Source organism: Streptomyces sp. NPDC001315, from assembly GCF_042896175.1.
GTDB lineage: Bacteria > Actinomycetota > Actinomycetes > Streptomycetales > Streptomycetaceae > Streptomyces.
Window position 1 is genome coordinate 1 of sequence record NZ_JBIAWZ010000021.1, and the last position, 53,856, is coordinate 53,856.

A 53,856-nucleotide genomic window follows, 5' to 3' on the forward strand; every position below is an offset into this window, starting at 1 on the left:
TCAGTTGCACTCGCGTCACGCAAGACGATCTACCGGACCACGCCTCGACGCGAGGGCAATACCCGAAGATTGATCGCGACTCGATACGCGCCCTAAGTGCCTGTTCCTGAGGCCGACATGACAGAGCTGCGGTTGTGATTGGTCGGTGGACGGCTCGTTGGATCTGGCCGCCTGGTCCGTGGGCGGGCGGACGGCGGCGAGCCGGCTTCCCACGAGGGTGGGAAGCCGGCTCGCCGGGTGGTGCTTTTAGTTGGTCTTGGCGTGGGCCGGTCGGTGGGAGCGCAGGATGAGGGCTGCCAGGGCGGAGGCCAGGAGCGTGAATGCGGCGGTGGTCAAGAATGCGGCGCGGGCCCCGGGGACGAACTGGCCGGGGACGGCTCCGGCGGCGTAGACCGAGACGACGACGGCGAGTCCGATGGCGCCGCCCAGCTGCTGGACCGTCTGGAGCAGGCCGGAGGCCGATCCGGCGTGCTGCGGCTCGACCCCGCCCATCACCAGGGAGGCGGCCGGCATGAAGGTCAGTCCGGCCGAGACGCCGTTGATCAGCAGGGGAACGAGGACCGCAGTGACATAGCCGCTGGTCGTGTCGATGTTGCTGAGCCAGACGTAGCTGGCGGTCAGGCCGAGGGTGCCAGTGATCAGCAGCGGCTTCTGTCCGAAGCGGGCCACTAGCTTGGGAGCGATGCGTGCCATGGCGAAGATGCCCAGTGTCATCGGCAAGAACGCAGCACCGGCAGCGATGGGGCCGAAGTGCAGCACCCGCTGGACGTACTGCACGACCAGGAAGAACGTCGCGATCTGGGAGCCGAAGACCAGGGTGGTGACGGCGAGAGCGCCCAGGCGGCGTCGGTCGCGCAGCAGGGCGGGCACCAGCATCGGGTTGGCGACCCGGCGTTCGGTGACGGTCAGCGCCGCTAGGAGCGCACCGCCGGCTGTGAGCGAGCCGATGGTCTGGAAGGAGGCCCAGCCGTGCTCGGGTGCGCCGATCAGTGCCCAGACGATCGCCACGGCCGCGCCGGTGGCACTCAGTGCGCCGATAAGGTCGAAGCGGCCGGGGTTGCGCGGGGTTTCGGCAACGAACCGCGGGGCGAGGGCGAGCACGGCGATGCCGATGGGGACGTTGATGAACAGGGTCCAGCGCCAGGATCCGACTTCGGTGACCACACCGCCCAGGAGGAGACCGAGGGTGCTGCCGCCGATACCGACGGCGGCGAACAGAGCCAGGGCCCGGTTGCGTGCAGCGTCGTCGCGGGCGCTGGTGGTGACCAGGGCGAGCACGCCGGGTGCGGCGAGTGCTGCGCCGATGCCCTGCGCCGCGCGGGCGGCGATCAGCAGGGTGGGGGTCTGGGCGAAGCCGCCGACCAGGGACGACGCGGTGAAGATGCTCAGGCCGATGAGGAAGACGCGCAGCCGGCCGTAGGTGTCTCCGAGCCGGCCGCCCGTCAGCATCAGGCCGCCGAAGGCGAGGGTGTAGGCGTTGACGATCCAGGACAGGGCGGACGGGCCCAGGCCGAGGCCGGTGCCGATGCTGGGCAGGGCCACGTTGACGATGGTGCCGTCGAGGGTGAGCATCAGCTGCCCGACCAGCACGATCATGATGCCGAACGCCGCGCGGCGGCTGCTGCGCTGCAAGGTGGCGGGCGATGGGGCGGACGAAGTCGGCGGTATAGCGGCAGGGATGCGCTGCGTTGTGGACATGGCGGGGTCCTGTTCTGGCCTTCGGGGGCCGACAGAGTGTGAGCGGTGTGCGGAGCGGCGGTCGCGCCTGGCCCCGACGGAGAGGGGTGATCGCGGGCGCCTGTGGCGCCGGCGGGAACGGGCCGGTCGAAGCCTGGCCCGGAAAGGGGATGTCGGCGGGGTGGCGCGCGCCCGGCGGGCCTGGTCGTCGGGCGCGCGTGCTACGGCTTGGCTGCTCAGACCTGGGCCATGCCGCCGTCGGCGAAGAGCTCGACACCGGTGATGAAGCTGGAGGCGTCGCTGGAGAGGAAGGCCACGGCCTTGCCCATCTCGCGGGGGTCGGCGATCCGGCCGGTGGGGTTGCCCTCGCCCATCTTCTGGACCGCGGCCGGGACGGCGTCGGCGCCCTGCGCCATGCCGAGGGCGCGGCGCAGGGATTCGGTGTCCACGGCGCCGGGGCTGAGGACGTTCATGCGGATGCCGGTGCCCTTGATGTCCTGGATCCAGGACCGGATGAAGGCGCGCACGGCGGCCTTGGCGCCGCCGTACAGGCCCATGCCGGCCGGGGGCTGGATGGAGGCGGTCGAGCCGATGATGACGACCGTGCCGCCGGACGGCAGCAGCGGGATCGCCGGCTGGACGGTGAACAGGACGCCCTTGGCGTTGACGTTGAAGGTCTTCTCGAACTGTTCCTCGGTGATCGCGCCGAGCGGGGCGTGGGCGCCGATGCCGGCGTTGGCCACGACCGCGTCGAGGCGTCCGTGGCGCGCGATGACCTCCTGATACATCGCCTCCATGTCCGCGAGCTTGGTGACGTCGGCGACGATGCCCGAGCAGTTCGGGCCGACCGTGGCGACCGCCTCGTCCAGGGGCTTCTGCTGCAGGTCGGTGATGACCACGCGGGCGCCCTGGTCCACGAATTCCTGGGCGATCCCCAGGCCGACGCCGGACGCGCCGCCGGTGACCACGGCGACCTTGCCTTCGAGCGGGAGGCTCATCATTTTCTCCTTGCGATTGGGGGTGCCGCACCCTGCGGACGGCGGCGGGATGTGCTCTACACTCGTAAGTGGAGGCGTCGCCGCTTCCTTGACTATAAGCGGGGCCGCCTCCACTTAGCAAGATGTGGAGGCGCCTCCACTTAAACTCGATGAGGAAGGGCCCTTACGTGACTACAGACACCGGGCGACCGCTGCGGGCCGACGCGCGGCGCAACCGCGAGAAGATCCTTTCCGCGGCCGTACGCGTCTTCGCCGAAGAAGGGCTGGAGGCGCACCTTGAGCGCATCGCCAAGGAGGCGGGCGTGGGCTCGGGCACTCTCTACCGGAACTTCCCCACCCGGGAGGCGCTGATCGAGGCCGCCTACCGCAACGAGCTGAGCCGGCTGTGCGAGGCCGCTTCCGAACTCCTGGCGGCCATGCCGCCACGCGAGGCGCTCCGCGCCTGGATGGGGCGCTTCATCGACTACGCCACCGCGAAACTGGGGATGGCCGAGGCCTTGCGCGCCGTGGTCGACTCCGGCGTCAACCCCTACGACCACAGCCGCGAGCTGATCATGGCCGCCCTCACCTCGCTCATGGACGCCGCGACCGCCACTGGGACGATCCGGTCGGACGTCAGCCCGGCTGTCATGTTCGCCGCCCTCACCGGCGTCGCCCTCGCCTCGGGAAAGCCCGAGGAGCGCGAGGAGGCCGAACGCCTCCTCGACCTCACCCTCGACGGACTCAGGTACGGCACAGCCGACTGATGCCACCCCGGAAAGTGCCGACGGGCTCGCCTCCGTGCGAGCCCGCGGCCGGGCCGGCGCGGACCGCCGGTCGTTTGCGGCTGGCGGTCAGGGTTCTCACCGGCAGCAGCCCGATCTGGGGCAGCGACCGGTTGAACGACCCTCAGGATCACGGGAGTTCATGGCCGACGAGGGTGTCTGCTTCGTACGGTGAAGCACATGGGCGGTGACAGGGTGCCCCGGCTGCGGTTGGTCGTCATTGCGGCCGACGAGGGCGGGCCGCGTTTGTGTCGTGGATGCGGTGATCCGTTGATGCCGTCAGCGAAGGCGACGGCGGTGTTCTGTTCGTCGGCCTGCCGGTCGAGGAGCTGGCGCCGGGCGCGGCGGACGAAGGCACGGACCGAAGCGGTGACGGCCGGCGTGAGGGCCGAGTGCCCGCAGTGCGGGGCGCAGTGGACGGTCGGGGTCGACCGCCTCGTCTCGGCGGTCTACTGCTCTCCCGTCTGCCGCAAACGGGCCTGGCACGCGCGGCGCGCGCGGGCAGGCGGGGAGTGAGCCCGCACGCCGCCGGACCGTGGGGCCGCTTCGGGCGCCGGGTCCGTACGCTCTTCCCGCCGGGGGCGAAGCGGTCGGATCGTGCGAAGTGGAGGGTTTCCAGGGCGAGTTGACGGCACGGGTCGGGTGTCGTCCCCGGGGACTCGTGGGGGTGGTGTCCGGATGACCGGGATGGTCGGCAGCGTGACCCGGCAGCGCTACGACGAGCTCGTGGAGCTGGGCCGGGGCTGGGTCGCGGAGATGAGCTCCGTGCAGTGGCGGCTGGGGGACGCGGCCGGGGAGATCGAGCCGATGCGCGCCCACGGCGGGGTGAATCCGTCGGGGAGCGAGGAGTTGTTCACCGTCAGCGAGGCCCTGCGGATGTTCGCCGAGGACGTCGGCCTCGCCTACACGACGGTGCGGGACTACCGGTGGGTGGCCTCGCGCTGGCCCAAGGAGCACCGCCGCGCGGACGTCTCGCACACGATCCACAAGATCCTCGCCTCGATCCCGGACGAGAAGGAACGGTTCGAGGCGGTCGCCAGTCCTCCGGCCCATCCGCGCGGAGGGCCGGCGCGGTGGACGCACGACAGCGCGAAGCGGATCGTGGGCTGGAAGGTCGACACCCCCGAGAGCATCCAGGAGAAGGTCGACGCGATCCACGACCTCGCCGCCGACGACCAGGTCGCCGCGAAGGTGACGACGGACTTCCTGCGCCGGCCCGCGGTCGCCTCGAAGGCGATGGCCGACGACACGGCCCGGCATGCCGTGAACGAGGCGCAGTTCGACCGCTTCCGCCAGGAGGCCGCGTTCGTGCAGGACGAGGCGGCGCCGCTGCCGCAGCTGGCGCGGATGGAGCACAGCGTCCAGTTCATGGACCTGGTCGCGGCCTGCACGCAGTTCGTCGTCACCGCCGGGAGGATCGTGCCGAACCTGCGCGGGGCGCCGTTCGACGACGCCGAACGCGAGACGGTCCTGCACGGCCTTTCCAGGGTGCGGGCGTCGGCCGACTGGATCGAGAACGCGGTCACCCGCGGCGAGGTCGACCTCGACGAGCAGCTCCAGAAGCTGCTGAAGGGCTCGGGCGAGTAGCCGTGGGGCGGGGCGTTCCCGCTCACGTCCACGCCGAAGCCATCCTCTCCGCCCTCCTGGAGGCCCGCCCCGCCGGCCTGACCGTCGTCCAGCTCATGGCGGCCACCGAACGCACCCGCGCCCAGGTCCACACCGGCCTCGCGCATCTGCGCAAGGTCGCCGCCGCGAAGGGCCTGCCGCCGATCACCTGGGACAGAACCTGGGGCTACCGGATGCTGGACGACGCGCCGGAGATCTGGATCGGCTACGAGCGGGCGTTCTTCGAGTCCACCCACCACCGGATCGTCAACTTCATCGAGGGCATCCTCCTCGCGCACCGCAAGAAGAAGCCCGACGACCCCTACATCCGCACGGTCATGGCGCAGATGGGCGCGATCGAGTCGACCCTGCACCTCCTCGCCAACCTGGAGTGACCCCATCCGAGGAAGGCGACGGGCCGCGACCGCCCCGCAGTTGGCTCCCAGCACAGGTCGCGGCCCGACACCCCGCCATGCCCCCGGACCTGCCCCGCTACCACTACCCGTCCGACACCAGCGACCTCGAATGGGCTCTCCTGGAACGGTTGTTGCCGGTTCCCGCCTGCCGGACCGCCAGGGGCGGTGCCCCGGAGAAGTGGCCCCGTCGGCGCGTCGTCGACGCGATCCGCTACATCACCGACAACGGCGCGAAGTGGCGGGCGCTGCCCGCCGACTTCGGCATCCCCTGGCGCACCGTGTTCGGCTACTTCGCCCGCTGGGCGAAGGCCGGCGTCCTGCGCCACGTCCTCGACCATCTCCGCCGACGACTGCGAATCCTGCGACGGCGGTGTCCCTGGCCGGTCCGCGTGATCGTCGACTCCCAGTCCGTCAAGGGCGCCGAGACCGTCTCGAAGGCGACTCGCGGCTACGACGCAAATAAGCACATAAACGGGAGGAAGCGCCATCTCCTGGTCGATCAGGACGGCCTCTTGGTCGATCTCCTCGTCACGCCAGCCGACGTCACGGACCGGGACGCGGCCCGCATCCTCCTCACCCGCCTGCACACTGAGCATCCCGAGATCGTGCTCGTCTGGGCCGACAACGGCTACGGCGGCGAGGAGTTCGCCACCTGGGCACAGGGCACCCTCGGCATCACCGTCAAGGTCGTCTCCCGCCCCAAGGACGCCAAAGGTTTCGTCCTGTTGCCGAAACGCTGGGTGGTCGAGCGGTCGAATTCGTGGACGATGCGGGCCCGCCGCAACGCGAGGGACTACGAGCGCCTCCTGTCCCACGCCGAGGCCCACATCCAGTGGGCGTTCATCACCCTCATGAGCCGCCGCCTCACCCGCCGAAACCGCCGCGTCGAGGCCATCCCGGCCCCTCTCACGACAGCAGCCTGACGATCTCCAACTGCCGTTCGGGTGGGCGTCCATGGACGCCCACCCGAACGGCAAACCCGATCAACAACCGACCTCACAACGCCGCTACCTGCGGAAAGAGGATGTGACACAGGCACTAAGCACTCAAGCACGGCCGATTAAGACGTCATCTCATTTGGCTGGGTAAGCTGCCGGTCGTGGCAGGGATCGTTGAGCGGCTGGTGCCGGACGAGTTGTGGGAGATGTTCCAGCGGGTGGTGCCGGAGGCGCCATCGCGGCCTCAGGGCGGTGGCCGACGTCGGCACGGCGACCGCGAAGTGCTGGCCGCAATCGGGTCTTCACCCAAGGCCGGGTAGTTAGCGTTTTCGCAGGTCACGCAAGTAGGGCTGGGGACCATGGTGTTGCGGCGTAGAGGCCGGGGCCGAGCTTGTGGATGAGGCCGCTGGCGGCCCACCGGTTGAGTTGTCTGTACATGGTCTCCAAGGTGATGTCGCCGAAGTGGGCGGCGATGTCGCGGGGCTGCCAGAGACGCGTGGGGTCTTCCTGGAGCAGTGCCAGGATGCGGTGTCGGCGCCGCGCGGCTGGGGTGGCGTGGCGGTCGTCCCGAGAGGTCGTGGGCAGCGCGGGCGACTGATCCACGGGTTCGAGGACGGTGACGTCGAGGCGGGTGACGGTGCGGCTGGTGTCGGGGCGGCCGTCGTCGCGGCGCTCGCTATAGCGGGACATCGGTGACTTGACCTTGCGGGTGCTGACCCGTTGCCGCCGGGCAGGGAGCAGGCCGGTCAGGATCCGGCGGCCGATCGTCCCGAGGAGCGTGTCCCGATCGGCGTCCGCGGTGACGATGCCGGCGGCCTGGATCACCTGGTCCCGGGCGGTGTGGAGCGCGATGCTGAAACAGCAGCGGTCCGGGTCGGTGCCGGGGAGGGACTCGGCGGCGTCGACCATCACGGTGCGCAGAGCCTGGTAGAGCGTGAGCAGGGACCACATCTCCTGCTCGATGCCGGCCGGGTCTCCCGAGCGCAGGTTACGCCCGTTCATGATCGTGTGGCGGAGCGCGTAGTAGGCCGATTCGTGTTCCCACCGCTGGTGATAGAGACCCACCAGCGCGGTGGCGGGGTAACGGCGGGCGTCGGTCAGGGTGGTGACCAGTCGATAGGACCCGGTGAAGGACGTGCCGTCCGCACAGGTCACGGCGATCTGTGCGTCGATGACCCGCACTTTCACGACGCCGATCACCGACAGGTAAGAGCCATCAACGAGGCGGGTGAGGACCGGCGTGCGCCGGTTGCTGCGGAGCCGTCCCAACACCTGGGCACCGGTGTCGGTCACCTTCGCCAGGAAGGCGTTGCTGTCGAATCCCTTGTCCCACAGCACCAGCATGTCCGGCCGCAGCAGATGCAGCAGTCGGCCGGCGTAGCTTGTCTCGCCCTCGGCGGTGGGGCCGAACACCGCGCCGACCAGGGCCCGGGTGCCGGTCTCGACCAGCGTCATCAACTCCAGCGTCGGATAGCCATGATGCGAAGTCCTGCCCAGCCAGGCCCGGTTCCGTTCGGAATCGGGAACCCTCAGCGAACTGCAGCCGTCGAACGACACAGTCCGGTACGGACCGAAACGCACCCCCGGCGTCGTCGGCCGGGCCAGCAACCCGGCGAGCACCTCGAACAACGCCCGCACCGGCGTGCTGCCGAGGCGCCGGCGCAGGTCACGCAACGCCTTCGCCGACGGACAGACCACCAGCATCCCGGACAGACCCACGGTCAACTTGTCCCAGACGAGGCGATAGCCGACCTCGGGGAACAGGCACATCGCCAGCAGGAAGTAGACCCCGACCCGCGACGGAAGATCGCGCAGTCGCCGCTGCACCGTCCGCGTCTCCGCAAGGACCGCGTCCACGAGCTCGAACGGCACGACCGCAGTCAGCTCCCCCAGATGCCCGGGAGCGAACGGGCCCGCGGCCACGGTGACCGTACGGGTGATAGTCGTCAGCGCGGATGGCAGGACACAATGACGGGGCAACGGAGCTCCTTCGGGACAAGCTGTCTTGGTCGACTGCCTGTACCAACGAGCTCCGTTGCTCTGCGTCGAGAATCCTTCAACTCCCTTGCGTGACCGGCGAAAACGCTAACTACCCGGCCTTGGGAGTTTCCCCTTGATCGTGGACACCCTGATCATTGGATCGTGAGGATCCATAGGACAGGAGTTCCCGTTGGGGACGTCGAAGTACTCGCCTGAGTTCAAGGCCGATGCCGTCGCGCTGTACCACGCCAGCCCGGGTGGGACGTACGCCTCGGTGGCCAAGGACCTGGGCATCAACCACGAGACACTGCGGATCTGGGTCCGGGACGCCGAGCAGGCCGCCCGACCCGGGGCGGTGGAGGCCACCGCGATGGAGAAGGAGAACCGGCAACTGCGGGCACGGGTGAAGGAACTCGAGCTCGAACGGGAGATCCTGCGGAGGGCCGCGAAGTATTTTGCGGCCGAGACCAACTGGTGAGCAGCCGCTTCCAGTTCGTCGACGATCACCGTGGCGCCTTCGGCGTCAAGCGGCTGTGCCGGATGCTGCAGGTCTCGCGTTCCGGCTTCTACCGGTGGCTGGCCGCCGGGGACGCGCGGGCCGCTCGGGCCCGGGCGGACGCCGAGCTCGCCGAACACATCGCAGAAATCCATCAGGACTCGGACGGCACCTACGGGGTTCCGCGTGTCACCGCCGAGCTGAAGGACACCGGGAGACTGGTCAACCACAAGCGTGTGGAGCGCGTCATGCGCATGTTCAACATCGTCGGGGTGCACCTGCGCAAGAAGGTCCGTACCACCGTCCCCGAGCCGTCGGCGACGCCGGTGCCGGACCTGCTGCGGCGCGACTTCACCGCCCAGGCGCCGAACACCAAGTACGTCGGCGACATAACCTACCTCCCGATCGGAGGCGGTCAGTTCCTGTATTTGGCAACGGTGTTGGACCTGTGCTCAAAGCGACTGGCGGGCTGGTCGATCGCCGACCACATGCGCACGGAGCTGGTCACCGACGCGCTCAGGGCCGCCGCTGCTGCCCGAGGCGCCGACGGCCTGCGCGGGGCGATCTTCCACAGCGACAACGGAGCGCAATACGTGTCGAAGGAGTTCGCCCAGGTCTGCTCGGAGCTCGGCGTGACCAGATCGCGCGGCGCGGTGGGCACCAGCGCGGACAACGCCGCCGCGGAATCTCTGAACGCGACCATGAAACGCGAGACGCTGCAAGGACGAAAGCGGTGGAACGGAGCCCGTGAGGCCCGCCTCGCCGTCTTCCGATGGGCAACCCGCTACAACACCCGCCGCCGGCACTCCGGCCTCGGCCAGATCAGCCCGACCACCTACGAGCAGCGATCAACTACGCTGGCCACCGCCGCATGACAACCGGTGTCCACGATCACGGGGAAGGCCCCAGCTGTGGCGGGAATCCTCCAAGGCCCGCGACCAGTCCTGCTCAAACGCCGGCACCCACGACGCGGCGCGGGCACTCACCCGGAGCTGGACAAGCACCTGCGCAGCCGCGGTCGGCGCGAGCGGGGCCGGCGGAACAGGCCCGCTCTCGGGCTGGACGCTCATGAACACCTCCAGGCAGGTCTCACCGCCACCGTACGCGCGAACACCCGCAACCATCCAGACGACCGGTCAAAACTGCACGCCCAGCACGACCATGACCCCGACCACGGCAGGTCAACGCCCTGCGAGTACGGGTTCGCGAGATCGATGACGACGAGGGCCGGCGCAGCCTCTACCCGGCCGACGTGCGCATCGCCATCGTCTGCGACAACTTCTCCACGCACCTGATCACCAAGCGCTGCCGCCGGTCGGGGACTGGGCCGTGTCGACGATCACGAATTTCCCCATCGGCAACACCAGTGTCCTCACCCGCACGTTCGGGCTTCAGCGCGCGGCTGCAATCGCCTCTCTGACCGACCAGCTGGCGAAGCGCCGTCCGGCTGGTCAGTCCCAGTCGGACGGCGGCTGGTCGACTCGGCCGCCCTTGTGCGGCGTGGGGATGTAGTCGCGCGCACCGCTGGGCAGTGCGGCGACACACGCCGATGAGCAGGCGTTCACCAGCAGGGGCAATACGTCAGTGGCCACGTGCAGCGAGATCCACATCTGGTGGAGTTCGGCCTGTCCGATCGGGCGTTCGCAGACGCTGCACCTCTGGATGGCCGTTGTGCCCCAACGCCGGGGATCCAGGTTTCCCGGGTCGAGGTCCGTGACGGAGTCGGGGGAAGGCTGCAGGCGCGGGAACGGCGGCCGCAACTTGTAGTTGCCGAACAACGCGCGTGTACTCACCGTGCTGCGGGCCAGCTTCCGGCATCGGGTGAGTTCGTAGGGGAACCAGTGCAGCCGGTAGGAGGTGTAGGGCGAGAACTCCTCCAAGTTGGTCATGGCCCCGATCTCGGGCGGGATCCGGACCAGATTGCTGCCGTAGAGCACGAGGTGCTTGACCGCGGTCAGCCGGGCGATACTCGGAGGCAGAGTAACGATCTGCCGCCGCTCGTCCGGGCTGAGCTCCACCAGTGGGCGGAACTCCTCACGCCCGTCGGCGGCGGCCTCGTCAATCAGCTCCAGCAGACGCCGCCAGCCTGGAGCGGAGGTGTCCTGGCGCTCGGCGTGAAATCCGACCCGGGCTCGCGGATGCGGCCTGGACTGGTCGAAACACGCGCAGACATCCTGGCGGGCCCCGCGCCGTTCCGGGGCCGGATCCGATGTGTCACCCCAGCGGTTCACATAGAGCTGTGGCTCTCTCTCGCTCGTCATGGCGCAAAGATACGAGGGCCGGCGCAAACCCCATGACTGATCACCCGGGGAGTGCACAGAGGACATCCGCCCGTCGTGCTCGAACGTTTACTTGGGGAAGCTGACGCTGTAGATGGGGAATTGCGTGAAGTTCCACATCGCTGCGCTGTTTGCCCGCAAGTTGCCGCCGGGGCTTCTTGACGGGCCCTCAGGCCCGGGGGCCGCGGCGGCGGGGTGCGCGGAGGCGGCCGCCGACGCGCAACAACCACCAGACCGCCACCGGCCTTCACCCGAGAGGGGAGGCGACAGCGGAATCCGCCACCCGCTACGCGAACGCCGCCCGCTGAATCCTCGAACCGGCATAGAGGAGATTCAGCAGGCCGGGCGACGTGGTCGCGGGAGTCGAGTTGGTCGTCGTCCAGGAGCCGGAGCGCAATCTCTCTTCGTTCGTCCGGGCTTGGGTCGGAGCGTTCTTGAGTCGCGCCGGAATGCTGATGTTGCTGGCCCGTTTGGTGCGGACGGCCCAGAGGACCAGGTCACGAGCATATTGGAGGGTGGTGGGCACTCCTTCCAACCAGCGGTCGACATCACACTGGCCTGGGTGGCCCCGTCTTGGGGGGATCACGCTCCCACTCCCAGCGAACGCCGGTAGGCCCCAGTGGAGCCGATTCGGTGCAAGGACCCCGAGACATCCATGTACGCCTGCCCCCGGCAAGCGGCCGGACCTCGTGGTTCTGGGCCGGAGCCGGCCCAGGAGCCAGCGGCCTTGCTGCCGCGCACCGTGGATGGACGGCCGTGCGGGGGCCGGGCGGCGAGGGGACCCTGATGTTCGCATGTGTGTTCAGGTTCTAGGGTGAGCCCCGCTCGGCCCGCCCGCTGCGGCCACGAGCGCACCGAACTTCAGCTACGCCTCGGCCCGCGGAACCAACGCCTCCTCCCATGCCCCATGAATGTGCCCGCGCGCCCCGAACCACGCAGTGCTGCTGCGAGGTTGTCGCGACTGTGCAGGGTGTGGGGGTGGACGGGTCCGAGGACGCGTTCGCGGGTGCTGAGGACGTGTTGGTGGTGGTCTGCTGCTTCTTGATGGTGGCCCAGGTGGTCGAGCGCGAGGCCGAGGTGACTGCGGCTGGTCAAGGTGCTGGGGTGGTCGGGACCAAGGATGCTCTCGTAGGCGCTGAGGACCTGTCGGTGGAGGTCTGCTGCCTCTTGGTGCCGGCCGAGGTGGTCCAGCGCGAGGCCGAGGTTGTCGCGACTGTGCAGGGTGTCGGGATGATCGGGACCAAGGATGCTCTCGTAGGCGCTGAGGACCTGTCGGTGGAGGTCTGCTGCTTCTTGGTACCGGCCGAGGTCATCGAGCGCGAGCGCAAGGTTGTTGCGGCTGTTCAGGGTGTGGGGGTGGTCGGCGCCGAGGACCCGTTCGTAGCCGGAGAGAGCCCGTTGGTGGAGATCTGCTGCTTCTAGGTGGTGGCCGAGGTAGCCGAGCGCGAGGCCGAGGTTGTTGCGGCTGTGCAGGGTGGGAATCTGATCCGTGCCAAGGACGCGTTCGCGGACAGTGAGGATGTGTCGGTGGTGGTCTGCTGCCTCTTGGTGTCGGCCGAGGTGGTCCAGCGCGTTGGCCAGGTTGTTGCGGCTGAGCAGGGTGTCGGGGTGGTCGGCGCCAAGGACGCGTTCGCGGGTGGTGAGGACCTGCTGATGGAGGTCGGCTGCCTCCTGGTGCCGGCCGAAGAGGTCGAGCGCGTCGGCGAGGTGGTGGCGGCTGTTCAGGGCTTGGGGGTGGTCGGGGCCGAAGGAGCGGGCGGTGATCGAGTGCGCTGCCTGCTGCAGCTGTAGCGCGCTGCCGTAGTCGCCCGCTTTCGTGAGGGACCGGCTGATGCGATCGACGGCATCGGCGAGGTGGCGGTTGTGCTGGTTGGTGGTGTGCGTTGCAGCGCTATGGAGGTGAGGCGCCAGGAGGCGGGCCGTGTCCCAGCCCGCGATCCTGGCACTCATCACCCCTTGGGCTGCCTGGATCAGGCGGCCGGTGAGGACCTGCTGGTAGCGGTTGGGCTCGGTGGATTCGGTGCTGTGGGTGTGAGCGGTGATCTCGCGGACCAGGGGATGCAGGACGACCTGCCCGAGGACGGGTTGTCCGTCTTGGCGTGTGGGCGTGTCGACGAGTCCGTACGTGTGCAGGCCGTTGAGAGCGGCCTCCACCTCGACCTCGCCGGTCTGTTGCCTGGTGGCCTGGGTGAGCAGTTCCGGGGTGAGGAGGGAGACGGGGATGGGGGCCGATGCCAGAAGGGACAGCAGCTGCAGTGCCGGCCGTGCTAGCGGGTTGCCGTCGGCGGCAAGTTGGTCCAGTGACAGCTCCCAGGTGTGGCGGACCAGGGTCCGTCCGACGGCCGGGTCGCTCGCCCGAGGTTGCCAGGCGCCGAGCAGCGTGCCCAACTGTGTGTCGAGGGCAGTGGTATAGGCGGTGAAGGTGCGGTGGCGGCTGCCGGGTGCGGCCAGGTAGTGGCCGACGGCATGGAGCGCGAGCGGCAGGCCGCCCAGCCGGTCCGCGAGTCCCCGTGCTTCTTGGGCGGTTCCGGCGTGGGGGGCCGCGTCGCAGAGGACCTGGCCGCCGGCTGCGGGCTCCAGCGGGGCGACGCGGCGGAGGACGGCCTGGGTGCCCCACACCACGGGGTCGGTGTTGCGGCTGGTGACCAGCAGCAGGCCCCTGCTGCTCGGCCGGATCCACCCGCGGTAGGACGCCACGTCCTCGCCGTCGGGACCGACGCCCTGCGGGGTGTCGACGTTGTCGAGGACCAGGAGCCACTTGGCGGTCTGCTCCATCTGCTCCCACACCACATCGGGCAGCCCGGCCCGACCCGACCGGGCCTCCTCGAGCCGGGCTTCGGGAAGGCCGCAGGCCAGCGCGGTGCGGGTCATCTGCTCGGCTAGCTCCTCGGTGCTGCGCCAGCGGATCCAGAACACACCCCGGCCCTCCGCGCGGGCGACATCGGCCAGGGTGGAGGCCAATGTGGTCTTGCCGATCCCGCCCACCCCGCACACCACGGCGTACTTCCCCTGGGGCCGGGCCAGCAGCCGCCTCAGCACCTCGAGTTCGTCGTCGCGGCCCCGGAGAGGCCCGGAACCGTGGGGTGCCCGCAGAGACGTCATGCCGCCGAGGACCCGCCTCAGCGGCATCAACCTCACCGGTCCACCACCCACCACGGAGTCGATGGCGTACAGACGGCGGCTGACCAGCCCCAACACCAGCGCGGCCACGGCCAGCGCACCGAAGACCGACCACACCACCCACGGACGGGACGCCCAGTTCGGCACGGCATTCGTGGCGTAGTTCGTCACCACCCCCAGCGCGCACGTCACCGCCGCCCCCGACCCGCTGACGACGGAACCCACCCGCGCACGCCTGCCACCACCCACACCGGACCCCCGCCCACAACACATCCCTGGCCCAAGGATGCGCCACGCCACCAGGCACCGTCCCCGGAACGAGGCTCCCTGGTGTGCACGCGGTTCGTCCTGCTCGACGAGTACCCAGGCAACGCCGAGAGCTGGTTCCTCGCCCGCTGCTTCGAGGCGCTGCTCGCCGGGGGCCGCCGCACCAGCCCCGCTGATCCTGATGGCCCACAACAACGGTCTGCCCAGGGGGAAGCCCGGCTGGTGGCCCGGGCCCGGCAATCCGCGGCGTACGGCTACGCGGTGGCCACCATCGACGCCCCCGGGTGCGGTGACCGGCCCCGTTCCGCCGTCGATGAGCAGGCTCGCGCCGACCTCCGCCGGGCGATGCCGGCCGGCGAGCAGGTCGATGAGATCTTCGAGTCCTTCATCGGCCCGCTGGTCGAAAAGGCGGTCCCGGAATGGCAGGCCGCCCTGGACGCCCTCCTTTCGCTGCCCAAGATCGGCGGCCCGGTCTGCTACTCGGGGTGGACCGCCGTCGGCATTCGACTGGCGGTGGTCGAACCACGCATCGCGGCCGCCGGTTTCTTCGCCGGGGGTTACGTGCCCCGCGCCCAGCGCGAGGAGGCCCCGCAGGTCACCATTCCGCTGCTGTTCCTGCTGCAGTGGGACGACGAAGGGAACCCCCGGCAGCAGGCCCTCGACCTGTTCGACGCCTTCGGCACCAAAGAGAAGACGCTGCACGCCAATAGGGGCGGCCACACCGGTACCCCATGGTTCGAGGCGCAGGACGGGAACCGGTTCTTCGCCCGGCACCTGAAGTGAGGCCGGGCCGTCAGGCCGGCAGCAGACGGTAGGCGGTGTCGGCCAGGATGCCGCTCATCGAGGACAGGTCCCGACCCTCCTCGATGACGGCGACCGGCAGATGCACAACCGCCCCGATCGCGCCGGTACCGGCCACCGGCGGTACCGGCCAGCGGCGGTACCGGCGCGATCGAGGCGGCGCTCAGCCACCAGCACCCCCATCGCGTTCTGGCGGCCCTGGACCAGCGGATCTCGATCAGCTACCAGATGCCGACCATGACGAAGGAGGAAACCGCCAGCTACATCAAGCACCACCTGACGATCGCCGACCGCTCGACCCGCTGTTCTCCGACGACGCAGTCGACCTGATCCACCTCACCAGCCGCGGCCTGCCCCGCTCGGTCAACAACATCACCCTGCAGTCCCTCATCGCCGCGTTCGCCGACGAGAAGAGCATCGTCGACGAGTCCTCCACCGGCCTCGCCATCACCGAGACACACGCGACAGAGTGACGACCAAGGCCGGGCAGCCTCGCACCGGGCGCCCCTGCCTACCAGTTCACATGCCTCACGACGTCGTAGTTCGCGATCCGCCCCGCCAGCTGTCGCGGACTGACTCCACGCGCGTTCGCCCGATCTGGGTCGGCGCCCGCTTCTCGCAGCACATCGAGCACGGCCGGATCACCCCGGTAGTTGAACACCGCCCGCGACAGCGGCGTGTTTCCCTGCACGTCCACGGCATCCACAACGGCGTGGCCGGCCAGCAACTCGATGGCAATGTCAGCCCTCTGAGCCTGCGCCGCGAAGTGCAGTGGAGTCCACCCGGCCGAGTCACCAGCACATACGTCCGCCCCGGCATCGATCGCAACCCGAACAGCAGCCAGATCACCCGACGCCGCCGCATAGTGCAACGCTGACCGGCCCAGCCGGTCCACCCCACCACCCTCACGCTCACTCATGACCAACATGATCCCCGACCACGGAAGCACCTCATCGAGCGGCGCATTCCAGGAGAGGTGACCTCCCCGACAGGGTTCTCCAGCCACCACGCGATCACCGAGACGCCCACGACACCGTGTGCATGAAGCCGACACCATGTTCACAACGACTCCGGCGGCCTGACGGCCGCCGGGGTCGTTTCATCCCATCCCGTCGACAACCCCCACGTCGCCTGGTGCACATTTTCAGCGTCGCTCAACATCCGACCCCGCCCGGCACACGCCCCCTTAAAGTGGATTCAAGGAGATGACCATGGACACCAACCCCACCGCCCTGCTTTTCGACCTCGCCGCCAGCGCCCAGGACCAGAGCGACCGGGACGCGCTGCGGGGCCTTCTCGCCGCAGGCCATCACGCCTGGTGCGAGGGCGTCGCCGACGTCCAGTCCGGCATCGCCCTGGAGACCGCAAGCCTGTCCGACGTCCAACTCGCCGAGCAGTGCACTGCCGCAGGCGTGCCGTGGGAGCTGGGGACGACACGCAGCGAGGCGGTCTCCGCCCTCGCGTTCGCGACCTGGGAGGCCACGCCGGCCGCCATGGCCTACACGGAGCTGGAAGAGCGGGCCGCGCTCTTCGGTGTCTGTCTTCTTGGCGAGGAGCTTCTGTAGCCGCCTCTCGCGCTGGGCTGGACACGAGCCCACCAGCTTTGGCATTATCGAACCTGTCGCGGCTCGACCGGGCGCCGACACCGCCTTGCCGATCCTTCCAAAGGGGTTTCGATGTCTCCCGCCGAACGGCTCGTGGACACCGCGCAGATCGTGTCCGAGTTCGGCACGAGCAAGCCCCGGATCAGCGAGTGGAGCAACGCCCCGGACAGCGGTTTCCCCGCGGTCGCGCACACGGAGGGCCGCAAGCGGTTCTGGCGCCACGACGAGGTCGCGGCGTTCTTCGCCAAGCGCGCCCCGAAGAAGCGCACGCTGCCGGCCGCGGTACTCGAGGCCGACCAGGACGAGCTGCTGACCAAGCGGGAGGTGGCCAAGCTCCTCGGCTACACCCGCACCTCCACCATCGACGCCTACTTCCGCGATCGGCCCGGATACTTCCCCGAGCCCGACGAGGACGTCGACGGCCCGATGTGGCGCCGCGGCACGATCGTCGCCTGGGCCAGCAACCGGCCCGGCAAGGGCCGGCGCAGCTCCGCCCCGGCTACCGCGCTGCCCGCAGTGCCCGTCGATGGAGACCCCGACGAGCTGCTCGGTACCGCCGAGGTCGCGAGCCTGTTCGGCTACAGCAGCGTCGCTTCGTTCTCCAGCGCCCTCTACCAGGGGCGCATCCCCGAACTGCCCGAGCCGGAGACCCTGGAGAGGGAGGAAGGCAGCCGCGGCGGAGCCCGCAAGAAGTGGCGCCGGTCCACCGTCGTCGCCGCCGCCCGCAAGCGCGGTGTGCTGCCGGCCGCCGACCAGGACGAGAACGAGGACCTGGTCGGCGCAGCCGAAGCGGCCCAGATCCTCGGATACGGCAACGCCGACAGCTTCATCAGCGCTCTCGGGCACGGGCTCCTGCCCGACCTCGAGCAGCCCGACGGGTTCGAATACCGCCGCGGGAGTGCCGGCCGACCGCGCCAGCAGCGCTGGAAACGCTCCCGCATCGAGGAGCTGGCCGCCCTCCGGTCCTCGACGCCCTGACTGCAACACCGAACCGCGTCACACGCGGGATACCGTAAGACCGCGGCCTCTGGTTTAAGGGATCGACGAACTCCCGGCGGGCCAGACGCCGCACGATGGCCGGTATGGAGAGGCCAGCCACCTCTCCGCCGCGAAGCCGCCCGGCTTCGCGGCACCGGCCATCGCCGCTTCCTCAACGCTCCCACGAAGGCCACCCCCGAGCTCCTCTCCAGGTTCCGGAGTGATCACATGCCCAGGCAGGCCCTTCTCCCCTGTTTCCGTTCCAAGCCGCGCAGCCCGGCATCAGGCCGAGTGATCGTTGACCCCGCCATACCGGACAGACAACACAGGAGGCTCGCGGTCGGGCTCCCGGTACCCCGGCTATCGTTCAGTCTGCGGTAGCCGGACAGCCACGACATCGTCCTCTCGATCACTCACCTTCGGCGGCCCAATCGTTCGCTGGACTCGATGCCCTTGCGGGCGATCCGGACTCCGATGCGCTTGCCCCATAACCATTTTCGCAGGTCGGGGCGGTCATAGGCTTTGTCGGCGTGCAGGCGCTGGGGCTTGAAGTAGCGGCCGTGATCCGGGTCGTTTCTCGTTTTGGCGCCCGAATTTTCTCACTTTCCCTGTGCGCGGGCTCCCTTGCCGATGGCCGCACGGATCTGAGGAGCCAATGCTTGCTGGTCGAGTAGGGCCCGGCACTGAGCTGTTCGCCAGTCGCCGCACTGCCGTCGCGACGCCGGTGGTCTGGGGCGGCGCGACGGCCTGTGTCTCGCCTCAGTTGCCGGGTTGGGGGTCCTTGCCCCCGTCGTCCCCGGACGCGGTGACGGACCCGGTGCCTTCTCCTTCTGCCCCCGCTGGCCGACGGCGGCTGCGGCGCGGGGCGCGCGTACACCCGGTCAGCAGTCTGCGGAACTCCGCCCAGACTTCGTACGCTGCGTAGCCGAACGTCACTTGACGCCTCCGGGGTTGGCGGGAACCAGCAGGCCGTCACCCGGCCACAGGGCGCACCCGGCTTCCGCCCAGGCCAGTTGCCTGCCGACCTCGACCAGGACCTCGATGCGTTCGGCGGGCCCGTACGCCTGATGCCGCTCGGCCGCCGGGTCGTAGACCCGTACTTCGCTGTGCGGGCCAGAGCACACCAGGGCACGGGCGATGTCCGGCAGGCCCAGGCTGAGGGCATCGCATTCACGGTTCCGGATGAGCTGGAGCAGATCCGCGGTGACCGCCTCCCAGTCGCCGACCTCCGGCCAGCGCGTACCGCCGTCCAGTTCGTGGGTGAGCGTGGCAAGCGGCACGATCTCGCCTGGCCGGCGGCCGCGGGTGAGGCGGTCGTAGATGCGGGCGCCGTCGGGCTGCCGGACACGGGGGTGCAGCAGGGAGGCTGCGGCTACGAGCGAGGTGTTGATCTCCTGGGCGGCGGCCGTGTAGTAGGCCTCGTGCGCGAAGAGCAGGTACACCTCGCCGGTGGGCTGTTCGGAACCGTCCTGGGGCATGTTCGCTTCCTCCTTCGTCGGCGGGACGTGGGTCGTGTGCTCGGCTGAGGGCTGGGGCCGCCGGCGGGGCCCGGGCGGGTAGGGACCCAGCGGCGGCTGCCCGCCGAACCGGTCAGCGCACTGGGTCGTGACGATCTGGCGGGTCTGGATGGCGAGTTGCAGCATCAGCCGCTCGCGGGCGATGAGCTCGCTGGAGGCTGAGCGGGTGTCGTGGCGCTGGAGCAGGTCTGCGGTGGCGAACAGCTGGTGGTGGCCGATCTCGACGGCGCGCCGCACCTCGTAGTGGTCGCTGCCGGCGGCAGCCTGGACGAGGCCGGTGTGCAGAGCGGCGAGGCGCTGCAGGTAGCGGCAGGCGGCTTCGTCCTCGATGATCCGGGCGTTCTCGCCAGCACGGGTATCGAGCCGGTCAGGCAGGTGCTCCACGAGCAGCGGGGCTAAGGCGGCCGCCGGCAGCACGATGCTGAAGGGGACGCCCTGCATGAGCGCAAGGGCGGCCGACACCAGGGTGAGGGCCGTGACGACGGCCGTGGCCGGGCGTACGGTCACTTTGCCGAGGCGGATCCGGTGTGCCGGACGCCTGGCCAGCCAGCGCAGGGCCAGGCGCTGGGACCGGGTCGCGATCGGGGTGAACACGGCCACCCGGTGCGGCTGTTCGGGCAGGCTGCCATCGGCCGGGACCGTCCAGTCGATCCACCCCCATCCCGTCCGTTCACGGATCAGGACGGGCTCACAGCCAGCCGCGCAACCGGAGCCGCAGCAGACGTGCCCGCCGCGCACGGCGCGGGAGCGTTTCCTCTCCCAACACTGCGGCTGCTGCCCAAACGGGCTCAGCTGCTGAGCGAGCCCTGCCGCCGACGGTACGTAGGTCGTCATGGGGTGCTTCCTTCCAGCAGGTTGGTCGATGCAGTTGCGCAGGTGGTACAGCGGCCATCGCCCTCGGGGCGGGCCCGCCGGGGCGTCGGTCCAGGGCAGGTTCGGCACAGCGGCCAGCCCAGACAGGCCGGGCAGAGGTCTTCGCCGGGGGCAGTTCCGGGAACGCCGCAGCCGGCGCATTCGACGAGCGCCCGGTAGGTCAGGGCCTCAGTCACCGTGCGTGCGGCAGACGCCGTGGACGACCGCTCGGCCGACGGCCACCCCTGTGGCTCGGCTTCCATCACGTCGCCGCGGTGGTGACAGCCGTCCAGCGTGGCGGGAGGCGGGTAGGCCTGAGCGGCGCGCAGGCGGGCGGCGATGATCGCACCGACCGTGGTGCGCACCGGCTGCGGCAACGGCCGGTCGGTGATGACGTGACGCAGCTGCTCGCTGCTCCAGCCGGCCTCCAGCATCACAGTGGCCACGCGGCCCTGATCGGTCAGCACCTTCCCGGTCAGCAGGAGTTCCGGACGGCTCGCTCCGATCTCGAGCAGCAGCTGGATCCCCGGATGCATCTCATCCGCCGGGAGCGCAGCCGGTACGTCCGGCTGGTCCGTCCCTTGGGTCGTTCCCGCGGCGTCGCCCTGGTCGCACGGATGGAGGGGTCTGGTCTTCTGCTTGTTGGTCTTCTTTCTGTTGGTGTTCTTAGTGGGGCGATGAACCGACGTCGGGTTATCCACCGGTGGAAAACCCGACATCGGTTGCGACCTGCTGTTTTGCAGGCTGGGCAGATCGGTGATGAAGTACGCGGCCGCGCCGAGGGTGCCGTCGGGGTTGCGCTCGCGTTCCCGGAGCAGGAAGCCGTGCTTCTCCAGCTCCTTGAGGCCGCTCTTGACGGCCTCCTCACCGTCGCGGCTGCGGCGCGCCAGGTCCGTGACGCTCATCCGCCAGCCGTCCCGGTGCGTGCTGATGAGCCCGAAGATTCCCTTCGCCTTGAAGGACAGCCGGGGGTCGCGGAACAGGCCGTTGGCGATCTGGGTGAACTGGTCCGCCGCCATCACCCCACGGCGGATCCCCGCCCCGAAGCCGGGCGGCGCCTCACCCGCCGGCGCGGAGGCGAACACCGACCCGGCCGCCGCGGCAAAATCGGCGGGGGCGGGGCGGTCCGTGATCGAGTACACGATCTCGCGGAGCGTCCCGTCGTCGTGCCTGAGCTGTTCGCGGATGAGGTAGCCGTGCCGCTGCAGTTCGGTGAGGCCGCCGCGTACGGCGTCGCGTCCGTCGGGTCCGGCGCGCACGAGGTCGGCGACCGTCACGTGCCAGCCGGCGCGGTGGGTGCTGATGTAGCCGAAGATGCCCTTCGCCTTGAAGGAGATCTTGGGGTCGCGGAACAGGCCGTTGGCGATCTGAGTGAATTGGTCCGCCGCCATCACCCCACGGCGGATCCCCGCCCCGAAGCGGCTCATCGTGCTTCCTCGCGCGCCATGTGCGCGCGGCCGCCGATGCCCTGGAGCGAACGTGCGGGAGCGAGGTGGCGGGGGCCGCTGTGTGAGGTGCCGTGAGCGAGATCCATTCCGTCAGCTCACCCGGCACGCCCGACCAGGCTGACGACCACAACCCCCGACCACCGGTCACGATCCGGCAACATGCGCACTGGGCTGGCGTGGTCGGGCTCATGGTCGGGCCGACCACGGCCCTTCCCCGCTGCCCGCCGAAGGCTGCGCAGTCGCGGTTGCGCAGCGGCAACGTCGCCCATTGCGCAGACGGCTGCGCAACGGTTCCGGGTCCTGCGCATTCGGCATGTGCAGCCGACTGCGCATAGCCGGCAGACGCCGTCGACGTTGGTCTGCGCACTCGGCCAAGTCGAGCGCAATCGGGCCTTCCACGGCCTCCTTCCTGGAGCCGGCGCGGTCCCGATCCGTCGGCGGCTTCTCCCTCTGTCGCCCCTGGGCTCGCTGGGCCAGTTCCCCGTCCCCACCACCTTCACGGCGATGTTCGGTTCAGGCGTGCCCGGTCGCCGTCCGCGGCCATGGTCGGGGCGGTGGTCGGGCCGACCATGACCCCGACCACGGGCTTTGTGTCCCCATCGTGACTGTGGTCGGGCCTTCATGGTCGGTGGTCTGGTCGGGGTCGGCGGGTTTCCTCGAGGTCAGCAAGTACACGATCTGACCTGGGAGATTGACCATGTCCCCTGGCAAGCAGGCCTCGGAGAGCGACGCGGCTCCCCCGGTGGCCGCAGGCGCCCGGCTGGAGAAGATGAGGCGGCGCGTGCGCCTGTCGCGCCTGGCCTTGTTCACCGCGATTGCGGCCGGCCCCATCGCCCTGGGCGTCGCGGTGATGTCCGGCCCGACCACCGTCGCGGCCGCCCCCTCGGACAAGCCGACCGCCGTGCGCACCGCGGCCACCGCGGCCGACCCGGCGGGCTATGCGCAGGTGTTCGTCGACGCGTGGTTGCGCAGCAGCACCGACGACGCGAACAGTGCGCAGGCGCGGCTTGCGCAGTCCCTCGCGCCGGACGTCGATCTGCCGGACCCGGTCGCCAGTGCGCAGCCGAAGCCGGCATCGGTGACCGCCGTGCGCAGTGCGCAGCGCGAGGACGGCGAGTGGGCGGTGACCGTGGCTGCGCAATACGCCGACGGCCGCCTGCGCTACTTCGTCGTCCCCGTGACCGCCGACGCGAGCGGCGCCTCGTTCGCCGTGATCGGCGCCCCCGGCGCGGTGGCCGGCCCGGCGCGCGCCGGGGTGGCCAAATCGCCGTACGGCGTGAGCGTGCCGTCCGACGGCGATCTGTCCTTGGCAGTCGGCGAGTTCTTCGGCGCGTACCTGGCGGGGGCCGGGGATGTGGACCGCTACCTCGCTCCCGGGGTGAAGCTCTTGCCGGTCTCTCCCGCCCCGTACACCGCGGTCACCGTCCAGGAGGTGTGGGGTGCCGATCAGGCCGCGGCCGCCGAACAGGTGCCGGCCGACGGCACGCGGGTCCGTGTCCGCGTGGCGGTCGAAGCCGTGGATGACGCCGGGCGTTGGCCGCTGGCGTACGACATCGACCTCAAGGCCCGCTCCGGCCGGTGGGAAGTCGCGGCGCTTGAGTCCGGAACCGTGAGGGACGGGGGTGCCCGGTGAATACGGTGCACAGTCTGATGCTCGCCGGGCAGCTCAATGACCTTGGCGATTCGTGGATCACCATGTTCAAGGAGTGGGCGACCAAGGGCCTGCAGGCCGGTCTGGTCTGCCTCGTCGTGGTCATCATGATCCAGAAGTTCAGCCTGAAGGCCGGGATCGGCGCCCTGCTTCTGATGATCATCGCGCTGGGGCTGTACGACAGCCGCAACGACCTGGCGGACATGTTCACCGACGAGGTGAAGAACCCGTCCCAGGGCGCCTCCGCCGTGCCCGGCATCGTGCGCGGACCCGATCCGCTCGCCCGGGTGCACTCCGACGGCGCGGGAGGCTGGCTGTGAGCGCCGCGGCCGCGGGGCGGGTGGGCCGCTTCTACACCTCCGCCCGCCGCCACCCGTGGGTACTGGGCAAGGTCGCCGACTGGAAGATCCCGCTCGGCCCCTACACCCCGGCACAGATCGCGGTCGCGGTCGGCGGCGGCTTCCTGCTGGTCAAGACGATCAGCTGGTGGTCGTGGATGGGGCCGGTGCCGATCGTGGCCTGGCTGCTGGCGGTCTGGGCGGTACGCCGTCCGAAGATCAAAGGGCGCGCCCCGTTGCAGGCGGCGCTGGGCTGGGTGCTGCTCGCCTGGCAGCCGCAGGGCGGCCGCATCGGCGGCCGGGCCGCCCGGGACCGCATCTCCCGGCCTCTGCTTGGCGGCTTCACCCTCGAGGAGACTGCTCCCGCTGTCCCGGTCATGGCCACGCCCCGCGTCGACCAGCCTGCAGCCGACCGCAAGGCGCACCGGGGCCCGGCGGCCCGTCCGCCCGCGCGGCCGCGCCCGGTGTCGGTGGGGCCGGTGTCGGGCGTCCAGCAGTTGCTCGCCCTCGCCGAACAGGCTGGGGGTGCCAGGTGAGGGTGCCGATCCGTCACATCGCCGGACACCTCGTCTGGTCGACACACGGCAGCGTGTGGGCCCTCTACCGGCTGCACCCCGGACCGGACGCGCGCGGCCACCGAGAGGAGAGCGTCCAGGGCACCTACGTCCCGGCCGCGGTCCGCGACGAGCAGCTCGCGAAGATCACGCACTTGATCCGTTCCCTGACGGGGGCGCCACGCCTGTTCGGGCTGTGCGCCCAGGTCGACCCGGGCGAGATCGCCCTGCGCATGATCGAGGGCATCGAGCCCGGCGACCAGATGCCCGGCAGTACGCATCCGTGGGTGGAGAACGTCGAGGCCACCCTGGACCTGCTGGGCGAGCAGGAGATGCACCGCCGCACGCTCTGGCTGGCCGTGCCGCTGCAGAACGACGCCGCCGGCGGGCAGGTGACCGCCTCCCTCGGCGCGATGTGGGCGGACGTCGCGCCGATGCTGGGCATGCGGGCCGCCCCCGTGGCGCGCCGCGAGGTGACCTCCTACCGCGAGCAGGCCTCCCGGGTGGAAGCCGCGCTCGCCGGCGGCGTCGCCTTCCGCCCGGCCCGCCCGGCGGAGATCGTGTGGATGATCCAGCACGCCCTGCACCGAGGCCTCACCGAGCCGCTGCTCACCGAAGCCGAGACCAGCAACCTGTACGGCGGGCGGCTGAAGGCGGGGATGCTGCACTCCCCCAGCTACGCCGACCTCGGCCAGGTCCGCCTGCAGGAGGGAGGCGTCGATCCCGCGCTCGACGACGCCGAGGACCTGGCGGGCGCGGACCGGATCGGCCGGTCGGGCCGCATGGCGTGGTGGCGGCTGAAGACATCGTCGCCGCTGCGGCGGCGGTGGCTGCAGGTGGAGTCCGACGCCGGAGTGGGCTATCAGGCGCAGCTGGCGCTGGCCGAGTGCCCGCCTGCCGTAAGCCAGGACGCCGCCGACCTGTTCGCGCAGCTGGAGACCCTGGATTTCCCCGTCGACTACACCATCGACCTCACCCTGGTACCGGCCGACAAGGCCCGCGACCAAGTGCGGCGCAAGAAGAACGAACTCATCGACCAGGCCGACCAGTACGACGCCCGCCCCACCGGCATGCCCGCCTCCCTGACCGACGCCGCCCGCGACCTGGGCGAACTGGACGTACGACTGTCGCGCACCAGCGTGGAGGTCGAGGTCCAGTCGGTGACGGTCCTGACCGTGTGGGGGCCGACCGCCGCAGTCTGTGACGCCCGCGCCCGAGCCCTGGCCGCGCTGCTCGGCGGCGCCGACTACCGCGCCGTGCGTCCGGCCGGGCTGCAGGAGGCCTTGTTCACCGTCGGTCTGCCCGGCACCGCGCGGCCCGGCGTGGTGCGGGAGTTCACCCAGCACCAAGTCAGCGAGGACTGGGCTTTGGGCGGGGCCTTCACGCTTGCGGAGGTCGGCGACCCCAACGGCATGTTCCTCGGCATCGACCTGGACTGCGGCACCACCCGCCCCGTCATGATCAACGTGGCGGATGCGCCAAAGCAGGACGCCTCCGCCTCCATGGGGATCATCGGCGATCTCGGCGCGGGCAAGAGCGTCCTGGAAAAGCTGATCTCCGAGTCGGTGTGGGCGCGCGGCGGGATCGCGATCTGCATCGACCGCACCCCTGTGCGGGAGTGGGCGACCTTCGCCCGCACCGCGGCCGCGGGCCGCTGCCAGATCATCGACGCCGCCCAGGCCGAGGTGTCCATCGACCCGCTGCGCATGTTCGACGGCCCCGAAGGCCGCCACTACGCCCTGTCTTACCTCACGCTCCAGCTCGGCATCGGCCCGATGAGCACAGGCGGGGAGGTCCTGCACCATGCCGTGGAGCGGGCCGCCGCCGGTGACGCCCCCTCCATGCACCGGGTCCTTCAGGTCCTCGACGAGATGGCCAAGGCGGAAGCGGGCAAGCGGCAGGACGCGGCCGCCACCCTCGCCGGCCTCGTCCGCGTCGTGGCCAGCAACCCTCTTGCAGCGATGGTGTTCGACCCCAGCCTGCCGCCGGTGCGGCTGGACGCCTCCAGCGCCTCCGACATGATCGTGGTCACGACCGCGGGGCTGAAGCTGCCGCCGAAGGCCGCGTTCGACAAGCCCGAAGTGCTGCACCAGCAGTCGCTGGAGGCGCTCATCGGCCGCGCGGTCCTCTACCTGATCGCGGCCATCGCGAGGCAGACCGCGTTCGAGGACCCGGAGCGGTTCACCGCCGTGGTCCTGGACGAGCTGTACTGGCTCACCTCTTCGGCCGAGGGCACCGCCTTGGTCCACGAAATCCTCCACGACGGCCGCAAGCACGGCGCCGGGCTGATCGCCGGCTCTCACGACGCCGACGAACTCGGCCCCGACCGCGGGCTGATGGCCTACCGCGCGCTCGCCCGCACCGCGGACCGCGAACGCGCCCGCCGGGGACTTCAGTTCCTCGGTCTCAACTCGAACGACCCAGAGCTGCTGCGGCTGGTGACCACCGGCCTGTCCCCCGTCGGACAACGCGGCCGCGAAGGCGAGTTCCTGATCACCTGCCCGCGGCAGAACACCGGCCGCATCAAGGTCGTCATCCCCCGCATCGAGCGGATCTTTTCCTCCATCACCACCACACCGGGACGCCGCACACCTACGCCCGCGTCCGCGCCGCTCGCCGGTGCCGCCACGGGTGACCGTCCGAAGGAACCTCGATGACCTCTTTCGCACCCAGTCGCTCCCGGCGCCTGGCCGCAGCCGCGAGCGCTCTCACGGCGATCGCTGTGGCCGTCGGCGTGCTCGTCCTGGCGCTCGGGGCGAGCCTGCCGGAGACCTGGTGGCCGCGCACCGGGCAGGCCTTCGCCGCCGACGCCGCCAAGGCGCCCGCAGACGCGTGCGATCGGATAGCGGGTCCGGCCAAGGAGTACTGCGAGCGCGGCCGCCACGCCGCGAGCGCCGGATCCACCCAGGACGGCGGTGGCGCCGCCGCATGGAAGCTGCTGTCGGCCGCGACCGGGGTGGGCGCGCTCGTGATCTGGCGACGCCGGGCGCCTACGAGGCAAGGGCGGGCCTGAGATGTTCCGTCCAGACCACGGCACGCTGCGCCGGGCCGGCTTCGTCCTGCTGCTCACCGGCGTGTTCGTCATGGTGAACAGCCAGGTCGTGTACGCGGCCAGCAGCAACAGCGAGACCGGAGACCTGCTCGCCCCGCTGAACATCTACTCGTCCGAGGGTGTGCCGATCGATGGGTACGACCTGAACGCTTCAGGCGGCTCCATCGTCGCCTTCAAGACGCAGGCCCTGGCCTTCGCCCTGTCCGGCCTGTTCACACTGATCCGGCTGCTGGTCGGTCTGGCGGGGTGGGCAATCGAGGTGGCCTTCCGGTTCCCGCTGCTAAAGATCCTGGCCCGCCCGGCGCAGAAGGTTGCCGACACGTACGACAACGTGGTGGTCGACACCCTGGGGTTGAAGGGTCTGCTGCTGGCCTGGGCGTTTGCTTTCGCCGGGTTCATGATCGTGCGCGGGCGGGTGGGCCGCGGGCTGGGCGAAATCTTCCTCACCTTGCTCATCGGGGCGATCGCCGCTTCGGCCCTCATCCGCCCCGACACCCTGCTCGGCCAGGACGGCCCTTTGGGCCAGTCCCAGCAGGTGGCTGCCGAGGTCGCCCAGCAGAGCGTCGACTCCTACGACTGGGGCGGAAAGATCGCCAGCTACGACCCGTGCGCCGGCATGGCCGGCAACGCCGAGATCAAGTGCGAGGAGCGTGAAGGCGAAGGACCGGTCTCCGCAGCAGAGGTGGCCCGGCCCATCCAGGACTCGATCACCAACGCCCTGATCGTCAAGCCGTACATGCTGCTGCAGTACGGGCGCGTCCTCGACCCCGCCAAAGAATCCGACCGCAAGGCCTACGCCGTCCACCTGAAGTGGATCACCGGCGGATACAAGGTGGGCGCCAAGGTTACTGACAAGGGAAAGGAAGTCTGCAGCAAAATCCGCGGCGCGGCGAAGAAGTACTGCGAGCGCGGCTTCATCGAGGGGGTGCCCGACAGCGACGGCGGTGACGGCCTGCCGGAGCTCACCCCCGGCGGCGAGCTGCTGGATGCCTCCAACGCGGTCGTCACCGACGAGGACCGCGAGTTCTACGCCTTCCTCGAGGACATGAAACGGGCCGGCGACGTCGGCAAGTCGTGCGCCGCCTACGCCGAGAAACCCACCTGGTGGCGCGTCGGCGGCGCCGCCCTGCTGCTGGTCGCAGCCCTGTTCATCTGCGGCATGCTCCTCTCCAGCGCCATCGTGCTGCTGGGCACCCAGGGCATCTGCGCGGCGTCCGCGGCCGCGGGCGGTGTCACCTTCGTCGCGGGCATGCTGCCCGGGCCTGCGCGCCAGTCGGTGTGGAAGTGGCTGTCGATCTGGGGCATCGCGGTCCTGACTGTGGTCGGGATCTGCGCGTTCGTGCCGTTCTTCGGCATCGCCGTGGACGCCACCGTCACCGACGGGCCCGACCTGATGGTCGAGCGGATCCTGCTCATCGACGTCCTCGCCATCGCGGGCGCGGCCGGACACCGCCGCCTGCTGACAGGGATCACCTCCTTCGGCCAGCGCATGGCCATGCGGATGCGCTACGCCAAGGTCGGCGGCACCCACATGCCGGGCGACACCTCCGAGCTCGGCGCCGCGCTCGCCATGAACTCGTCCGCCGCGCTCGGCGGATACGGCGGGGGCTTGCGCGCCGTCACCGGTGGCGGCGGCGGCCGGTTCGGGCTGCTCGGCACCCGGCAGCGGCTTATGGGCGCACTGACGTCGCTGTTCGACGGGGCGGGTATGCCGGTGGACACCGGTCGTGTGCTCGCCGATGCCACCGCCGAGGCAGGGCGTGGGCTCGCCCCGCTCACTGCGGCGGCCGCCGTGGGCGGGCTCGGAGCGCGGCTCGGTGCGAAGGGCTCCCACTGGCTGCTGATCGGCCGGCGTCCGGACAAGGAGCAGTTGGCCAAGTGGCGTAAGCCCAGCGCGGACGGCGATCCGGACACAGGCGGCCCGTCCGGCGGCGGGGACAGTGGTTCGGGCGGCGGAGGGCCGCGCCGTCCTGGCGGTCCGCCCGACCGCTACCGCGACGAGGACGGCCAGGTCGTGGACCGCCGCTCGGGTCAGGTACTGCACGACCAGAACACCGACCGCACGCTGCTGTCAACGCGCGCCCACAACCGTCTGGTGCGCTTTCGCGGGTACCGCATCCTCAATCGGGGTGGCCGCGCCGCGTATGGGGCGACGGTCGGTCTCCCGGCCAATGTCCGCCGGGCCCGCTCGGGCGGATCGCGCTACTCCCAGGACGCCCGCCAGCAGGTGCGGGTGTGGGGCAACACCGTCCGCGAGGACGGCCGGGCCTGGGCCGACGCGGGACGGCAGGCTGCCCGTTCCGGCCCCTTTCGCAGCCGCCGCCTCCCGGCAGCTCCGACGGCAGTCCCCTCCCCGCGGCCGAACCCGGTCCAGTCGGCGACGGCACGTACTGGCAGCCCCGCCGGCCGTCCGGGGCCAGGCCCCGCTCGGCCGACCGCGCCGACGTCTTCGGCCGGAGGCAACACAACGCCGACGTCCCCGAACCGGCTCGCGGGCGGCAGCGCCACGCGTCCGGCGAGCCCTGCGTCGAACAGGACAGGCCCGGCCCTTCCCGGCGGCGGGAGCGCTCGCACCACACCGCGAGACGAGGCGCGTGCCCGGATGCGGGACCTGATGCGCCAGAACGGGCCCGAGGCAGAACCTCAACGCCAGGCCGATCGGCTGCGCGAGATGCGGGCGCAGTGGCAGGCCGAGGACGGTGAGGACGGGTGAGGGCGTCCCGGCGCCGCCTCGGGCGGTGGGGATGCGTGGTTGTGCTGCTTCTGTTCACCGGCGTGTGCTGCGCGGCTCCTGTCTCGAACGCGATCAGCGCATACGTCGCGATGCAGACCGGGCTCCAGGACGACGGTGGGATCGCCGACGGCGGCACCGCGGCAGACATCCCCGCCCGGATGCTGACCGCCTACAAGAAGGCTGTCCAGCAGGTCGGGAAGTACAGGCCCAGGTGCCAGGGCATGCGCTGGCCGATCCTGGCCGGGATCGCCAAGGTCGAGTCGAACCACGCCATCGGCCGCAACGTCGCCGCCGGGGCCCCGATGTCTCTACTCCCGTGGGTTACCTCCACATCCGTCCACGTCAACACCGGCGGCCTGAATGTGCCGGTGGGCCAGGTCGGCACCGTCACCGTGACCGTGACCTGCACAGTCAACCTCTCCGACCTGCTGCTGCCGGGCGTGCCTGGGGCAAGGACGCTCACGTCGACGGCCGTCTCGGTGGTGGATCAGTACCGGCAGCGGGGTGACTGATGATCTTCCCTCAGATGTGGCTGCGCCGGGCGCGGCTGGACGACCGGGGAGGCGTCACCGTGTTCGTCGCCGTCTGCGTCATGGCGCTGATCGGGATCATCGGCGTCGCCGTGGACGGCGGCAGCAAGATGCGCGCCACTGAGCGCGCCGACTACATCGCCGGCGAGGCCGCCCGGGCCGGAGGGCAGGCCATCGACCCCGCCGAAGCCATCAGCGGCAACGCAATCGTCGTCGATCCGCAGAACGCGGCTGCCGCAGCCCAGGCCTACCTGCGCTCCGCCGGCGCCACCGCACGGTCAGCGTGTCCGGCGACGGCAAGACCCTCACCGTCCGCGTCACCGGCTCCTACGACACGAAGTTCCTGTCGGTGGTCGGGATCGGCTCGTTGTCAGTGTCCGGCCAGGGCAAGGCCACCCTCCTGCACGGCGTCACCGCACCCGAAGGAAACTGATGCCCGCCACCACCCACTCCCCCGCCGCGACAGTGGGCCGCACCCTGGCCCGTGTCGTCAAGGCCGGCTTGAGCCTGCTCGTTCTGGCCGCCGCGGTCGCGGGCCTGCCGCTGCTGCTGGCCTGGGCCACCCCGGTCATCTGGGCTTCCACCCACGACGACCTCACGCACCTGCTGGACCGGCAGGACACCGGCAGAGTGTTCCTGCTGCTACTCGCCTTGGTGGGCTGGATCGGCTGGGCGCAGTTCACGTTCTGCGCCGCACGCGAGCTGATCGCACAAGTGCGGGGCCGTACCTGGCATGCCCCGCGCGGGATGGGCGCCTCGCAGCGCGCCGCGGCCCTGTTGATCGGCAGCATCCTGGTGCTGCTGCCCACCAGCTCGGCGCTGGCCTCCGACGCCCAGGCTGCCCCGGCCACCACGGCGGCCCGCGTCCCCGGGCAGGCCCAGGCGCCGCAGGCCACCGCGAACGGGCAGGCTCACACGCCCGCGGCGAGCACGCCGGCGTCCCGCACGACGTACACGGTGCGCGAAACACGACCCGCACAGAGCCTGTGGGGCATCGCCGAGAAGGAGCTGGGCAATGGCGAACGATGGCGGGAGATCGCCGACCTGAACGAGGGCCACACCATGGCCGACGGCACCGTCTTCCGCGCGAACAGCTTTCTGCAGCCCGGCTGGCAACTGGCAATGCCCGAAACCGTCGCGGCCGCGGGAGGCCCCCGTACGCAACTGGGAGACAGCGCCCCGACGGCCGGCGAGGGGGGTGGGCACGTCGTCACGGTCCACTCCGGCGACTACCTGTCGAAGATCGCAGAGGAAGAGCTCGGCGACGGCAACCAATGGCCGCAGCTGTTCGCCGCCAGCCGCGGCAAGCCACAGCCGCACGGCCTGCCCGAGATCACTGACCCCGACGTGATCTACGCGGGACAGCACGTCACCCTCCCCGGCGCCCCGCCGGACCAGCAGGCGCCGCCACACGACAACCACCGAGGCGAGGAGGCGGGCAGCCAGGAGACCACTCCCCCAGCCACCCCACACCCCGACAGCACGCAGGCGCCGGGCGACGGCACGGGCGATGCACAGGCACCCGTACCCAGCCAGACCCAGGCGCCCGCACCGCAGTCATCGGCGCCCAGCACACCAGCCAGCCGCCCGACCGAACAGCCCGAACAGCCCGAGCAGGAGCAGGCCTCTCCGTCCGCCGCGGCGTCCGCAACGCCCGAGCCCAGCGCCAGCGCCAGCGCCTCAGCTTCTGCCTCCTCCCCTGCTGCCTCCCCATCGGCGTCGGCGGAACCGTCCGGTTCCGCTGCCTCCTCCCCCACCACCCAAGCGCCCGGGACTCCGGCAACGGCTCCGGCCAGCAGCCCGCTGAACCTGCGCACCGTTCTCGGCGCCGGCGCACTGCTCGCCGCCGCCATCACCGGTGCCCTCGCCCTGCGCCGGACACTGCAGCGCCGACGCCGCAAACCGGGCGAGAAAATCGCCATCGCAGCGGAGACCTCCCCGGCAGAGGCCCAGTTGGCGGCGGCCGCCGAACCCGGCGGTGCTGCCCGTCTGGACGTGGCGCTACGCACCCTGGCCCACCACGCGGCCCAACAGGAGGAGGACGACGCGGTCCTGCCGCCGCTGCGGGCCGCCCGGATCGGGACCCGCACGGTTCAGGTGCTGCCCGAGGACCTCGCCCAGGAACCGCTCGCGCCCTTCAACGCCGGGCAGGGCGGCTGGTGGATCCTGCCCGCTGATGCCGCGCTCCTGGACGAGGAGACGGCCCGCGACGTACCGGCACCGTGTCCGGGGCTGGTCACGATCGGCAGCACCGAGACCGGCGACCTGCTGCTACTCAACCTCGCCGGGCTGCCCGCGCTGTTGCTGGACGGCAACCCGCTCCACATCACCGAAGTGTGCACCTCACTCGTCCTGGAACTCGGGATGAGTCCCTGGGCGGCCGAAGCCGAGATCGTCACCGTCGGGTTCGGCGCGGACCTACCGCAGCTGCTGCCCACGGCGCGGATCGCCCACATGCGCCAGGCCGCGCACGCGCTGCGCGACCTGAGCGAACGTCTCCTGGAAGCACACCAGATGCCCGAAACCCTGCACCAGCCGTACCTGCTGCTATGCGCGTCTGCTCTGGACGAGGACACGGCCTGGCAGTTCGCCGACACGATTTCCCGAGCAGGGTCTGTGCCCGTCACGCTGATCGCCCCGGCGAGTACAGCGGCCGCACACTTCCCCGAGGCGGAGATCCTCAACGCCTCCCTCAGCGAGCCGCAACACCTCGACTACGCCGGCACCGACATCACGGTGCAGCGCCTGGAACACCCCGCCTACCTCCAGATCACCACCGCGCTGAAAGTGTCCGCACAGCCGGCCCACCCGGCCGAAGGGCCCTGGCAGGACATTCCGGACGAGCCCGACCACATGCCCCAGCCCGAGCAGGCAGTGCCGCAGGAGCCGATCGCGCCCGCATCCGCCGCCGCCTCGATCCCGTCGCCAGCGGCGGCAACAGATGTGAGCGGCGAGGTCTTCCCGGCCCTGCTCGCCGCCGGCACCGACCCGTCCGGGCTCCGCCTCCTCTCCCCCACCACATCATTGACCGGGTTTGAGGATGAAACCGGCCCGGGCACCGAAGCAGCAGTGCCATCAGCCCCGGCGTCCCCAGCTGCGGAGACCACCGACGCGGCAGAGACCACGGAGGAGCACGACCCGCGGGGCGCCGTCGAAGAGCCCACAGCGGCGGCGGAGGGGGAAGAGTGCGAGGCACATGACCTGCACGCCCCGGAGATCCGCATCCTGGGGCCGGTCGAGGTGACGGGCGTGGACAGCACCGGCCACGGCCCCAGGATGGCGCAGCTGGCCGCCCTGTTGTACTTCCGGCCGGGGCGGAGCGCGGATGTCCTGTGTGCCGACATGGACCCCATAAGCCCCTGGTCAACGAGCACCCTCAACGCACGCATGCAAGGCCTGCGCAGCTCCCTCGGCAGCGACCCCTCCGGCAACGTCTACGTGCCGCGCCGCAAGGCGGGCGAGGACCCCTACCGGCTCGCGCCCGGTGTGCGCTGCGACTGGAGCCGCTTCCTCCAGCTCGTCGAACGCGCACTACCGCAGGGACCGTCCGGCCTGAGCGACCTGGAGAAGGCACTGACCCTGGTACGGGGCAAACCGTTCGGCGGCCGGTCACTGCCCTGGGCCGAGCCCTACCAGCAGGAGATGATCACGCGGATCATCGACGTCGCCCACACCGTGGCCACCCACCGGATCTCTGTCGGCTCCCACCACGACTTCAGCGCTGCGTGGCAGGCCATCGCCACCGGCCTCGAGGTAGACGACACAGCAGAGCTGCTGTATCGGGACTTGATGCGCCTTGAGGCTGCACGCGGGAACCGCTCCGGACTGCACACCGCCATCACCCGCGTACAACACATCAACCAGGCACTCGACTGCTCACTCGAAACGGCGACTACTCAGCTCATCAACCAACTCCTCAACAACCCGGGCACGGAGATGCGCAATGCAGGATCCGCGATTCCGTGAGCTTCCCTGTGATCATGAGCACTGACTCAACGGCCGGCCCCGGGTCGCGGGGGCAGATTACCGAGGCGGCGTACGGCTTCGGTGCAGCCCAGTACGTTGACGCCTTCTGCGACCTCGGTGCCCTGTTCGCCAAGAAGCAGGTCCGAACCGGCCCACACGCAGTGAAGGCCCGGTGGATACCGGGCCTTCACGTCTTAAGTAGCGGGGACAGGATTTGAACCTGCGACCTCTGGGTTATGAGCCCAGCGAGCTACCGAGCTGCTCCACCCCGCGTCGATACGGTGAACTGTACGGCACCGACCCGGATCGGCCCAATCGACTTTCGCCTGCGCTCCGACCGAGCCCGATTGCTCATGCTCGACCGACATGGCCACTGCTCACCCAGTCCGGATTCTGACGTTCCCGCAGGAACGAGTGCTCACGGAACTGCGGACTACAGCGCAAGGCCCTTTAGGCATTCGTGCGCAGGGGTGCACGGTGCGCACTACGAGCTGGGGGCGACGTCCCGGGCCGCGTAGGCGAGCAGCTCATTCAGGGCCACCTTGTTGGAGGCGGGCGGCCGGGTGCGCCACTCCGCCAGTGTCTCCCGTACGGTCTGCGCAACCGCGTGCACGTGCCGGGCCAGACCGTCGTCCAGGGCGGCCACTGCCCCGTCCTGAGCACGTCCGGTGACGACGACCGGCCCATGCACCGGATGCAGGGCCATGCCTCGCCATGCGCTCGCCAGGGCCCAGGCGGCGATGTTCTGCGCGAGCCCCATCGCGCGCCCGTTGCCGTGGATGTGCAGGAGGACCCGCCGGTGGTACACGCCTTGATCAACCGCGTCGGTCGTTGCGATGTGGTCCTGGATCGCGGAGTGCGCACCGGCCCGCGGGCAGGTCGAGTCCCGTGACGGTGGTGTCGGGGGCGATGCGCAGGGCGCGCATGGGTCCTCCTCGCTCGGTGACGGGTGCGCAGCGCTTCTCAGATCGCTGTGCGCACCGACTGCGCAGTGCAGAGCGGGGGGTGCGGGCCCTCACTGCTGTGACTGCGCGTGGTGGCGGGTCAGCGCCTGCCAGCGCCGCTCGAAGTCGACGGCCTGTTCGGCGATGTAGTCGGTGGTGAGGGGCTTGTTGTGCTGCGCGGTGATCCCGTGCGCTGCGCATTCTTGCGCAATGGCGTCGAGCGGCGGGTTGTCGTTGCGCACTCGCTGCTCGGCCCAGAGGGTGTAGACACGGAACGGCAAGAGGTAGCGGCGCAGGGTGGACGGGCTGACCGGCTTTCCGCCGCGGCCGTTCATGCCCTTCGTGCTTGTGAGGTAGGCGGAGAGCTGCTCGGCCTTGGGTTCCTCGCCGTGCTCGGTCTGGTACTGCGTCCAGGCGAGGTAGTAGCGGTCGACGGTGGTCAGCGCGGCGGGCTCCGCGGTCGCGTCGCCTTCGGCCGACGGTTCGTCGATGGCGGCGTTCACCCTGGGACTGCGCTGCTCCTTGGCGGGGTGCGCGCCGATGCCGGCCGGTGCCTGCTCAGGCTCGTCCTCGTTGCGCAGGGGATCACCGGAGGGCGCCTGGCCGGCGGGCTCGGTGGCTTCCTCGTCGGCGGGCGGCTGCGTCTCGTCGAACTCGCGCTGCCGGAAGGCCGTGACGAAGTACTCCAGGTCCTCGCCCGTGATGGGCCGGCCGTTGGCGCCGGTGATCTGGTCTCGCTCGTGGACGTACGTGGCGAGGGCGGCGGCACCGGGGTAGGACCCGTGCTCCTGCGCGTACGCGAGCCAGGCGTTGTAGAAGTAGTCACCCCATCCGTCGTCCGCGTCGTGCAGGGCTTGCGGTTCGGTCCCGGTCCCAGCTGAGGGCGTGTGACGCGATTTGAGGAGCCGCATCAGGGGTTCGAGTTGCTCGTCGGACAAGGGCCCGCCGGCCGCGGTGGCGATGCCGTACTGGTCTTGGAGCCACACAGCGAACTGGGCGCTCGTGGGCTCGAATCCGAACGCGTCCATCCAGTGCTGATAGGCGTCGGCGAGGTGTTGGGCGTTCCCTTCGTCCGCAACGTCGTGCGGCTGCTCAGGGTCTACGGCTGGCGGCTGCTGCGCCGGCTGGGGCTGCACGCCGGGCACCTGCGCCAGATGCTTCTCCTGGCCGACGGCGGCCTCGAGTTCGGGGCTCTGCCGCTCGGCCGGAACCTGGGTCTGCTCGATGGTGAACTGAATCGGCGGCTCGTCAATGCCCGCCGCGGCCAGCCCGGCCGGGGCCGTCTCCGCCAAAGGCACACCGTAGCGGGCCAGGCGCAGCGGCATCAGCGACTCCACCGGGGCCTTCCTCCGCCAGGCGCGGCCGAAGCGGGAGCGCAGGCTCGCCCGGTAGACGAGACGCTCCTGTTCGAGCTTGATGACCTGATCATAGGAGCGCAGCTCCCACAGCTTCATGCGACGCCACAGCAGGAAGGTAGGGATCGGCGACAGCAGCCAGCGGGTGAGACGGACGCCCTCCATGTGCTTGTCGGCCGTGATGTCCGCGATCCGGCCAATCGCATGCCGGGCGGCCTCGACCGCCACCACGAACAGCACCGGGATCACCGCGTGCATGCCCGTGCCCAGCGGGTCCGGCCACGCCGCCGCGCCATTGAAGGCGATCGTCGCCGCGGTCAGCAACCACGCCGTCTGACGCAGCAGAGGGAAGGGGATGCGGATCCAGGTCAGCAGCAGGTCCAGGGCCAGGAGGACACAGATGCCGGCGTCGATACCGATCGGGAAGACATAGGCGAAGGCGCCGAAACCCTTCTTCACCGCCAGTTCACGGACCGCCGCATACGAACCCGCGAAACCGATACCCGCAATGACCACAGCGCCCGCCACGACCACACCGATGAGAACCCGATGCACTCGAGTCAGCTCGGGAATCTCACGGTCCCCCGCAGCCACGCCCCGCCCCCATCCCAGCCTTACAACTGACCAGCTCTCACACTCCCACGACCCACCCCAAGCCGTAGCACTTCCCCGGCAAGATGGCGCAGTTTCGCCAGCAAAAAACGGGCACTTCGGCCGGATGACCCGCGTTGCCGATACATCTCCGCTCGCGCGGAGAGAACGACGGCCGGGATTCCGACCGTGCTGGTCGGCGGTCTTCTCCGTGCGCGTGGAGGTAACCCTGAAGGGTGAAAAGTGGACCAATAGCGACGATCAGGCGAATTCACGTGCGCATCTCGGTGACGAGGTCGCGCACGTCTTCTCCAGGAGTGTGATCGGTCGTCGCCTCGAAATGCCACTCACCGTCGGACGGTGGGTCGTGTAGCCATCATGCCAAGCGGACATGCGATCTGGCGTGCCCTGCTGAGAGCCTCGGGCTGTGTTCCGGAGAGCACCAGGTCCAGGCACCGCTCCACCCGCGGAACTCTTGCGCTAGCTCGGACAGGAAGACGCCAGGGGCGCCACCGCCCCTACCTTGTCATGATCTTGGCCTGCACCGCTCGCTGTGTGCCGTCACGAGGAAGTCGCGCATCGAGTCGTCCTGTTCCTCCGGGAAGGGGCATGTCAGCCGGTGGAAGCACAGCTTCATCGCTCACATGTTCGCCCTGCCCACGCAGGCGGTGGCCCCTTCTTCAATGAGGGGGCCACCAGGCCGTGTTGCGAGTTCAGCCCTGCATGCCAAAGTCAGGGCGCTGCACAGCGCTTACGAACGCGGTCCATGAGTCGGACGGTACGACGAGGGCCGGCCCGTGCTTCGCCTTGGAATCTCGGATGCCGACTTCGCGGCTATCCTGCAGGTCGGCGATTTCAACGCATGAACCTCCGGTGTCGTTGCTGTGAGACGACTTGAACCATGCGGACTCTACGGCCACGTCAGCGGCCATCCTCGGTGTACTGATGGCTATTTCCATTCTCGCGCTAGCTGGTGCAGAAACCCGGCTGTACTAGCCGGCGGCAAGGCGCTGTCCCTCATCGCGTCGAAGCGCCGGATGTTCCGCTGTACCTCTCGCGGTTCGTCCGTGACGCTGATGGTGTTGGGCATATCGACCTGCACGATTGGGTCGAGCGTCTCGGAGAAGTCGAGGATCGCGAAATTGCTCTCTGAGCGATACGACACGACATCGTGGGCGAGGATCTGAACGGTCACGTTGTCCAGTTTGCTCAGTTCGATGATCTCGGCGTACTGCTCTCGCATGACATCAGGGCCGCCGACCATGCGTCTTACAGCCGTCTCGTCCATGATGACGCGCAGTTCCAGGGGGCTGTCAGACCGAGTGACGAGTTCTTTGCGCTCTAGCCGGAGCCTCACGTTCTGATCGATGTACTCGGTAGTTGTTTCGTCTACGGGCTTGGCGATCTGGTACAGCGCCCGCGCGTACGCCTCTGTCTGCAGAAGCCCGAACGTAAAGTTCGGCTGGAAGGCTCGCATCACAGTGGCGTCCTGTTCCAACCCGCGGTACGTGGGCATCTTCGACGGCATGAACGCCTTGTATGGAGTCCATGGCTCCTTGCTCAGGGACTCCCGGTGCAACTGAAGCAGAGTCTCCCGGTCTTCCTTCGGAAGGTCCAAGTCGTAGTGGTCGATCAGAGCTTCGAGGTCGCCTACCCGAGGTAGATCGTTCTCCCCTATTTCGACCCGTGCGAGTTTCGTGTGCGAGAAGCCGAGTTCCTTCGCGACCTCTTGGAGCGTCAGCCCCCTCTTGTCGCGTAGTTTGCGTAACTCCTTGCCGAGTTCCCTGCGTCGGAATGTGGCTCCGCGCTTCGCTGCCACTCTGCTGTCCTCTCACCAATGGCTGTCGGTGCTCAACGAGCGTCCTGTCGGGTGTCGGCGTATCTCGTGTGCCTGAGTGTCCCACCCCCTGTCACCCCGTGAGCAAGCCCCTGCCAGTGTTCTGGCATGTGCCAATTATTGTGCGCTCGCCGTTGAGCTTGCACAGTAACTCGCACATGCATCACGGTAGTTGAGTCATCGCAACCGGTGGCGTGGAAGCGCGTATTTCGCTGTGCGTGACGACGCCACGCCGCACCACCCTCATGTACTGAACGCCCGGAGGACTCGGCATGACACCACCTGCGTTCGCCACCCAGAAGGACACGCGCGTCCGGACAGCTCTCGAGATGTCCCTCGAGCGCCATCCGCACCTTGAACCTGGAACGCTCTCGGCGACTGATGCTGTGTGGCCGGCTCGGCTCCGCCGCATCGTCCGCGCCGCGCTTACCCACTGGGGCCAGCAGGATCTCGTCGAGAGCGCAGAGCTCCTCACGAGCGAGCTGGTCACGAACGCGCTACGCCACGGCCGCGGCCCCGACATCGGTTTCCGTCTGTCCATCCGCGACGATCATGTCGTGATCGAGGTCCGTGACGGCTGTCCGGACCTGCCCGTACTGCGCCAAGCCGGCCCCGACGACGAGGGCGGCCGAGGCCTCTTCCTCGTCGACTCCCTGGCCGAAACCTGGGGAGTCAGCCCCGACGGCACGACCACCTGGTGCTCCCTCCCCCTCACCAAAGGACCCGTCGACATGCAACCCGCCGCGGTTACCGCCCCGGTCTTACGAGAAATGCTGTTACCCCTGCCCGCCGACGCCACCGCGGTCAACATCGCCCGCATCAAGGGGCGGACCCTGCTCACGATGCTGGGCTGGCCCGGCAGCGTGCACACCGCGATCGACGTTGTGCACTGCCTCGTCGACAACGCCGTGCGCTACGGTCTGGCCCCCGAGGGGGGCAGGCAGAGCCTCGCCGTCTGCCTACGCGTAACGGAGGCCCACGAGCTCCTCATCGACGTCACAGACCCGAACCCGACGTTCCCCGGCTTCGACACGGCCCTCACCGCCGGCCCAGGGCGCGGCGTGGGGGACGTCCAGCAGGCCGGCGCGGCGCTCACCTGGTTCGTCAGCCCGGACTGCGAGGGCAAGACCGTCCGCGCCACGATGCGGCCGGGCACGGTGAACCCGTGACCTCCCCGGCTACCGCGGTGGAGACACTATCGGTCACCGGCGCCGCGGTGATGAACCAGCTGATGGAGTCTGCCGGTCCGGCCTGTGAGCCGGCCGCCGACATGGCAGACCTCGCCGAGGTGATCCGCACGCTCCTTGCCGTCGAGGCGCTGCGCGACACCCGCGTGCGTCTCGGGGGCAGCCTCTTCGACGTCGTCATCACCAGTTCCGGGATGCAGGCCCGTTCTGCCGTCGCTGTCATGGACTCGGTCCAGGGCGGCTGCGGACCCGTCATCGAGGATCCCGCAAGCGGATGGCTGTACTGGCTGGTCCCGCCCGGTTCATCCAGCCGGTGGGCGCCCCACACCCACGCCGTATGCCTCGGCGCTCCCCACACGATCACCCTGCCGTCCCTGAATCGCACCGCTCCCCCTAGCCCGTACTGGCTGCGGCCGTCCGCGAGTGACCGGCTTGTGCCCACGGGCCCCCTGTGGGAAGCCCTCGCGCAGTTGCGGCCCGAGCCGACTCCGCATGCCGCGCTCGCTGTCCAGCTCGGATGCGCGGCCTTTTGAGACTTCGCGGCCGCCGACGCTGCTGGTCCCCACCAGGCTCGGCGGGCAGGCCCAACTCCCGCTGCCGGCACCCTGATCCGGCCCGGCAGCCGGTGACCCCACCTCGGAACGAGGATCCAAAGTGCAGCTGCTTCTGCTCGGCGCCTTCAAGGTGCCGGTAGGCGCCGCCCTGTCCCTCACGGACCGGCCCGGGTTCGCACAAGCCTGCCGATACGCGGCGCAGGGCTCCCCTCACGGGATCACCGCCGCCGCCCGACCCGTCATCACCACCGACGACGACACCCCCGCGCACGTACTCGATCGCCTCCACTCCCGCGGGCTGTTCCTCGCTTTCCCACCCACCCTCACCCCCACGACCGAGCAGAAAGGCGCCTGATGCCCCAGCAACTGCACTGGAAGGGCATCCACGTCCCCTACATCACCCCCTGGTCCGCAGAAACACCCCACAGTCACCCCCTCGTCCGCCGCGGCCCAGGCATCGCCTACCTGGACGAGATCCCCTTCATCGACCGCTGCGACGGCGTGCTGTGGCAGCGCATGCCCGCAACCCGCGGAATCGGCCGCCCGAACTTCGCCGGCGTCCACGCCCTGCGGCAACGACAAGCCATGCGCGCCCTGCGCTGCCAGGTCTGCGGCGAGCCCACCACCGGTGAGCGCACCGACCAGCGCTCCCTGTTCCTCGTCCACGCCGACCCCGGATACCCCATCCGCGAAGGCGAGAAAACCGTCGCACCGCCCGTCCACCAGAGCTGCGCCCACGAAGCCATCGCAGCCTGCCCCCACCTGCGCAACCATGCCGCCGCACTCGTCACGCACACCCCCGCATGGGGCGTAGCCGGCATCCTCTACGACCCGAACACCCTGCAGCCCCTGCCCGGCCCCGACAACGACGGCGCAGGCCTGGAATGCATCAGCTACGACGACCCACGGATCCATTTCACCATCGCCGCCCGCGAAATCATCCTCCTCCACGACATCGAGGAAATCACCCTCAACCCGCACACATCACCCACCTGAACCTCGCCCGACCGCTCCACACCCGAAACCCCCAACCCCGACCCCGACCCGGCCGACATCGGTCGGCGCGAGCGCGACCCCGAGTGGTATTGGGCGCAGCGGTCCGCGTACGCCGCCACGAGGCCGCAGGGACGGGAGGCGGACAAGGGCTGCCGAGGGCTGCGTGCGGACGACGTACGACGGGGCAGGTCCGCGTACGTACGCGTTATCGCCACGTGCGAACTGATCCAGCCGGGCCACCCTGAGCATGGTGACCGAGCAGGCGCTGCACCGGTGCACCGGTGCACCGCGAGGAACCGTCGCCGTCCTTCGACGAACGGAAAGTGGCCTCCCGCCGCATGGTGTGCGAGGCACACCTGGCACGCTCCCGCTGGATCCTGTCCTCAGGCCAGAAGATCACCACCGCTTCGAGGAGGTCCCGCCGCGCGTCACCTCCAGGCATTCCTCGCGCTCGCCGCCGGGAAGGACGGTGCCGCCGTCCACTACCCGCGCGCGCCTTCGGCCAGCCGGACTGTGAACCCACCCAGCCCCCGGCGGCCGGTCCGCGTGGAAGGACAGCGGGGTGGAGGCTCAGCGTCTTTGAGTCGCTGGCCGTGCGGCAGCCCGGTCCAACGTCCGCCGATCATGTCCAGACGCTGGGTGATCGAGCGCTCCCTCGGCACGCCCACGGCATCGGCGAGGACGTCAATATCCGCCTCCAGGTCCCGCAGCCGCTGGCCGTACGTCGCCGTCTCGTTTTCCATACCCACCATCCTGACAACCGTCTGCGGCCGGCGCCGCAGACCGCCAGGCCGAAGGTCAGGTCGGGTTCAGTGGAGTAATGCCGGTGCCCGCGTACAGCTCGGGTTCCAGCGACAGGACAGTGAGCGGTTCCCCCGCCTTCACCGCCTGCCAGGCGATCGCTGCCGCGTGCGCCACCGGCCAGTCGACGTTTCTCCAGTCCATCGCATCCACCGCGTGCACCGCGGTGAACGGCACGTTCTCCGCGAACCGCAGGGACGCCGCATGCTTGCCGGCACCGGCGACCTGCCGTTCGGCGGCCAGCATGGACAGCGACGGGATGATGACCCGGCCAGTGCCACGCGAGGCCTCGATGTAGAGGCCGGTGAAGAAGGCATCCGCACGGAACAGGGCGGCCAGAGCGGTGTGGTCCAGGACGGCCGTCAGGTTCATGCGGCGGCGCCGCCCTGATGGGCGCGGATCTTCGCCCAGGCGTCCTGGCCGGCCTGCTGGACCTGCTCGGTGTACTCGATGCCCAGCTCACGGGCAGCCTCGAAAGCCCGCTGCTCCCGCTCGGCCGCCGTGAGCTCCCGGGTAGCGAGGTCCTCCAGCAGCTCCGTGATGGTGGTGCCGCGTTCCTCCGCAAGGATGCGCAGCCGATCGCGCACTTCCTCACTGGTTTTGATGCTCGTCGGCTTGCTCATAGAACCGATTCTACCGCCGGTAGACACGATGGCGACCAGCCTTCGAGCGCGTCAGACTGAACGCTTCACCCGGCCCGTGAACGCTGTAGTCGGCCCGTCTGAGCGCTGTTGCTGGCCCGCAGGGCAGCGGTCGGCTTTCTCACCTGCGGGGAATTCCGGAAAGCGGTACCGGACGCTGCGTGCACGCGCTCTGCAGGGTGCGTGGAGGCTTCCGTTCGTACAGCTGCTGTCGAGTCGGCGCCGGTGTGGTCCCACAGCTGCACACCGGATGACCTTGTCACCCCGTATGCCATCGGTCCCAAGGCAGCTACTCGTCTGGATACAGGCTTGGGGTGGGACGGCGATGGACAGCGTTGTGGAAGGCGTCTGAGGCTGAGGTGATCTGCCCGGTCGAGGATCTGGCGGGCTTTCCCGCGCTGGCTTCGGCGCCGGTGCGTCGGTTCACCTGGCGGGCTCGGCAGAGGCACCGCCCCGGGTTGCAGTACCCCACGACCAGGCCGAGATCCTCATCGAGATGGAGCGGATCGACAGCTGGCTCTGCGAGTACCTCGCCAGTCACGGTTGGGCCGCCGAGCACACCTTCTACTCCAAGCGCAGTTTCCTTCGCGACGCCGTCGCCCTCCGCCCGGACCTCGCCACGCCATGACCGACCAAGCGCCCCCCGGCAATCCCCCGCAGGAGGTACCGCAACCCACATGAGTGATCGAACACTGCATCACAGCCCGCCCCACCCGACCGCACAAGGCGAGAGCCCGGTATTCGAAATCACGTTCTAGATTTCGCCCCCTCCACCCGTTACGGCTACAGCAGGACCGCCGTTACCCGATCACCTGTCCGCATCTCGCCCCGTGGAGTCCCCATGCATCCCGTACGCCGCCCTGGACTCGTTCACCCTGCGTTCGAAAATGCCGCTACCTCCTCGGGCGCCAGCCTTCGCCTCACCTCCGGTCGCGCAGCTCTGCTCGACGACGGGTCACGACCGGATACGAGGTACCTGGCATGACGCAGTCCACACCTCTCCCGTCCTCCGTCCTCACCTATAGCTTTCGGCACGGTGGTGCCCTCGTGACCAATGGTCGGCACACCGTAGAACGCCTGGTGCAGGAGGGCCGCCCGTGAGCGACTCGCCTCACCGGCTGATCGCCGACGTGGCACAGGTCCTGCTCCGTACGAACGGCGCCGCCCTGTGCGTACGCCGCGCACTGGACGCCGCCCTCGCACCGGGACAGCTCACTGTCGTGGGCGGCCACCTGGAAGTCGGTGAACCACTCGACCACGCTGCGCGACGCGAGGCCATGGAGGAGGTGGGGGTCCTTATCACTGCTGAGCAGCAGGAGTTCTGCGGGTTAATCCACCACCACGACTCCGACGGTGGCCTGGACCGGATCACCGCCGTGTTCGTGGCGCAGTTCTGGACGGGTGAGCCGTACAACGCCGAGCCACACAAGCACGAAGGGCTCTTCTGGGTGCCGATGGAACGACCGTCGCCGGACTGTCACCCCTACACCGCCACCATCTTCCACATGCTCACCCACGGCCCGTCCTACCGGGCCATCAACTGGCCTGCGGGCGGCGCCCGGTGAAGAGATTCATCGGCCCGGTCACGATGGCCGATCCGCAGGTCTCCGACGCCGAACACGAGCTGTTCGGCGGCCCCCTGCGCTACGACATGGGCTGGTCCCAGCACGAGCACGCGACCTTGGACCTGACCATGATGTCCGCGCTGCGCTCCATGCCCACACTCGTCGGCGCAACGCTGCGCATGGCGTGGCAGGCCGACCGGCGTGCTCTGCTCTCGGTCGGGGTCAGCGAGATCGGCCAAGGCATCGCCGCAGCCGCCGGCCTGCTCGCCGTCCACGCCGTCATGCACGCTCTGCTCGCCGGCAACGGCAGCGCTGCCGAGCGGCTGCACGCCCTGTTACCCGGCTTGTTGGCCGCCGCCACTATCGGCGTCATCAACTCCATCGACCCAGCCGTCACCGACCGGGCCACCCGCTTCCTGACCCAGACCGGATACGGCCGCATCCGCGTGGTCACCGCGGACGCCGAGCACCTGCCTGCCGAGGTGGTGCCGGACGGCGGATTCGACGCCATCGTGGTCACCGTCGACACCTGGGATCTGCCCTGGATCGACGCCCTGGCCGAGGGCGGCCGTCTCGTCGCACCGGTGCGTCTGCACGGGTACCACTCTGGGCCATCAGCATCACCAAGCGCGACGGGGCCTTGCACAGCGACGAGCCGCTCATCGTCTGCGGCTTTGTCGCCATGCAGGGCGACGGCGCCTGGCACAGGAATCGCCGCACCGTCCCAGGCACCGGCGTCCACCTGTCCTGGGAAGACGGCACCCCGTTGCCCGTCGACGAACTCGCCCCAGCCCTCACCTGCGAGCCGACCGTGACGCACACCCACGTCACCGTAGGCGGCCAGGAACCCTTCGACGCCCTCACCCTCTACCTCGCCGGCGCCCTGCCGGGCTTTTGCCGCCTCTCGGCCGACTCCGACGGCGACAACGGGGTCCTGAACCCGCCGACCAAGCACTGGCCCGGCGCCGCGATCGTCCGCGGCAACTCCCTCGCGCGACTGGCCACCGAGCGCATCGGCGACGGAGACGACGGCAAGGGCCTGTACGAGTTCGTTGTCCATGGCCACGGCACCCGAGGACACCTCGCTGCACAGGAGATGGCCGAGCAGGTCCGGCACTGGCAGCACAACCACCGCGGCGCCCTCTGCCCCCGCATCACCGCCCGACCGGCCGCCAGTTGCGCCCCGCCGACCAGAGACCACGAACTGCACGTATTCGCCAAGAAGCACACCCGCATCACCGTGGACTGGCCGATCGTTCCCGGCCCCGCTGCACTGCTCACCGTCCGAGGGAGCTGCAGCGCCGGATGAACGGCCGTACCTCCTGATCACCGCTCCCGACCCGTGCCGAACCCATGCCCGCCCCACCGATAAGGAAGGCACCGCCAAGTGACCACTCCCATCTCAGGTTCGGATGACGTCGCACCGCGTGCCGCCCTGTCCGCAGGGCAGCACGCCGTCCCCCGGCACACGGTGTGGGTCGGCGCCGCCGCGCTCGTCACTGACCAAGTCGGCCGCGTCCTGCTCGTTCACCCCACCTACCGCGAGGACGACCGATGGCTGCTGCCCGGAGGAGTCGTCGAACCCGGCGAACACCCGCACGTCGCCTGCCGGCGCGAGATCACCGAGGAACTGGGCCTGACAAGCCTCCCCCTGTCGGGCGTGCTCGCCGTCCACTCCCTCTCCCCGCACCACCCGGACAGCCAGCACAGCACGCGTTTCCCCGGAGAGATCCGGTTCGTTTTCGATGGCGGAACGCTCACTCCAGACCAGGCGGAGGCCATCCGCCTCCCGCGCGAGGAGCTGTCCGAGTACGCCTTCCTGGAGACCCGGGACGCGGTGCAGCGGCTGCGCCCCGTGGACGGGCAGATCATGCTCGCCGCCTACCGTGCACGGCTCGGGAACACAGCCACCGCTCACCTCGCGGACGGCCGGCACATCCTCGACGTCCCGGCACTGGACCGCCATGACGTGCACGTTCGCTACCGGCCTCTGTGGGAGAGCCCCTTCAACCGCGACCCCGTCCCCGAACGGCTCCCCGTGCAGCAAGCCTGGGCGTGGTGCTTCGTCCCGGACGGCCGGGTCGTCCTCTTGGCCGACCCCGGCCCGCAAGGCGCGCTGCCGATGCTGCCCGGCGGCACGGTGGAGAAGACCGACGCGACTCCCGAGGACACCCTCCGCCGGGAAGCCGCCGAGGAAGCGCAACTCGCTCTGACTGACCCGGTGCGACTGGGCTGGGTGCTGGACGAAACCGGTGAGGTCTACGGCGGGGTGGGGCCCAACGCCCGGCTCCGCTTGGCCGCCCGGGTCACCGCCGTCGGGCCGGCGGCCGTCGACCCTGCCACCGGCCACCCCTTCGCACGCCTGCTCGCCTCCCCCGCCCAAGCAGCCGCCCTGCTGGGATGGGGGCCGCCCGGAGCGCGGCAAGCCCTGCTTGCCGCTGAGACGGCCCGGGAGCGGTGGGGTCTGCCTGCCGCTCGGCCCGCTGCCATCGAGGAGATCCCTGCTGAGGGGATGCGGCTGAGCTGACACGAACGACTACCCCGCCTCCATCTGTCCCGCTTCACGCTCCTCTGAGGTAGCCGAATGCCGCTGTCACCCGACCACATCCGCACCACCGTCGAGACCTACCTCGCTCGCCACCCTCACGAGCGCGCGCAGCTTGCCGACCTCCTGGGCGCCCTCGACCGTCCCACCGATATCGCCAGCCGCTCCACCTTCACCGGACACGTCGCCTGCGGCGCGATCGTCATCGATCCGCTCGGCCGCGTCCTGCAGGTGCTGCACCTGGCGAGCGGCAAAGTCCTCGCTCCCGGCGGACACACCGAGCCCAAGGACGAGTCCCTGGCAGGGGCGGCTCTTCGGGAGCTGCACGAGGAGACCGGGATCCCGCCCCAGGCCGTGGCACCGTGGCCCGGCTACGAGACTGTCCCGTTCGACATCGACATACACGACATCGACGCCCACCCGGGCAAGGGGGAACCCAGCCACCGGCACTTCGACCTCCGGTTCCTCTTCCGCCTGCAGACCGCGGTAGAGGTGCCGCTGGTACTGCAGGAAGAAGAGGTCGGTGGCATCGAATGGCGTCCCGCGCACAGGGTGGCCTCCCCCTCCCTGCGCCAGAAGCTGCTCAAGCTCCCGCCCGGAACCGGACCGGCGACCGCCAACGCCTCGGCCCTGATCTACAGCGACCGTGGCGAGTACCTGCTCCACCTGCGCGACTACTTCCCCGGCCGGATCTGGGAGCCGGGGATGTGGTCACTGCTGGGTGGTGGCCGAGAGCCCCAGGACGCCACCCTGGAGCACACTGTGCGGCGCGAACTGGCCGAGGAAGCCGGCCTCCACATCGCCGACCTGACCCCGTTCGGCATCGAGGAAGCAACCGACGACGCCGGCGTGACCGTACCCATCGCCATCTACGCCGGCCGCTGGAACGGTGACCCCCGCGAACTCCACCTGACGGAAGGGGTGATGCTGGCCTGGTTCGCCCCCGACGACCTCCACCGCCTCCGCATCGCAGACACCACCAGCGCCCTCGTACGGCGCCACGCCGCCAGTCGCCCGGCCGGCGCATCCCGCACCGCGTCGCAGAGCGGGCCCGCATCGCACGAGGGGCGCCGCCCGGCCGCTCCGCACGGCACGGTTCCCAACATCATCGGCGTTCACCTCTACCTGGAACGGCCTGACGGGACGGTGCTGCTCGGGCTGCGCCACCCCGACTCCAACTTCGCGCCTTCCACCTGGCACGTCCTGGCCGGCCACTGCGAGCAGGAGAGCGCCATTACCTGCCTGATCAGAGAGGCATGGGAGGAGGCCGGTCTGCGCATCGAACAACAGGACGTCGAACTCGTCCACGTCGTCCACCACATCGACCGGGCCGGGGGCCGGCCCCGCATGGGCCTGTTCTTCTGCGCTCGGACCTGGAGCGGCGAGCCGGAACTACGCGAGCCGGACAAGTGCACCCAGTGGAAGTTCTGGGATCCGGCCGCCCTCCCCGAGGACCTCGTCCCCTATACCAGGGTCGCCATCGAGGGCATCCGGGCCGGCCGCTCCTACTCCGAAACGGGCTGGGTGTGAACATGCCCGCTTCCATGCACCCGGACCTCCCGCCCGAGGAAGTGCGGCAGCTCGCCGAAACAAGCAGTGGGCTACATCGCCAGCGGGTCGGACACCTCTGTGGCCCGCGAGAGCAGCCGGGTGTGACGGGCCGACGGAGCAGGGGGCGGGAAATGGTCCACCCTGAAGATTCCGTCACGGAGCACCCCCCGTTCACCTTCCATGGGCCGCTGAACGCAACGAACCACACCGCATCTATCGGAGGCATGTGTGCCTGACGACACCCAACAGGCGATCCCAGCCGTCCCGAGTCCGGCGGCCAGAGAGGAACGGCAAGAGCACCACATGCACCTGCTCCCGCGGTACTACCGCCAAGTGGAAGCAGGCCGCAAGACGATCGAAGTGAGGGTGGCCACCCCGCGGAAGCGCGCCGTTGCCGTCGGCGACACGGTCGTCTTCCACGACCGCGACACCGGCCGGGAGCTCGACGTCATCGTGCAGCGGATCACCCCGTACCCCTCCTTCGAGGATCTGCTCAGTTCAGAGGACCCCGCGCGCATCGACCCGAACGGGCCGCCCGGAGAACTGCTCGCCAACCTGCGCAGCATCTACCCGCCTGCCAAGGAGGGCCTCGGCGTCCTCGCCTTCGCATTCGACCACCGCCCTGCACGGCCAGGCCGACCGATGCCGATGACGCCCGCGCAGTACGCGCACACCGTCCCCCACCACACGGTGTACGGCTGCCTGTACATCCGCGACGAACACGACCGGCCGGTTCAACTGCGCTCGGTCTACGGCTCGCGCCTCTGGCAGTTCCCGGGCGGCAACCTGGACGCCCAAGGAGAGGACCCGCTGCAAACCGCTCGCCGCGAAGCGGTCGAAGAGACCGGCCTCGCACTGGGCCTGGATACGCCGAAGCTTCTCCTGACGCACTTCCTGCACGCCGGGCCCCGCCTGCCGCTGAACAAGGTAGGGCTCATCTTCGACGGAGGCCGGCTCACCGCAGAGCAGCTCGGTCGCATCCGACTCGATCCCGCCGAGCACGACATGTGGGCCGTGCACGACCTCGCCACCTGGCAGCGCTTGATGGCGCCGCGCGCCTTCGACCGCCTCGACGCCATCGAACAGGCCCGTCGTGGCGAAGGCCCCGCCTACCTCACCACGCACACCTGATCCCCAGCGCACCCACCCAGGAGGCAATCGTGGCCGCCGAGGACACCAACACACGGGCCTGGCATATGTATGGCCAGCGACAACTGGCTCACGCCTACACCCCGCCCGTCCCCGACCAGCTCACCTGGACACCTTGGGAAGGGGTCGGACCGGGAGCAGAAGTCCTCGGTGACGTCACCGGCCGCCGCGTCCTGGACATCGGTTCGGGAGCTGGCCACCACGCCGTCCATCTCGCCCAGGCGCACGGAGCCCGCGTCACCGGAACCCGGGCGGACATCGTCCGCTGGGACGCCGAGCACGTCGACTGGCGGAGCTACGACGCGGCCATGATCCGCTCCACCTGGGACTACGTCACACGTATCGACGAGTTCCAGGCCTGGATCGACCGCTGCGGCGCACAGACCCGTCTGCTCAACCCCCCGTCCGTCCTCCGCTGGAACGCCGACAAGCACCTCGGGATCGGCGCCGGCATCTCCGTACCCCCGCTGACCACGGTCCTGATGGAGAGCGTGGCGGCGGAGCGGGCTGCGGCCGACGCGGCCGTCCTCAGCACCTGTCGGCAGCTCGGCAGTTGCCTGGCCGTAGCCTTCCTCGGCGGGCGCGTGGCGGAGGGACGGGCGTTCCAGGACGGGCTACGCGAGAGCCTGCTGGTGCTGGCGGCGGTGCTCGGTGTGTCTTTCCTCGCGGCGCTGAGGATGCTGCGGTCGTCGTCGCGCAAGGCGCCGGGCGGGAGGATCGTCGCATCCGGTCGATTCGGTGGGCAGACGCGTGAGCCCGCCGTGTACGGCACCCAAGCCGCGTGACCCGAGACCCAAGGCACCCGCGGCTCGCGGGGCCGCCACGGAAACACGAGGCGCCCTCGACGGAAGGGTCTTGCGACGGAGGTCCTCACCGTGCCCGGGTCACAGCGGTCACAGCCACCCCTGCCGGGCGGCCTTCAGCCCCGCCTCGAACCTGCTGGTCGCCTCCAGACGCTCCATCAGCGAGGCCATCTGGCGGCGCACCGTACGCATGGACACCCCCAGCCGCCGTGCGGCGGCCTCGTCGGTGATCCCCCCGGCCAGCAGCTTGAGCAGCTCCTTCTCGGTCGCGCTCACCTCGGGCCCGGCCTCCGCCGTGCGGTTCCCCAGCGGAATGGCCGTCTCCCACGCCTGTTCGAACAGGACCAGGAGGTTGCCGACGACGGCCGGCTCCTCGGTGCGCAGAGCCCCCGCGCGGGTGTTCGAGGGATCCAGCGGGATCAGCGCGATCCGGCGGTCGAAGACCAGCATGCGGGGTAGCAGCAGCGGCGCGGTATGGACCTGGCCACCCTTCTCCTCTTCTCTCTTTGCTTTTCCTTCAAATTGTCTGGCTGATTCGGCCAGATCTCTCGTACCGCTCCGGGCCGCTTTCCGGGCGTCCGCGGCCCGTGACTTAGGTGAGCCGATGGCACTCCGGCCGGAGGGAACCGGCAGTCAAACGACGGTCGCCCGCCGTGGGGCGGGCGACCAGACTGAGAAACGTCCAGTTGATACGTGTGTTGGGCGAGACGCACTGTGACGGCGCCTCGCTCGGCCTTGTCCACCCGCCTCAAGGTGCTTTACTCACGCGAAGTCAGCATTTTGCCATAAATCGGACAGAGGATTCGAATGACTGACACATGGTTGATCACCGGCGCGTCCCGTGGGTTCGGGCGCGCCCTGGCGGAAGCCGTCCTGGAGTCCGGGGACCAGCTGGTCGCGACCGCCCGGCGCCCGGAGCAGCTCGCCGACCTGGTGTCCCGCTACGGCGACCGGGTTCGGGCGGTGGCCCTGGACGTCACGGACACCGCCGCGGCCCAGCACGCGGTACAGGCGGCGGTCGACGCCTTCGGCCGTCTGGACGTGGTGGTGAACAACGCCGGATACGCCAACAGCGCCCCCATCGAGGAGATGACGGAGGACGACTTCCGCGGCCAGTTCGAGGCGAACTTCTTCGGCGTCGTCAACGTGACCCGGGCCGCTCTTCCGGTGCTGCGTGCACAGCGCTCGGGAACGTTCCTGCAGTTCTCCTCCCTCGGCGGACGGGTGGGCGGCACCCCGGGCATGGGCGCCTACCAGAGCGCGAAGTTCGCCGTGGAGGGCTTCTCCGAGGTCCTGGCGGGCGAGGTCGCGCCCTTCGGGCTCAAGGTCGTCATCGTCGAGCCGGGCGCGTTCCGCACGGACTGGCAGGGCTCGTCGATGGAGCTGCACGCCGTGGGTGCCGACTACGAGGAGACCGTCGGCGCCATGAACACCTACCGGGCGGCGAACAACGGCAACCAGCCCGGCGACCCGGTCCGCGCCGCCAGGGTGCTCATCGACGTGGCCCGCCACGACGACCCGCCGCGCCGGCTGCTGCTCGGCGCCCAGGCCGTGACCATGGCCCTGGAGGCGGGCGATGCACGCGCCGCCGAGACCCGGAAGTGGGCCGAGGCAAGCGGCGCGGCGGACTTCCCCGCCGGCGAGTAGGCCGGCCGCCGGACGGCCCACGCCTCTCGTCTTCTCCACCCCTTCCCCTTTACGACACCCTCCCACCTCTCTGAAGGAGATCACTCATGTCTCGCAAGACCTGGCTCATCACCGGCGCTTCCAGCGGACTGGGCAAGGCCCTCGCCGAACACGTCCTGGCCCACGGGGACCAGGTGGTGGCCACGGCCAGCTCGACACAGGTCACCACCGAACTGGCCGCCCGCTACCCGGAGACCGCGCTGGCGGTGAAGCTCGACGTCACCGAGGCCGAGGACCGTGCCGCGGCCGTGCGCGCCACTCAGGAGCGCTTCGGCGGTATCGACATCCTCGTCAACAACGCCGCCATCGACTTCGTCGGCGCCCTGGAGGAGCAGGAGGAGGACGACTACCGCCGGCTGTTCGAGGTCAACTTCTTCGGCGCGGTCGCCCTCACCCGGGCCGTGCTGCCCGGCATGCGGGCCCGGCGCAGCGGCACCGTCGTCAATGTGTCCTCGATGGACGGGCTGGCGAGCCTGTCGGCCAATGGCTACTACTCCGCCAGCAAGTTCGCGCTGGAAGGCTTCACCGAGGCCCTGTGGCAGGAGATCGAGCCCATCGGCCTGCACGCGATGATCATCCAGCCCGGTTCCTTCCGCACCGGCATCGAGAACCGGACGAAGGTCTCCGGCGAGGCCATCGCGGACTACGCCGCCACGGCCGGTGCCTTCCGCGCGATGATGGGCAGCCTCACGCCCGAGATGTTCCCGGGCGACCCGGAGCGGGCTGCCGAGGCGATCCTCCAGGCCGTCAACGCACCGGAGCCGGCCCACTGGATCGTCCTGGGCAGCGACGCCCAGCGGCGCATCGGCGTCAAGCTCGACCAGCTGCGGGCCGAGTTCGAGGCGGGCCGGGAACTGGCGTTCAGCACGGACTTCCCGGGCGCGGCCGAGAACGCCGTGCTCTGAGCCGGCGGGCAGGCTTCGCGCCCGGCCCGGACGGGTTCGGCGCAGCGGGGGCGGGGGGGGGGCCCCCCCCCCCCCCCCCCCGGGGTTTCAGGCCACCCCGGGGCGGGCCACGCCCCGTCGGAGCCGCCGTATAAGGTTTATGCCAACAAATAAGATTTATTAAAACAAACGGGGGGTTGGC

General features: G+C 69.8%; 46 protein-coding genes, 1 tRNA gene and 5 pseudogenes. 32 read left to right on the forward strand and 20 right to left on the reverse strand.

The genetic code is table 11. The features are described from left to right. Positions 1-246 precede the first annotated feature (246 nt). The gene (locus ACFY16_RS35135; protein ID WP_390651291.1) at positions 247-1,632 is read right to left on the reverse strand and encodes an MFS transporter; all 1,386 of its coding nucleotides are present in this window, start codon (positions 1,630-1,632) and stop codon (positions 247-249) included. Between the two features lie 281 nt (positions 1,633-1,913). After that, positions 1,914-2,675, reverse strand: a complete 762-nt coding sequence (locus ACFY16_RS35140) for an SDR family NAD(P)-dependent oxidoreductase (protein ID WP_390651292.1) — start codon at positions 2,673-2,675, stop codon at positions 1,914-1,916. 149 nt (positions 2,676-2,824) lie between these two features. On the opposite strand from ACFY16_RS35140, the gene ACFY16_RS35145 reads away from it, so the two are divergent. The 5 genes and pseudogenes from ACFY16_RS35145 to ACFY16_RS35165 all read left to right on the forward strand — a co-directional run. Further along, positions 2,825-3,421: a TetR/AcrR family transcriptional regulator gene (locus ACFY16_RS35145; RefSeq protein WP_390651293.1), complete on the forward strand. Its 597-nt coding sequence runs from the start codon at positions 2,825-2,827 to the stop codon at positions 3,419-3,421. Positions 3,422-4,117: 696 nt separating this feature from the next. After that, positions 4,118-5,026 (forward strand): DUF6192 family protein, encoded by a 909-nt coding sequence (locus tag ACFY16_RS35150; RefSeq protein WP_390651294.1) that lies wholly within the window; start codon positions 4,118-4,120, stop codon positions 5,024-5,026. Between the two features lie 2 nt (positions 5,027-5,028). After that, on the forward strand, positions 5,029-5,439 hold the full coding sequence (locus ACFY16_RS35155) for a RacP protein (protein ID WP_388929034.1): 411 nt from the start codon (positions 5,029-5,031) through the stop codon (positions 5,437-5,439). Between the two features lie 77 nt (positions 5,440-5,516). Then, a pseudogene (locus ACFY16_RS35160) lies at positions 5,517-6,490 on the forward strand (IS5 family transposase). Between the two features lie 60 nt (positions 6,491-6,550). After that, positions 6,551-6,694, forward strand: a pseudogene (locus ACFY16_RS35165) (IS5/IS1182 family transposase); the annotation flags it as partial. A gap of 40 nt (positions 6,695-6,734) precedes the next feature. Here ACFY16_RS35165 and ACFY16_RS35170 read toward each other — a convergent pair. Further along, positions 6,735-8,321, reverse strand: a complete 1,587-nt coding sequence (locus ACFY16_RS35170) for an IS4 family transposase (RefSeq protein ID WP_390651389.1) — start codon at positions 8,319-8,321, stop codon at positions 6,735-6,737. Between the two features lie 247 nt (positions 8,322-8,568). On the opposite strand from ACFY16_RS35170, the gene ACFY16_RS35175 reads away from it, so the two are divergent. Next, positions 8,569-9,749, forward strand: a protein-coding gene (locus ACFY16_RS35175) for an IS3 family transposase (RefSeq protein WP_390651295.1) whose coding sequence is annotated in 2 segments (ribosomal slippage) — positions 8,569-8,836 and positions 8,836-9,749 — 1,182 coding nt in all. Because the reading frame shifts where the segments join, the coding sequence is not laid out codon by codon here. A 576-nt stretch (positions 9,750-10,325) separates the two neighbouring features. Here the strand turns inward: ACFY16_RS35175 and ACFY16_RS35180 are convergent. Both ACFY16_RS35180 and fxsT read right to left on the reverse strand, forming a co-directional pair. Beyond that, positions 10,326-11,135 (reverse strand): leucine-rich repeat domain-containing protein, encoded by an 810-nt coding sequence (locus ACFY16_RS35180; RefSeq protein WP_390651296.1) that lies wholly within the window; start codon positions 11,133-11,135, stop codon positions 10,326-10,328. A gap of 879 nt (positions 11,136-12,014) precedes the next feature. After that, entirely contained in the window at positions 12,015-14,498 is a 2,484-nt protein-coding gene (gene fxsT, locus ACFY16_RS35185) for an FxSxx-COOH system tetratricopeptide repeat protein (RefSeq protein ID WP_390651297.1), read from the reverse strand. Positions 14,499-14,685: 187 nt separating this feature from the next. On the opposite strand from fxsT, the pseudogene ACFY16_RS35190 reads away from it, so the two are divergent. After that, positions 14,686-15,323 (forward strand): annotated as a pseudogene (locus ACFY16_RS35190) (dienelactone hydrolase family protein); the annotation flags it as partial. A 10-nt stretch (positions 15,324-15,333) separates the two neighbouring features. Here the strand turns inward: ACFY16_RS35190 and ACFY16_RS35195 are convergent. After that, positions 15,334-15,459: a hypothetical protein gene (locus ACFY16_RS35195; protein ID WP_390651298.1), complete on the reverse strand. Its 126-nt coding sequence runs from the start codon at positions 15,457-15,459 to the stop codon at positions 15,334-15,336. Between the two features lie 393 nt (positions 15,460-15,852). Next, on the reverse strand, positions 15,853-16,260 hold the full coding sequence (locus ACFY16_RS35200; RefSeq protein WP_390651299.1) for an ankyrin repeat domain-containing protein: 408 nt from the start codon (positions 16,258-16,260) through the stop codon (positions 15,853-15,855). Positions 16,261-16,552: 292 nt separating this feature from the next. On the opposite strand from ACFY16_RS35200, the gene ACFY16_RS35205 reads away from it, so the two are divergent. Together ACFY16_RS35205 and ACFY16_RS35210 are read left to right on the forward strand one after the other, a co-directional pair. Further along, positions 16,553-16,906: a hypothetical protein gene (locus tag ACFY16_RS35205; RefSeq protein ID WP_390651300.1), complete on the forward strand. Its 354-nt coding sequence runs from the start codon at positions 16,553-16,555 to the stop codon at positions 16,904-16,906. 111 nt (positions 16,907-17,017) lie between these two features. Beyond that, on the forward strand, positions 17,018-17,923 hold the full coding sequence (locus ACFY16_RS35210) for a hypothetical protein (protein WP_390651301.1): 906 nt from the start codon (positions 17,018-17,020) through the stop codon (positions 17,921-17,923). 416 nt (positions 17,924-18,339) lie between these two features. Here the strand turns inward: ACFY16_RS35210 and ACFY16_RS35215 are convergent. The 3 genes and pseudogenes from ACFY16_RS35215 to ACFY16_RS35225 form a co-directional block, all read right to left on the reverse strand. Then, positions 18,340-18,471 (reverse strand): annotated as a pseudogene (locus tag ACFY16_RS35215) (IS5/IS1182 family transposase); the annotation flags it as partial. Between the two features lie 384 nt (positions 18,472-18,855). Beyond that, entirely contained in the window at positions 18,856-20,274 is a 1,419-nt protein-coding gene (locus ACFY16_RS35220; protein WP_390651302.1) for a hypothetical protein, read from the reverse strand. Further along, positions 20,271-21,719, reverse strand: a complete 1,449-nt coding sequence (locus tag ACFY16_RS35225; protein WP_390651303.1) for a hypothetical protein — start codon at positions 21,717-21,719, stop codon at positions 20,271-20,273. The genes ACFY16_RS35220 and ACFY16_RS35225 overlap by 4 nt, the downstream gene beginning before the upstream one ends. Before the next feature lie 718 nt (positions 21,720-22,437). On the opposite strand from ACFY16_RS35225, the gene ACFY16_RS35230 reads away from it, so the two are divergent. The 9 genes and pseudogenes from ACFY16_RS35230 (at position 22,438) to ACFY16_RS35270 (ending at position 34,565) form a co-directional block, all read left to right on the forward strand. Beyond that, a complete protein-coding gene (locus ACFY16_RS35230; protein ID WP_390651304.1) occupies positions 22,438-23,373 on the forward strand; it encodes a conjugal transfer protein in 936 nt (311 codons plus the stop codon). Beyond that, positions 23,370-23,711 carry a hypothetical protein gene (locus ACFY16_RS35235; RefSeq protein WP_390651305.1) on the forward strand — a complete coding sequence of 114 codons (342 nt, stop codon included), beginning with the start codon at positions 23,370-23,372 and terminating at the stop codon, positions 23,709-23,711. The genes ACFY16_RS35230 and ACFY16_RS35235 overlap by 4 nt, the downstream gene beginning before the upstream one ends. Next, complete coding sequence (locus ACFY16_RS35240; protein WP_390651306.1) at positions 23,708-24,265, forward strand: hypothetical protein; 558 nt, start codon at positions 23,708-23,710, stop codon at positions 24,263-24,265. Before ACFY16_RS35235 ends, ACFY16_RS35240 begins: the two co-directional genes overlap by 4 nt. Continuing rightward, entirely contained in the window at positions 24,262-26,940 is a 2,679-nt protein-coding gene (locus ACFY16_RS35245) for an ATP-binding protein (protein ID WP_390651307.1), read from the forward strand. The genes ACFY16_RS35240 and ACFY16_RS35245 overlap by 4 nt, the downstream gene beginning before the upstream one ends. Further along, positions 26,937-27,296 carry a hypothetical protein gene (locus ACFY16_RS35250; RefSeq protein WP_390651308.1) on the forward strand — a complete coding sequence of 120 codons (360 nt, stop codon included), beginning with the start codon at positions 26,937-26,939 and terminating at the stop codon, positions 27,294-27,296. The genes ACFY16_RS35245 and ACFY16_RS35250 overlap by 4 nt, the downstream gene beginning before the upstream one ends. Before the next feature lies 1 nt (position 27,297). After that, positions 27,298-30,048, forward strand: coding sequence for a hypothetical protein (locus ACFY16_RS35255; protein WP_390651309.1), 2,751 nt, complete (start codon positions 27,298-27,300; stop codon positions 30,046-30,048). A gap of 35 nt (positions 30,049-30,083) precedes the next feature. Beyond that, entirely contained in the window at positions 30,084-30,581 is a 498-nt protein-coding gene (locus ACFY16_RS35260) for a hypothetical protein (protein WP_390651310.1), read from the forward strand. Continuing rightward, positions 30,581-31,032: pseudogene (locus ACFY16_RS35265) on the forward strand (TadE/TadG family type IV pilus assembly protein). Before ACFY16_RS35260 ends, ACFY16_RS35265 begins: the two are co-directional and overlap by 1 nt. Then, on the forward strand, positions 31,032-34,565 hold the full coding sequence (locus ACFY16_RS35270) for a hypothetical protein (protein ID WP_390651311.1): 3,534 nt from the start codon (positions 31,032-31,034) through the stop codon (positions 34,563-34,565). The pseudogene ACFY16_RS35265 and the gene ACFY16_RS35270 overlap by 1 nt, the downstream one beginning before the upstream one ends. Positions 34,566-34,764: 199 nt before the next feature. On the opposite strand, the gene ACFY16_RS35275 is transcribed toward ACFY16_RS35270, so the two are convergent. The 6 genes from ACFY16_RS35275 to ACFY16_RS35300 all read right to left on the reverse strand — a co-directional run bounded on the left by ACFY16_RS35275 (position 34,765) and on the right by ACFY16_RS35300 (position 39,274). After that, positions 34,765-34,838: transfer RNA gene (locus ACFY16_RS35275), tRNA-Met, on the reverse strand. 211 nt (positions 34,839-35,049) lie between these two features. Continuing rightward, positions 35,050-35,373 (reverse strand): hypothetical protein, encoded by a 324-nt coding sequence (locus ACFY16_RS35280; RefSeq protein ID WP_390651312.1) that lies wholly within the window; start codon positions 35,371-35,373, stop codon positions 35,050-35,052. A gap of 207 nt (positions 35,374-35,580) precedes the next feature. Beyond that, positions 35,581-37,419: a DUF2637 domain-containing protein gene (locus tag ACFY16_RS35285; RefSeq protein ID WP_390651313.1), complete on the reverse strand. Its 1,839-nt coding sequence runs from the start codon at positions 37,417-37,419 to the stop codon at positions 35,581-35,583. Between the two features lie 412 nt (positions 37,420-37,831). Continuing rightward, a complete protein-coding gene (locus tag ACFY16_RS35290; protein ID WP_390651390.1) occupies positions 37,832-37,948 on the reverse strand; it encodes a DUF6228 family protein in 117 nt (38 codons plus the stop codon). Positions 37,949-38,168: 220 nt separating this feature from the next. After that, a complete protein-coding gene (locus ACFY16_RS35295; protein ID WP_390651314.1) occupies positions 38,169-38,414 on the reverse strand; it encodes a DUF397 domain-containing protein in 246 nt (81 codons plus the stop codon). Continuing rightward, positions 38,405-39,274: a helix-turn-helix domain-containing protein gene (locus ACFY16_RS35300; RefSeq protein ID WP_390651315.1), complete on the reverse strand. Its 870-nt coding sequence runs from the start codon at positions 39,272-39,274 to the stop codon at positions 38,405-38,407. Before ACFY16_RS35300 ends, ACFY16_RS35295 begins: the two co-directional genes overlap by 10 nt. 290 nt (positions 39,275-39,564) lie before the next feature. Here ACFY16_RS35300 and ACFY16_RS35305 point away from each other — a divergent pair, with 290 nt between their 5' ends. From ACFY16_RS35305 to ACFY16_RS35320, 4 genes are all read left to right on the forward strand, one after another. Next, complete coding sequence (locus ACFY16_RS35305) at positions 39,565-40,461, forward strand: ATP-binding protein (RefSeq protein ID WP_390651316.1); 897 nt, start codon at positions 39,565-39,567, stop codon at positions 40,459-40,461. After that, entirely contained in the window at positions 40,458-41,012 is a 555-nt protein-coding gene (locus tag ACFY16_RS35310; RefSeq protein ID WP_390651317.1) for a hypothetical protein, read from the forward strand. The genes ACFY16_RS35305 and ACFY16_RS35310 overlap by 4 nt, the downstream gene beginning before the upstream one ends. A 121-nt stretch (positions 41,013-41,133) precedes the next feature. After that, positions 41,134-41,388, forward strand: coding sequence for a hypothetical protein (locus ACFY16_RS35315; RefSeq protein ID WP_390651318.1), 255 nt, complete (start codon positions 41,134-41,136; stop codon positions 41,386-41,388). Continuing rightward, a complete protein-coding gene (locus ACFY16_RS35320) occupies positions 41,388-42,029 on the forward strand; it encodes a hypothetical protein (RefSeq protein WP_390651319.1) in 642 nt (213 codons plus the stop codon). The genes ACFY16_RS35315 and ACFY16_RS35320 overlap by 1 nt, the downstream gene beginning before the upstream one ends. A gap of 482 nt (positions 42,030-42,511) precedes the next feature. On the opposite strand, the gene ACFY16_RS35325 is transcribed toward ACFY16_RS35320, so the two are convergent. The 3 genes from ACFY16_RS35325 to ACFY16_RS35335 are packed head-to-tail and all read right to left on the reverse strand — an operon-like array spanning position 42,512 to position 43,453. After that, complete coding sequence (locus ACFY16_RS35325; RefSeq protein WP_390651320.1) at positions 42,512-42,772, reverse strand: hypothetical protein; 261 nt, start codon at positions 42,770-42,772, stop codon at positions 42,512-42,514. 55 nt (positions 42,773-42,827) lie between these two features. Further along, positions 42,828-43,202 (reverse strand): PIN domain-containing protein, encoded by a 375-nt coding sequence (locus ACFY16_RS35330; protein ID WP_390651321.1) that lies wholly within the window; start codon positions 43,200-43,202, stop codon positions 42,828-42,830. Beyond that, entirely contained in the window at positions 43,199-43,453 is a 255-nt protein-coding gene (locus ACFY16_RS35335) for a hypothetical protein (RefSeq protein ID WP_390651322.1), read from the reverse strand. Before ACFY16_RS35335 ends, ACFY16_RS35330 begins: the two co-directional genes overlap by 4 nt. A gap of 514 nt (positions 43,454-43,967) precedes the next feature. Between ACFY16_RS35335 and ACFY16_RS35340 the strand changes: the two genes are divergently transcribed. From ACFY16_RS35340 to ACFY16_RS35375, 8 genes are all read left to right on the forward strand, one after another. Then, positions 43,968-44,099 (forward strand): hypothetical protein, encoded by a 132-nt coding sequence (locus ACFY16_RS35340; protein WP_390651323.1) that lies wholly within the window; start codon positions 43,968-43,970, stop codon positions 44,097-44,099. Between the two features lie 469 nt (positions 44,100-44,568). Then, entirely contained in the window at positions 44,569-45,036 is a 468-nt protein-coding gene (locus ACFY16_RS35345; protein WP_390651324.1) for an NUDIX domain-containing protein, read from the forward strand. Then, positions 45,033-45,851: a hypothetical protein gene (locus ACFY16_RS35350; protein ID WP_390651325.1), complete on the forward strand. Its 819-nt coding sequence runs from the start codon at positions 45,033-45,035 to the stop codon at positions 45,849-45,851. Before ACFY16_RS35345 ends, ACFY16_RS35350 begins: the two co-directional genes overlap by 4 nt. Next, a complete protein-coding gene (locus ACFY16_RS35355) occupies positions 45,848-46,345 on the forward strand; it encodes a hypothetical protein (protein ID WP_390651326.1) in 498 nt (165 codons plus the stop codon). The genes ACFY16_RS35350 and ACFY16_RS35355 overlap by 4 nt, the downstream gene beginning before the upstream one ends. A 78-nt stretch (positions 46,346-46,423) precedes the next feature. Then, positions 46,424-47,563: an NUDIX domain-containing protein gene (locus ACFY16_RS35360; protein WP_390651327.1), complete on the forward strand. Its 1,140-nt coding sequence runs from the start codon at positions 46,424-46,426 to the stop codon at positions 47,561-47,563. Positions 47,564-47,620: 57 nt separating this feature from the next. Further along, the gene (locus ACFY16_RS35365) at positions 47,621-49,111 is read left to right on the forward strand and encodes an NUDIX domain-containing protein (RefSeq protein WP_390651328.1); all 1,491 of its coding nucleotides are present in this window, start codon (positions 47,621-47,623) and stop codon (positions 49,109-49,111) included. Positions 49,112-49,435: 324 nt separating this feature from the next. Then, the gene (locus ACFY16_RS35370) at positions 49,436-50,263 is read left to right on the forward strand and encodes an NUDIX domain-containing protein (protein WP_390651329.1); all 828 of its coding nucleotides are present in this window, start codon (positions 49,436-49,438) and stop codon (positions 50,261-50,263) included. A gap of 29 nt (positions 50,264-50,292) precedes the next feature. Beyond that, complete coding sequence (locus ACFY16_RS35375; protein ID WP_390651330.1) at positions 50,293-51,066, forward strand: hypothetical protein; 774 nt, start codon at positions 50,293-50,295, stop codon at positions 51,064-51,066. Between the two features lie 108 nt (positions 51,067-51,174). Here ACFY16_RS35375 and ACFY16_RS35380 read toward each other — a convergent pair whose 3' ends face one another. Beyond that, complete coding sequence (locus tag ACFY16_RS35380; RefSeq protein WP_390651331.1) at positions 51,175-51,534, reverse strand: LuxR C-terminal-related transcriptional regulator; 360 nt, start codon at positions 51,532-51,534, stop codon at positions 51,175-51,177. A 357-nt stretch (positions 51,535-51,891) separates the two neighbouring features. Here ACFY16_RS35380 and ACFY16_RS35385 point away from each other — a divergent pair, with 357 nt between their 5' ends. Beyond that, complete coding sequence (locus ACFY16_RS35385) at positions 51,892-52,731, forward strand: oxidoreductase (protein WP_390651332.1); 840 nt, start codon at positions 51,892-51,894, stop codon at positions 52,729-52,731. 86 nt (positions 52,732-52,817) lie between these two features. Further along, positions 52,818-53,675: an oxidoreductase gene (locus ACFY16_RS35390; RefSeq protein WP_390651333.1), complete on the forward strand. Its 858-nt coding sequence runs from the start codon at positions 52,818-52,820 to the stop codon at positions 53,673-53,675. The last annotated feature ends 181 nt before the right edge of the window (positions 53,676-53,856 follow it).

Excerpts from the sequence above, each read along its gene's own strand:
- ACFY16_RS35140 (WP_390651292.1), bottom strand. The coding sequence starts at position 2,675 with ATGAGCCTCCCGCTCGAAGGCAAGGTCGCCGTGGTCACCGGCGGCGCG.
- ACFY16_RS35145 (WP_390651293.1), top strand. The coding sequence starts at position 2,825 with ATGAGGAAGGGCCCTTACGTGACTACAGACACCGGGCGACCGCTGCGG.
- ACFY16_RS35150 (WP_390651294.1), top strand. The coding sequence starts at position 4,118 with ATGACCGGGATGGTCGGCAGCGTGACCCGGCAGCGCTACGACGAGCTC.
- ACFY16_RS35180 (WP_390651296.1), bottom strand. The coding sequence starts at position 11,135 with ATGACGAGCGAGAGAGAGCCACAGCTCTATGTGAACCGCTGGGGTGAC.
- ACFY16_RS35200 (WP_390651299.1), bottom strand. The coding sequence starts at position 16,260 with ATGAGTGAGCGTGAGGGTGGTGGGGTGGACCGGCTGGGCCGGTCAGCG.
- ACFY16_RS35205 (WP_390651300.1), top strand. The coding sequence starts at position 16,553 with ATGGACACCAACCCCACCGCCCTGCTTTTCGACCTCGCCGCCAGCGCC.
- ACFY16_RS35210 (WP_390651301.1), top strand. The coding sequence starts at position 17,018 with ATGTCTCCCGCCGAACGGCTCGTGGACACCGCGCAGATCGTGTCCGAG.
- ACFY16_RS35220 (WP_390651302.1), bottom strand. The coding sequence starts at position 20,274 with ATGACGACCTACGTACCGTCGGCGGCAGGGCTCGCTCAGCAGCTGAGC.
- ACFY16_RS35225 (WP_390651303.1), bottom strand. The coding sequence starts at position 21,719 with ATGAGCCGCTTCGGGGCGGGGATCCGCCGTGGGGTGATGGCGGCGGAC.
- ACFY16_RS35230 (WP_390651304.1), top strand. The coding sequence starts at position 22,438 with ATGTCCCCTGGCAAGCAGGCCTCGGAGAGCGACGCGGCTCCCCCGGTG.
- ACFY16_RS35250 (WP_390651308.1), top strand. The coding sequence starts at position 26,937 with ATGACCTCTTTCGCACCCAGTCGCTCCCGGCGCCTGGCCGCAGCCGCG.
- ACFY16_RS35255 (WP_390651309.1), top strand. The coding sequence starts at position 27,298 with ATGTTCCGTCCAGACCACGGCACGCTGCGCCGGGCCGGCTTCGTCCTG.
- ACFY16_RS35270 (WP_390651311.1), top strand. The coding sequence starts at position 31,032 with ATGCCCGCCACCACCCACTCCCCCGCCGCGACAGTGGGCCGCACCCTG.
- ACFY16_RS35295 (WP_390651314.1), bottom strand. The coding sequence starts at position 38,414 with ATGGAAATAGCCATCAGTACACCGAGGATGGCCGCTGACGTGGCCGTA.
- ACFY16_RS35305 (WP_390651316.1), top strand. The coding sequence starts at position 39,565 with ATGACACCACCTGCGTTCGCCACCCAGAAGGACACGCGCGTCCGGACA.
- ACFY16_RS35320 (WP_390651319.1), top strand. The coding sequence starts at position 41,388 with ATGCCCCAGCAACTGCACTGGAAGGGCATCCACGTCCCCTACATCACC.
- ACFY16_RS35325 (WP_390651320.1), bottom strand. The coding sequence starts at position 42,772 with ATGGAAAACGAGACGGCGACGTACGGCCAGCGGCTGCGGGACCTGGAG.
- ACFY16_RS35330 (WP_390651321.1), bottom strand. The coding sequence starts at position 43,202 with ATGAACCTGACGGCCGTCCTGGACCACACCGCTCTGGCCGCCCTGTTC.
- ACFY16_RS35335 (WP_390651322.1), bottom strand. The coding sequence starts at position 43,453 with ATGAGCAAGCCGACGAGCATCAAAACCAGTGAGGAAGTGCGCGATCGG.
- ACFY16_RS35340 (WP_390651323.1), top strand. The coding sequence starts at position 43,968 with ATGGAGCGGATCGACAGCTGGCTCTGCGAGTACCTCGCCAGTCACGGT.
- ACFY16_RS35365 (WP_390651328.1), top strand. The coding sequence starts at position 47,621 with ATGCCGCTGTCACCCGACCACATCCGCACCACCGTCGAGACCTACCTC.
- ACFY16_RS35370 (WP_390651329.1), top strand. The coding sequence starts at position 49,436 with ATGCACCTGCTCCCGCGGTACTACCGCCAAGTGGAAGCAGGCCGCAAG.
- ACFY16_RS35380 (WP_390651331.1), bottom strand. The coding sequence starts at position 51,534 with ATGCTGGTCTTCGACCGCCGGATCGCGCTGATCCCGCTGGATCCCTCG.
- ACFY16_RS35385 (WP_390651332.1), top strand. The coding sequence starts at position 51,892 with ATGACTGACACATGGTTGATCACCGGCGCGTCCCGTGGGTTCGGGCGC.
- ACFY16_RS35390 (WP_390651333.1), top strand. The coding sequence starts at position 52,818 with ATGTCTCGCAAGACCTGGCTCATCACCGGCGCTTCCAGCGGACTGGGC.